This is a genomic window from Nakamurella sp. A5-74, assembly GCF_040438885.1.
Classification (GTDB): domain Bacteria; phylum Actinomycetota; class Actinomycetes; order Mycobacteriales; family Nakamurellaceae; genus Nakamurella.
This window is the reverse complement of sequence record NZ_CP159218.1, coordinates 3,272,000-3,327,316: the sequence shown is the minus strand read 5'-3', so window position 1 is coordinate 3,327,316 and position 55,317 is coordinate 3,272,000. Positions and strand designations below refer to the sequence as shown.

The following is a 55,317-nucleotide window of genomic DNA, read 5'->3' as shown; positions in this document are numbered from 1 at the left end:
GAGGTCGATGAGATGCTCGATGCCCAGGGCGGTGAAGAACGCCCGCTGCCGGTCGGCGGTGACCGCGTCGATGTCTTCCACTCCTTTGTGTTGGGCATCGACGATCACCCGGCGCGGCCGGGAGCCGCGGGGCTTGCCCAACACCTCGACCAGGGCGTCGCCGACCGAGCCGACGTCGGCTACGTGGCCCTGGTGGGCGATGTCGATGGCCTCCAGCCGGCCGGGAATCTGGGCGACCACCGCGGTGAGGTCGCCGTACTGGGCCACCACCGCGCGTTCGCCCGGTGCGGCGCTGTGGGCGAAGTGCTGGGTGCCTCGGGTGAACGCGCCGGGCACGATGATGACGGTGTCGATACCGAACCCGGTGACTTCGAAACCGATCGATTCGGCGAACGCTTCACCGGCGGCTTTGCTGGCGATGTAGGTGGCCATGAACGGTTCCACGATGTGCGCGGTGGTGCTGCTGATGTAGACCAGCGTCCCGGCGTGTTGGCGGCGCATCACCGGCAGCACCGCACGGTTCATCCGCAACCAGGACACCACATTGGTGTCCAGGATCGTCTGGAACTGATCCGGGGTGAACGCCTCCGCGACACCGGCCATCAGCATCCCGGCGTTGTTGACCACCACATCCAACCGGCCCTGCTCAGCCAGCACCTGATCGATGGCAGCCCGGCACCCGGTGTCAGACAGCACATCCAACTCCAACGGGCGCAACACAAGATCGTGTGCGGCGGCGAACGCGTCGGCGGCGGCCGCGCGGTCTGCCGAACGGGTGGCGATGCCCCGCATCCCGGCGTAGACGATATGACCGGCCAGGGCCAGCTTCTCGGCGACGGCCCGGCCAAGTCCGGACCCAGCGCCGGTGACCACGACGACCTGCACAGCATCGCTGGCCTGTGGGTTGCTCATGCGATTCCTCCGTTGACCCGGACGATCTGACCGTTGATCCACCCGGCATCGGCCGAGACGAGCAGGGCCACGGCGTCGGCCATGTCCACGGGCTGCCCGATGCGGTGCTGCGGGGCCAGATCGGCCAGCCGCTGCACATCGGCGACGTTCTTGCCGGCCATGAACAACTCCGTCTCCACCGGTCCGGGGGCGATCGCGTTCACCGTGATTCCGCAGGGCCCGATCTCCCTGGCCAGGATCCGGGTGAACCCTTCCACCGCGCCCTTGGTGGCGTTGTAGGTGCCATAGCCGGGTGCGTTCAACGCCGACGTGGTGCTGGAGAAGGTGATGATGCGTCCGCCGTCGCGGACCCGGCGGGCCGCCTCCCGCAGAACGTTGAAGGTGCCCCGGATATTCACCTGGACGTGTGCGGTGAAGTCCGCGTCCGTGGCCTGCGCCAGCAACGCCGGCCGCATGATCCCGGCGGCGGCCACGACGACGTCCACCCCACCGAACTGCGACTCCGTCTGTGCGAACAGGGCCAGCACCTGCGCAGCGCCGGCCACATCGGCGCGGATCGCCACCGCCCGGCCCCCGCCGCCCTGAACGGTCGCCACCAGCTCTTGCGCCGCCTGGAAAGATGTGGCGTAGGTGACCGCCACCGCGACTCCGTCGCTGGCCAGCCGGACGGCGACGGCCCGCCCGATGCCACGAGACCCGCCCGTGACAATCGCAACCTTCGACCCGGTCATCAACGGTTCCCACCTTTTCCGATTTCGGCGGCGCCTGCCGCCTTTTCACCGACCCTGCCAGGGCACCTGGCCACTAGCGAGGCGACATCTGTACTGGTGACGCCAACACCAGGCTGAGCCCCGACCTGCAGCGGTAAACCCACACCGGGGCCCGGCGGGTCGCCGGTGGTGCTGGCAGCACCTGGCTGACTCGCCCGTCGCGGGCCCACAATGGCGACATGGACTTGACCGAGATGGGTGGCTTCCTCAAATCCCGGCGGGACCGGCTCAATCCGCGGGACCTGGGTCTGCACAACGGCCCGCGGCGCCGGGTCGCGGGCCTGCGACGCGATGAGGTGGCGACCCTGGCCGGCGCGTCTGTCGACTACTACGCCCAACTCGAGCAGGGCCGCGGAGCGCAGCCGTCCGAGCAGATGCTCGCCGCGCTGGCCCGGGCCCTACACCTGAGCCTGGACGAACGGAACCACCTGTACTACCTGGCCGGTCGCCCACTACCGCCCGAAGGCGGCCCGAACGCGCACGTCCACCCCGGAATGCTCGACCTGTTGGACCGGCTCCCGGCCACACCCGCGCAGATCATCAGCGACCTGAGCGTCACCCTGGTACAGAACCGGATGGCGGCCGCACTACTGGGCTGGCCCAAGCCTGCGACCGGCCTGGCCGCCAGTTTCATCTACCAGTGGTTCACCGATCCCCAGTCGCGGCAGCTGTATCACCCCGACGAGCACCACCACCAATCATCGGTGTTCGTCGCCGACCTCCGAGCCGTCGCCGCCCGCCGGGGCAGCGACCGGTTCGTCTCCGACCTGACCCGCCGCCTCACAGGCGAAAGCGGAGAATTCTCGGAGCTGTGGGCCCGGCAGGATGTCGCCATCCGCCGCTCCGACCGCAAACGGCTCCTACACCCGACCATCGGTGAAATAGAGCTGAACTGCCTGAGCCTGCTCAGCGAGGACGGCACCCAACGCCTGCTCTGGTTCACCCCACCACCAGGAACCGCCGCCGTGGAACAACTGGAACTCCTCCACGTCATCGGCACCCTCGCCGAACCGTGACGACACATCCGGGGTAGAGCCTGCCGTTGTCAGTGCTCTGTGTCCCAGCTGTCAGGCGCCGAGTCCAGCGGGACCTGGAGCATGCCAAGAACGCGGGCGACGGTCATGTGGTGCCCGATAAGGACGATGACGGTGACCAGTTCCTGATCGTGAGCAAGGTGGGAGCGGCGGCGAAAACATCACCGAGTGCCGGCCCCGGATGCGGTGTCGTCGTCGGTGAATGCGCGGAGGTCGGCGAAGGCCCGCCCGATCAGGGTGTCGATGTCACTGGACGGGTCGGCGACCCACGTGTGAATTGCATGGCCCAAGGCAGCGGTACCGACTTGGGCCAGCAGGGTCGCGCGCCAGTCAGGCAGGCCACGCTCTCGTAGCGCGGCGGCGACAACGTCGCTCAACGCCGCTTCCTTCAGCAACTCTCGCTCGCGCAGCGCCGGGGTCACCGTGATGACGCTGTGACGCGCCACGGCGAGCGGGCGGTTGTCCTCAAGGACAGGAGCCATCGAACGGAACGCCTGGAGCATGGTCGCTAACGGCGGCACCGTGCTCGGCACCTCGGCCAGGGCCCGAGCAAGCGCCTCCTGTTGACGGCCTTCGACGCTGAAGAGCACCTCACGCTTGTCGGTGAAGTGCCGGAAGAAGGTGCGCTGCGTGACACCGGCTTCGGTAGCGATATCGGCGATGGTGGTCTGGTCGTAGCCACGCTGGCGGTAGAGCTCGAGAGCGGCGCGCTCGAGTCGGTCGCGCGCTTCGGCGCCGCTGCGGGGCATGGGCACAAAGATACTTCTTGGTGTCAGTGCGTAACACCAGGACGTACGGCTCCGCGGGTGGCTTGCATACTGTCACAGTGTGACGTTATGGTTGAGTCACACTGTGACACTAACGTCGCGCTCAGTCCTCGGGAGTAAAAACATGCATGTGTTCGTCACCGGCGGCACCGGTCAGACCGGTCCCGCGATCATTTCCGAGTTGATCGGGTCGGACCATACTGTCACCGGCCTGGCGCGCTCGGATGCCTCAGCGGCCCGGTTGGCGGCGCTGGGAGCAACGCCGCTTCGCGGGTCGGTGGATGATCTGGACGCTCTGCAGGCCGGCGCGTCGCAGGCCGAGGGCGTCGTGCACATGGCCATCGCGGGCGATTTCAGCGACCCGCAGGACATCACCCAACGCGAAGTCGCGGCGATCCAGGCGTTGGGCCAGGCACTGGTTGGCAGCGGCAAGCCACTGGTGACCACATCGGGCACGCTGGTGATGCGGGCCGGTGGGATTAGCACCGAACACGACGAAACCGACGCCCAGGCGATCGGCGCCTTGCGCATTCCGGGGGAGCAGGCCTGTCTGGGCTTCGCCGAGCAGGGTGTGCGGGCCGTGGTGCTGCGGTTGGCCCCCACCGTGCACGGCCCGCGCGATCACGGGTTCATGCCCATGCTGATCGCCGCCGCCCGGGCCAGCGGCGTCTCGGCCTACGTCGGGGACGGGAGGAACCGCTGGCCGGCCGTGCACCGCCAGGACGCAGCCAACCTCTACCGCCTGGCACTGGAAAAGGCCCCCGCCGGTCACACTGTCCACGCCATCGGTGAACCTGACATCGCGTTCCGCAGCATCGCCGAGAAGATCGGCGAAAAGCTGGGCGTTCCCGTTGCGTCGGTCACCGCTCAGGACGCCCGAGGCCACTTCGCCAACCCGTTCATGGCCAATATATTCGGCACCGACGCGCCCGCCTCCAGTGCGCACACCCAACAGCTGCTCGGCTGGACGCCCAACCATTGGACGCTGCTGGAGGACTTCGAACACGGCGACTACTTCGACCCGCACACCTGATCCGCGCCACCACCCGCGTTGGTGACGGGCCCACGACCCTGCCGCCACCGGAGCCCTGACCAGTAGTAGCCAACGACAAGAAAGAAGGCACCGCAATGCCCATCGAAGACCTACATCCCAGCATCGACTGGAGCAAGTACTAGACGCTCACCCTGGAGCGCCGGGCCAACGGGGTCCTGCTCATCACCGTCGCCGAACCCGAGGGATACCCGCCCGCCACTCTGGTCCGGCGGCACACCGAGATCAGCTCGATCTGGCGCGATTTTGGTGACGACCCCGAGCTGCGGGTCGCGGTCATCACCGGCAAGGGCGACAACTTCTGGACGGTCGAAGGGACCGACGGCATCGACGAGATGCTCGACAACACCGGCAACTACGACCTGACCGTCAATCTCATCCGGGAGGGGCTGGTCAATGCACACAGCATCATCACTGCGACAAGCCCATCGTCTCGGCCATCAACGAGGCCATGGGTTCGGGCCTGGCGACGGCCCTGCTCGCCGACATCAGCGTCGCCTCGACCCAGGCGCGCCTGACGGCGCGAGGGGTGCTGATAGGACCGGTGATGAGATGGCCGCAGACTCCAGTGTCAGCCGGCCGTAGCCGGGTCTGTGGGCTGGGACGGTCAGGGCTGGCGGACAAGTATATCGCGTCCGTCGCATGCATCGCACTGGCAACGTGGCCACCCGAACCGCTTCCAGAATCCCTCGGACACGGCCGTCGGCCCAACGTAGATCTCGTGATCGGTGAACTCGTCAACCAGATCAGCCACAATCTACGTACCGAGACACACACCGTTGAGACGTAGGTCTGCGCGTACCTCCAGACTCGAGGCCAGGCATCGCGCCCACGCCCGCGTCGAGGACCGCATCCGGCATGCCAAGGACACCGGGCTGCGCCGGTTCCCCTCCCGCGAGTTCGCCATCAACCAAGCCTGGCTGACCACCGTCCAGATCGCCGCGGACCTCATCGCCTGGACCCGACTGCTGGGCTGCACCGGCACCGCCGCACCCCTGGCCGGGTGTGAGCCGAAAGCGCTGCGCTACCGATTCCTGCACGTACCGGCCCGACTCGCCGCCACCGGACGGCGCCGGCACCTACGCATCCCCGACACCTGGCCCTGGGCCGCCGCGATCGTCGCCGTGTTCGCCAACATCGCCGCCATCCCCATCACCACCTGACAACCCACCCCACCAGCCGCGACAGCACCACCGGAGACCCGCCCACCGGCACCGCCAGCCGGAACATAGCCCTATCCAGAAACGAAAACCCAAGCGCTACAACGACTTCATCCGAACCGCAGCACGCTCATGAAAGACCGGGGCTAGAACCAATACCGTTCAGTTAGTGTGGGCTGGTGGTGTAGATCGGCGAGTGTGTGGGCTGTGGCCACCGGGTGTGGTGGCCGCGTTTGACGTGCCACTTCACGTACTTGCGCTTGATGACTCGTGGGTTCGCTCGCTTGCGCCGGCCGGGGTTGAGGCGGCCGGTGAGCCGGTGTAGGAAGGTCAGCCAGCTGCGGTGGCAGGCGTCAGGGTCGCGAGGGGGAAAAGTCGCCCTGGTGGGCGATGGACTGGCGGGTGATCCGGAGCGCGGCAACGAAACTGACCCGGTCCGGGTCGTGACCGGCGTGCGCGGCGGCGTCGGTCATCAGGGATCGGATCGCGTAGTGGCAGCACAGGTGGCCCCAGATCTCCTGGAGGACCAGATCGGGCGACTTCGAGCGCAGCACGGTGCGGGGTCCGCGTTGGTGGGTCTTGAGTTCGTCGAACGCGACTTCGATCTCCCACCGCTGGGTGTAGGCCGCGGCGAGGTCAACTGCGGTGACCTCGTCCGGATCGAGCATCGTGGTGAACAGCCGGTACCCGGTGGGATTGTCTCGTCCGTCGTCGATGGTGTAGTCGATGACACGGACCTTCATGGGCTCTGCGCGGCGTGCCGCGGCGGAGTGTGTCTGTTGCAGGTGGGCCAGCCAGGAACCGTCCGGGAGGTCCTGCAGGTGTACGGGTTTCGGCCCAGCCTTGTCCGTTCGCACCCGCCACAACAAGTCAGCTCCCGTAGCGGACGCGGTGCGCCACAACGCATAGGAGAAGAACCCGCGATCTGCGGTGAGTAGCATCCCCTTCTCCAGCCGGTTCAGCAGCGGCACGGTCAGCGCGGCCTCGGACTCGGCGTACACCCCGACGTTCGCCGCGAATATCGCGTGGGTGCCGCACTCGGCCAGCGCGAGGACCCTGGCCATCGGAAAGGCCGCCTGCTCACCCTTGTTCACCCCCGCCCTACCGAAGTAGTCGGCATTCACCGGCGTATCGGCCACGTCCAGGCAGGTGCCGTCGATGGCCACCAGCCGCCGCCCTGCCAGCCACACCCCCGGCATCGCCTCAGTACCCAGCGGCACAGCGACCCGCTCGAACAGCGCCGCCAACGGCTCCGACCCCAACCGGGCCCGCGCCTGGAAGATCGCGGACTTGCTCGGCGGTTTGAACCTCTGCTGCCAGCCCGACACCCAGGACAGGCCATCAGTGAGCTGCGCCAGCACATCCTCATAGGAACCCTCGGAGTACAACGCCATCCCGATCGAGAAGTAAGCCATCACCCGCGCCGGCAACGATCTGTGACGCTGCTCTGTCCGCCCCGCCGCAGCCACCACCTCATCAACCAAATCCGGCGGGAACACCCGAGTCAACACCCCAACCGACACCAGATCCGACAACCGACGATCCGACTCCGGCTTCACCCACCCAGCACGCGGCATACCGCCACCCTACAACAACCGCAACCTTAACTGAACGGTATTGGGGCTAGAACCGGCACATAGCCGGCGGGCGCGTTCGCACCTCCGAGGACAGACGCGAGCTTGTCGCCGAGCGACTTTCCGTCAACGACGAAGTCCAAGTAGTCGCGCCTCGATCGGCGAACCGCGCCGCCGTCGTCCGCGTCCCCACGGGTGTCCTCCACCAACCGCAACGAGCTCGCCATATCGACAAGCCTGCCCGATGCCAAGCGACCGCGCACGAGAACCCCGCAGAGTGGGGCCGATTCAGACCGTCACACCGGAGCCAACTGAGGTTGACACGGCCAACCAGAAGCCGGTCAGGGTCCTTGCCGGCTGTGCTGTACACCCTGCGGGGCGGGGTACAGCTGTTCAAGAACTCCCTGAGCCCGCCGGCCATCGTCTACTTCGCCACCGCCGCGGGATTCCTGCTGCCCGGATTCACCTCCCACACCCGTCAGCGCCGCCGAGAACGCACCCGCCGGCAAGATCTGTGACTGCCCCGCAACGATTGGCCTTCGCCGTTGGCGTCAGGCGGAGCCGGACATGCCGCGGCGCTCTTCAGCCAACCGGGCCGCTCGGCGCGCGACGTCCGCTTCGACCTCACGTTGGGTCCGTTCACGCTCGATCGGTCTCGGCACCGGGACTACCTCAGCTTTCACCGGCCGGCCGCCGATCTCGGCGACCCGGGCGGTCATGGCGGCCTCGATGTCGTTGAGGCGGATCGTGCGGCCCGTGGTGGTGACGACTCGGACGGACAGTTCGTGACCGGGCTGCAGCACATGATCGATGAGTGCCCATGGCAGGAACGACGCGCGGCGCCACGGCCGACTGATACCCACGCCGTTGACAGTGGTCGGTGGGCGCGAGCGGCGCACCGCGGCGAACACCAGAAGTGCCGCCATCAGCACTACCGACGTCCACCGGCGCTCAGCGATGAGAAACCCCCGTACACAACTACCCACACCACATACGCTGCCAGCCACCGCCGTCCCCGGTGAGTGAGCACCACCCGGCGACCGGTGACCACCTCCGGGATGCTCTCATTCATGAACGACCGCCGGCGGCGCCGCTTGCCCAGGACCGAATCGAAACCGCTTCCCCCACATGGCCACCCCCACGAAAAGGGTGGCGATCATGAGCCCCGCAGCCAGGACCGCCAACCACACCACCAACCGATCCAGGGCCAGCAACAGCACCTGCAGCAAGGTGAGGATCAGACCACCCACGATGCAGGAGTAGGCAACCCCGTGAGGCTGTCCCAGCCGGCGGCTGTAATGCAAAATCGACACCCAGGTCAGTGTCAGCCCGAACATCGTGACGGGTCCTGTCCACCAGGCGAAGTGGTTGGTGATGATGCCGACGAACGCGGCCAGCACTGCGACCAAACCCGCAACGGTGACGGCGCGTTCGAATCCGTTCTGCTTCGGACCCTTCATGGCCACACCCTAAGGCCGGCTTTGTCTCCGACACCGCTGCGTCACATGGCGCACGTGTTCGCGGGTAGCGGCGGCGCCGGCGACAAGTGCGTCGAAGAGCCTGCGGAGCTCGTTGATGGTCAGCGGGATGAGGCCGGCTGGTGTGGGGTGTCGGTGTTTCTCGGCGGCGGTAGTGACGGCCAGGAAAGCCATCGCCAGCATCGCCAGGGTGGACCAGCGGTGCCAGGAACGCCAACGGCGGACCTGGTGTTCGTCCAGTCCGGCCTGGCCTTTCGCGGTCTGGAAAGACTCTTCGATCTTCCACCGCTGCCCGGCGACGTGGACCAGGGCAGCCAGCGGGAGGGGCCGCGGACTGTAGCAGCGGTAGTAGGCCATCTCGCCGGTGGAAGTGTTACGACGCAGCAATGGCCAGTGACGGCTCGGCTCGTCCTGCCGGATCCGGATCAGTGCCACGAGTAGAACCGCGGCCCATTGGGACCGGTACCTGCGGACAACTTCTGCCACGACCTGGCTGGCAGCGTGTGGGCCAGCAGACCGGCCCGGACCGGTCCGTGCGAGCCGGGTATCCGATGGTCACACGAGACGGCCAGCACGTAGCCGACGCGCCGGTCGAGCGGCTACGACGAATCGTGTCGGCGTCGGTCACAGACTGATCTTGTCGGCCGCCGGGCCCGGGCAGGTGTCTGCCACTCAGGTTTGGGCTCCATCCTGCTGTTCGGTCGTCTTCATCTCGGCCTCGAACACATGCTTCTGGAGCCCGAGACTCTCGCGGGCGTGCCGGTCGACGTCGTGGAAAACCGACCAGTACTGCGCGTCGCAGGCCTCCGCGATCTGGAAGGTCCAACGCCCGTCGCCGATGTCGCGGCCGACCAACGTGTGGTCGATGTCGTCGGCCAGATCGGTGTGTCCGGCGTCCCGGAGTTCCGCGATCGCCTCCTGCAGGTTCAGGTCGGCCATCCCGGACAACCTGTGGAAGTGGTAGAGCGCGCCGCGGGCGTCCTCCACCACCTCCAGCGCCGCCGAAAGCTTTCCGAGCGCTGACACCGTGGCATCGCTGACGCCGTCCGGGCGCGGGTGTTCGGACGGGCGGTCCGGGCGTCGGGCCGACCCATGACGCTCCTGCAGTGGTCCGGTGGTCATGGGTCCTCCTGGCTGGCGGGTAACTGTCTGGACGGCGGTACCCGGCCCGGTTCTCGTTCAAGCCGCACCGGCGGGCGCTGGATCGGCCGGGGCGCCGGCCTCGCTTTCATCAGGCTCGCCACCAGGATCGCCTCGGAAGCGATCCTGACCGGCCGGGCGGCGGCCATTTCGACGGATTCACCGAGCACGTGATCGACACCGGAGATGCCCGGATCTTCCCCCAGCACCGCCGGTTCCGGCCTGGCGGTCCTGCTGCAGGACCTAGGAACGCACCTGATCGCCGACGGCAGCGTCCGAACCGGGCGGCTACCCGCCGATGTCGGGACAACGACCTCACCTCACCCTGGAATCAGGGGCCTCGAGGGTTCGGGCCGGGTGTGATGCAGATACTTGCCGGGCACAGGGAGTGCATGATCAACGATCAGCTGTCTCCCGGTGACCTTTCTGGCGGGCTGGTGCAGCGACCGCTGCCGGTCCGCGTCGTTCAGCGACTGGAGGCGACATCCGGGCTCGACAGCGCGGTGCGGTGGTTGCGACCGGTGGCAGACGCGGTGGCGGGCCCACCCGGCCGTCGGAGGCTGCTGCGTGGTGAATGGATGGGTCATACGATCCACCCGGTGGTCGTCATCGCGCCGCTCGGCCTGTGGGGTTCGGCGACCGTGTTGGATGTCGTCGGCGGTCCGGATGCTGCCTCCGCTGCCCGGCGGCTGACGCTGGCGGGTCTGCTGGCTATCACCCCCGCTGTCATCACCGGGCTGGTGGAATGGACAAGTACTGGACCCAGGGACAGCCGCGTCGGGGTGGTCCATGCGGCGGTCAACACAGTGGCTGCCGTCCTGTTCGCAGGTTCGTACTGGGCTCGTGGATCCCGTCGCCCACTCGGGATCGGTCTGGGTCTCGCCGGCAATGCCGTGGCGGGCATCGGCGGCTACTTCGGAGGTCATCTGGCGGCGGCACGGCACGTGGGCAGCCGTCATGCCGCTTTTGCGGATTCCTCATGAGTCGCCAGGAGTATCTGGCCGCTGATGTCGCACGCGCTGCCCTCACTGCGCAGCGCATCGCGTAGGCGCCGGACCACGCTAGCCGTGGCGAGTGCCCATCAGGACAAGGAGACCGGTTGACCATGCTGGATGGTTCCGCCGTCACTGGGGGAAGAAGAACGGCCACTCAGTCTCTGAACGAGGCCGAATCCCCGAAGCGATTCTGGCGGCTTTCGACGCGGCCCACTGACAACCGCACTCGAGACCTCAGTCCGCCGGGTCCGCTGTGCGGCGAAGGCGTCAGTACCTCACCCGGGGGTCAGTGTCGCTCCGAGTTCTCGTTGCAGCGGCGCGAGAGCCGCCTCGAACGGATCCGGCGGCGCTGACAACGGGGGAGGGTCTGGTGGTCGACAGGCAGTCCAGTCGGCTAAGGCGTTGTCGGCGTAGGGCACATCGGGGATCCGCAGTGCGCGGCGGTAGCTGGCACGTTCGCCCCGGTGGCGGGTGATGAGGCTGCGGATGGTGTCCAGGACACCCCACGCTTCAGCGAGCCGGTACAGGCACGTCGAACCGACGACGGCCCAACGGCCGCGACCGTCGGGGGTGATCAGGTTCCACCCACGTAGCGGCTGCCCGATTTCGAGAGGGACTGGTGTGGTTCGGCCTCGCACCATGCGTGGCCAATCTGGTCTGGTTCGCCCGATTGGGGACCCGACCACAGCAAGCACAACGAAGGAGTGGAGCGGTCCGGCGCTCGACCCTCCGGTCCGGTCGAAGTACGGCTACCTCACGGCCAGATCCTGCACCTCGACACGACGACGACCGCAGACGAGGCGGCCGCTGAGACGGTGACGCGGCAACTCGATGCCACCCGCCGCACCCGGGACGCCGTCCGGCGCATAGCTGTCCCGAGCGTCCGGTGATCGGCATCTCGACGAACTTCTGGAAGGCGGTCATGATGACCGGGGCCCGCGACGGCACCCCGTCCCAGCACGGTCGTTACCGTCGAGGCCTCACTCACCTACGTGGCCAATTTCGAGGACTGCGCGACCGGCCGCTGCCCGAGGAAGAATCCCACCGCGACACCGAGAACACCCAGCGACAGGTGGATCAGGTTGTCCAGCACAGTGTGGTACTCGTGCGGTAGGAGCCCGAACAGGTCCGGGACAAAAAAGCCCAGGACGCCGACGAGTAGGTACACCACTCCCAGACCGCCGACCACCGAACGCACGGCTCGGTCCGAGCCGCGGAAACCTACACCAGCCATCATTCCGCCGGTGATCAAGTGAATCGCGTCTTCTGCGATGTCGATGTTGAGGATCCCGAAGAGCGACTTCTCTCCTAGCAGGAGGCCGCCGACGCCGATGAGCACGATGATCACCCCAGCGACTTTGGCGTACAGACGTGCGTACATGCGACCTCCACGGTTGATCGAGTGTGTCAGAAGATACCCTCCTCCGGCGGCATCCACAGCAGCCGCATCGCTACCCGTCCGAGCTGGAAGCAGATCGGAGGTCGCATGGACAAGCAGCGGCTCCGAGATGTGGCAGTGGGCGCTGTCGAATGCGTCGAGGACGGTCTGGGAGATGCGGGCGCGTTCCGACACCTGGTGGCCGGTTCTTCGCCCAAGTGCGGATCGCCGCCAGTCAACGGCGCCGACATGGAACCAACGACAGCAACTTGACATGCAGATATTCGCATATCATGATGACAGCATATCCAGCCTTCGAGAGGAACCTTGATGACCACCGCCACACCCCACCGCACCGCCGAGTCGCACCGCCACACCCACGGACCTGGTTGCGGCCATGACGCGGTCATCCATACAGACCACGTCGACTACGTCCACGATGGCCACGTACACCGCGCCCACGAGTCCACGGAAGGCACGCACTACGACGAGTGCGACACCTGCCAGTGCGGCAATTGCACCGACTCCTGCGCAATGTGCAACTGCTCGGATTGCACCTGCAGCACGTGCAACCACGCCACCTGCGAGTGCGCCAACTGCACGGACAGTTGCGCCAACTGCACCTGCGCCGACTGTGCCTGCAGTACCTGCACGCACGCCGCCTGATCTAATCCCAGCATGACCGCGGCACCCGATCGCCCGAGCAGCACAGACATCGACGACGCCGTCGAGTTGCTGCGCGCTCTGGCATCGGGTGTCCGGATGTCCATCGTCATCGAACTGCTCGACGGTCCGCTGTTCGTCAACGAACTGGTGTCCAGGCTCGACGTCTCGCAACCCCTGGTCAGTCAACACCTGAAGATCCTGCGGGCAGCGGGCGTGGTCCGCTCCGAGCGGCAGGACCGCAGCATCGCCTACGAGTTGGTCGACAACCACTTGGCGCACATCGTCCTGGATGCTGTCGCCCACGCCCACGAGCTCCACTGAGCGCATCCCCGCAATCGGTGTGCGGCGCCGTCGCGACCACAGCCTCGACACCCACCTCAGTGCCTGCGGACGATGAGTTGCTCGCCCAGGACGCGGCGGCGCTGCTCGACCCAGTCCTCGACCGAGGCGTCGGTGATGGTGAAGCGGATGTGGTCGGCCGGATGCGGGTCCAGGTGCGCAGCACCCGCCAGCGGAGTGGCGGTGGTCCAGCCGGCGGTGATCATCCGGTCGACCGTTCGGTCGACGTCCTCGCTCAGCAGATGCAGGCACACCACTCCGTCCACCTCGTCGCCCGCGGGACAGAGCTGTCGCCATTCATCGACGTTCAGGAACTCCAGGCAGTGCACGGACGGGATCGTCACGACATCCCATACCGCAGCGGCGGATACCGGATCGTTCGCTGCTGCCGTGGGGTGAGGCCCGTGACCCGGCGGCTACGGATCTTGTCGCGGTCGGAGATGAAGCGGCGCAGCATCATCGAGTCCTTGTAGTCGATGTCGGCGGCGGCGACGCCGTAGAGCGGATTGGGCTTGCTGCGGGCGGATCGATGCTCGGCGATCTTCCGCTGGACCCGCGGCATCAGCGTTCTTCCCGGAAGTCGACGTATTGTCGCGCAACCGGATCGAACTTGCGCAGCACCATCCGGTCCGGGTCGTTGCGACGATTCTTGCGGGTGACGTACGTGTAGCCGGTCCCTGCGGTCGACTTCAGCTTGACGATCGGGCGAACGTCGTTCCTGGCCATGGTGCCTCCTGCATGTCACGAGATTGATGGGAACGGTTGTCATTATGACACCACTTCTCGAGGAGGATCATGTCCCGCCACTGTCAGCTCACCGGTCGCGTTCCCGGCTTCGGCCGCGCGATCTCGCACAGCCACGTCCGCATACCCCGCCGGTTCGACCCGAACATCCAACGTCGTCGGGTGTACGTCCCGTCCCTGGGCCGCACGGTCCGACTCCGGTTGAGCGCCAAAGGTCTGAAGCTTCTGGACCGGATCGGCCCGGACGCCGCCGTGGCCAGGATGCGCGCCCGCGGCGAGAAGGTCTGATGGCCAAGGCCTCGAAGATCGCCCGTAATCGGCAGCGCCAGGAGGTGGTCGCCCGGTACGCCGAGCGGCGCCTCGCGCTCAAGGAGACCGCACGCACTGCTACGGATCCCACCGAGCGTGACGCGGCCCGGACCGCCTTACAGCAACTGCCGCGGGATGCCTCACCGGTCCGGGTACGCCACCGCGACGTCGCCGACGGACGTCCGCGCGGCTATCTGCGAAAGTTCGGGGTGTCGCGGATCCGGATGCGAGCGATGGCCCACGCAGGCGAACTCCCCGGAGTCCGGAAATCCAGCTGGTGAACGTCGGCAGTGCCTGACGCGGCCTCGGCCTGCCGACTTCGCGGATGCCCGCCGGTGGCCTCCCGAACGCTACCGTGCCGACCGCCCGTCCTCGCTCAACCCCGGATCGGATCCTCGATCGAAGCTAGATCTGTCGGGCAAGGAGACCCTGGTCGATTCGGCCCGGCGTGACGGTCGAGTTCACCATTTTCGCTGCCAGTTACGCGGTGGACCTCACCGCCGCGTACGCGCGTAGGTCACTCGGGTGTCCGGTCGGCACCGGAAGTGCGGCGCCGTCCCGTCGGCATCCGGAGGTGACGTCGTGGTCCGGCGGCGGTAGCGTCAGCGATCGTGCGCAGAACGGCGACCGCCGAGTCCGGCCCTCGATCGATCCCGTCGCGCCCACCCTTTGCTCACCTGCCGGTCTGGTCCGCGGTGGTGATGATCGGGTTGCTGCTGACCGTGCTGGCCCCGCGGTACGGCTACCACCGCGACGAGCTCTACTTCCGGATGCTCACGCCGGCCTGGAACTACGTGGACCAGCCGCCATTCACGCCCTGGCTGGTGCGAACGATGAGCAGCCTGGTCGCCGATGAAGTCTGGGCGATCCGGACCCCGGCCACCCTGTGCCTCGCCGGATCGGTGCTGGTGATCGCAGCGATCACTCGCGAGGTCGGCGGAAATGCTGCAGCGCAGACCATCTCGGCGTGGGGATACACGTTCGGTGCGCTGCCGCTGACCATGGGTCACGTAATGCTGACCGCGTCCGTCGATCTGGTGGTGTGGCCACTGACGGCGCTGTTCGTGATCCGCGCGCTGCGGCGGGACGACCCACGCTGGTGGCTCGCCACCGGCGCCCTGATCGGACTCTCCACATACAACAAGCTGCTGATCATCTACCTGGTCGCCGCACTGCTGATCGGTATCGCTGCTCTTGGCCCGCGGCGGGTGCTGCGGTCGCCGTGGATGTGGGGCGCCGCGGCGCTGGCGGTGCTGATCGCCCTGCCGAACCTGATCTACCAGGTCTCCCACGACTGGCCACAGCTCGCCATGGGCGCCGCCCTTTCGGGCAACAACGGGGATGACGTACGGGTGAAGACGGTGCCCTTCCTGGCGCTGTTGCTCGGCCCCCCACTGATCCCCATCTGGGTCGCGGGCCTGGTCGCCCTGGCTCGTTGGCCGCAATGGCGGGAGCTGCGTGGGCTGGTGGTCGCGTTTCCGATGGTGGTGGTCTTCACTGTGATCGGTGGGGCGCAGGTCCACTACCCGCTCGGGATTCTGGCCGTCGTGTACGCCATCGGCGCCGTCCCCACCGCGGACTGGATCGGTCGGGAATTCGCGTCCGCCGCGCGCTGGTGACGACCGGGATCGCCCTGGATGTCGCGGTCTGCTCGGTGATCTCACTTCCCCTGCTGCCCGTGTCGGTGGTCGGCGCGACGCCGATCCCGGCCATCAATCAGACCGTCGGCGATCAGATCGGCTGCCGACCTACGTCGCCCAGATTCGCGGCGCGGTCGACAATTTGTCACCGGAGGACCGAGCCGGCGCGGTGATCATCACCAGCAACTACGGCGAGGCCGGTGCCCTGGACCGATTCGGGCCGGCCGCCGGACTGCCGCCGATCCTGTCCGGCCACGTCGCGCTGGCCGACCAGTCCCGGCCCCCGCCGACCGCGACTGTCGCTGTGGTGGTCGGCGGACAGCTCGATCAGGCGGTCACGCTGTTCGAGTCGTGCACCGTCGTCGGAGTCCTCGACAACGGCATGGACGTCGACAACCAGGAACAGAACCAGCCAATCGCACTGTGCCGCAACCCGATCGGTGGACTCCCGGCCATATGGCCACTCTTCCGGCATCTCGATTGACATCGGGGCACTGAGCAGCACCCACACCACGAGCTGGTTTCCCCCGGTTCGCGCCACGCAGGTCAGATCGCGTCGCTGCCAGCAGCGAATTTGTCGATCTTGCGGTGGAATCGCATGCCCCACAGGCCGCCGAGCAGGGTGGCGAGCAGCGAGGCTCGTTGCTCATGGTTGAACGTGAGCGGTGCGTCCGTCCGTGAGCGAGGGTGCTCCGCCACCCGCTCCCAGCGTCCGCCCCCGCGCCGGCCATCCGCCCGCCAAGGGCCGCCGACGCCGTCCCCGCGCCGTCAGACGGCGGCGGCGGCGGCGACTGCGAGGCGGACCGAGGCGGCCAACAACGGATCGGTCCGCTCCGGCAGCGCATCGACCGGCCACCACCGCAGATCGTCCGACTCGTCGGAGATCACCGCCCGGGCGCCGGCGGCGGCGACGATGCAGAACCGGACGTCCAGGTGCCGGGTGGGGACGCCGAGCGAACAGGTGATGGGGTGCACGTCGAGCTGGATCGGACCGGCCACCGGCGCCAGATCAGCGATCCCGGACTCCTCGACTGCCTCCCGCAGGGCGGCATCGGCCAGGGTCGCGTCGCCGTCCTCGCAGTGCCCGCCGAGCTGGAGCCATCGCCCGACCCGCGGATGCAGGGTGAGCAGGGTCGAGCGCAGGTCCGCCGACAGCACGACGGCGCTCGCGGTCAGATGACCGGGCACGCACGACCGTCGGATCGCGTCTGCCCGCGCTGCCAGGAAGGCCAGGTAGCCGTGGGCCAATGCCTGTTGCGACTCATCGGACGGCCGCCAGGCCGTGAGCACCCGTATGGCGTCCGCGTGCAGTTCGGCGTGCGACATCAGCCGAGCTCCAGCCCGAGCAGGGCATCGCGGGTCTCGAGCCCGCTCCCGGTGATCCAGCGGGCGTGGATCCCGTCGACGGCGAGGAACCCGCGGATGGCCTGCAGCACGATGCCGGCCCTGGCCACCGCCGGCAGCGCCGCCTCGCCGGTCCCGGGCGCCTCGCCGGTCGCGGGCGGGTCGCCGGTGCCGACCGGCGGGGTCTGACGCACCAGCACGACGATCCGCCCGGTCGCCTCCTCCGCGCGGGTGACGAGGGTGAACCCTGCGCTGATCCCGAGACCGATGTCGTCCCGCACCCGCAGCACCGCCTGCTGCGCGAGGTGGAACTGCGCGAAGGCGTCCATCGGGGCACCCGCGGCGCGTTCGTGGGACAGCATCGCCTCCCGCGCACCCTGCTCCATGCCGGTCCGGATCGCCAGGTCCGTGCCCAGCCGGAACAGGTCCTCCTCGGCGGGACGGATCAGCGCACGTCCACCCCCGCGATGACGGACAACGCGGCCCCGACCGCCCGGCGCATCCAGGCCGCGGACGACCGCGACCGGCACCCCGGACAGCTTGCCCTTCACCAGGTCGGCGGCAGCGGCGATCTCGTCGCCCAACGCCACGACCGTCACCACCAGCTCGTTTCCGTGCTCGTCGACGCCACCGCGGTGGTCGTCGGTGGTGGGCACACCGGCCGCGCCGATCGCCACGTCGGTGACGCCCATTCGCCACGCCCGGCCCTGGGTGTCGGTGATCACCACCCCGACCCGCACCCCGAAGGCGCCGAAGGCCCGCACGAGTGCCGCGGCCGAAGCATCGGGGTCCACCGGCAGCAGCGCGATCTCGTCGAGGTGCACGTTCGACGCGTCGATCCCGGCGGCCGCCGCGACGATGCCGAGCGCGTTCTCCACGATGCGGGTACGACCGATCTGCGCCACCAACCGGACGGTGTGTTCGTCGATCAGACGACGGCGGAACTCGTCCCGCTCGGCGGGATCGGTGGGCGAACGAACCAGGCGACCCTCGACCTTCGACACTGCCTTCGACGTCACCACCAGCACGTCGCCGTCGACCAACCAGGGAGCGGCGGCGTGGATGGCACCGGCCAGATCGTCGCCGGGTCGGAAGTCGGGCAGCCCCGGCACGGGGAGCACATGCAGCCCGGCACCCGCTGGAGCGACCGACCCAGGCGCGATCGCGCCAGGATCGGGAGCGGTGCTCATCAGATCCCCACCAGCCGACGGCAGGCGGCGACCATGGCGGCGGTCGCGCCCGGATCCGTCATCAGCAACGGGATGTCGGCCACCAGCACCCCGGGGACGTCGGCGGACTCGCCCTCCGCGACCAGGTAACCGTCGAGCAGGCCGTCGACCGAGCGGGCGCCGTAGTGCCGACCGACGGCCTGCGCGGTGGCCTCGACGCCGATCGCCGCCAGGCAGATGTCGGCATGCCCGCGGATCGGTTTGTCGTCGATCAGCGGGGAGACGCCCACGACCGGTGCCGCCGTGGATCTGATCGCTTCCCGGATCCCGGGCACGGCCAGGATGGTGCCGATCGAGACGACCGGGTTGGACGGGGCGATCAGCACCAGGTCGGCATCCCGGATCGCCTCGAGCACCCCGGGTGCCGGGGTCGCCACATCGGCGCCGACCGGGGTGATGGCATGCGGCGTCAAACCCGCGCGATAGCGCACCCACCACTCCTGGAAGTGCAGGGCAACCCGCTCGGTGTCGCCGTCGGCCCCAGCCTGGGCTCCACCCTGGGCACCACCCTGGGCGCCGTCCTGGGCGCGATCCGCAGCGGGCCGATCGACCACCACGTGCGTCTCGACCCGGTCGTCGCTCATCGGCAGCAACCGGACGCCCGGCTGCCAGCGCTCACCGATCGCGGCCATCACGGCAGACAACGGATAGCCGGCGTCGAGCATCCTGGTGCGCACCAGGTGCGTCGCGATGTCCTTGTCCCCCAACGAGAACCATGGTGCCTCTGCGCCGTAGTCGGCCAATTCCCGGGAGACGGTCCAGGTCTCGCCGGCCCGGCCCCAGCCGCGTTCGGTGTCCGCCTGCCCGCTGAGCGTGTAGAGACACGAATCCAGGTCGGGGCAGATCTGCAGGCCGTGCAACCGGATGTCGTCGGCGGTGTTGACGATCGCGATGATCTCGTCGGGGGAGTCGGCGGGCGCCGAACCGTCGGGTTGCCAGCCCAGATGTGCCTTCACGCCGGCCAGGAAACGGGCACCGCCGACACCGCCGGCCAGGACTGCGATTCTCACGTCCACCGATCCTGCCACCACGTCAGCGGTGCGCCGACCGCACCCTGGTCGGCAGCGGTCCGGGTCGCAGAAGGGTCGCTCACTGCCAGAACCGGAACAGTGACCCGCCGATGTTCGCCTGGAACGAGGATCCACCGAAGGCGTCCGTCAGCCACCGGCCGATGTCGAACAACGCCGAGCCGGCGCCCGGCACGCTGAACAGGATCGCGAAGACCGCCAGCGGCAGCCACGGCTGCAGTGGCCTGATCTTCTGCAGGAATGCCCCGGACAGGTACGGCGTCAGGATGCCGAATCCGTCGAACCCCGGCACCGGCAGCAGGTTGAGGACGCCGGCGACGAACTGCAGCAGGCCCAGGAACGCCAGTGCGGTGCCCAGGAACGAATCGAGTCGAACCGCGACCAGCACCAGGGCGATGCCCAGCAGCAGGTTGGTCACCGGTCCGGCCGCTGAGACGAGCGAGGCCCACCAGCGGCGGCGCAGCCGGTAGGGCTCCACGACCACAGCGCCGCCGGGCAGCGGGATCCCGCCGACGGCCAGCAGCACGAGGGGGATCACCAGGGAGGTCGTCGCGTCCGAGTACCGCACTGGATTGAGCCACAGATAGCCGCGCTCGCGGACCGAGGTGTCGCCGCCGGCGAGCGAGACGACGGCATGGGCGAACTCGTGCAGGCAGAGCGTGATCACCCAGCCGCCGAAGACCGTGACGAAGATCCACGGCCCCGCAGCGGCACCGGTGGAGGCGCCGGCGCAGAACGCGGCGGCCGCTGCGGTGACCAGGACGATCACCGGGAATACCCACAGGTCGCTGGCTCGACGGCTGACGGATCCCATGGCTCCAGTGTGCGGGAGGCCGTGGTGGCACCGGTCGGTGGGCAGTCGTGGGCGCGTCCGGGGGCCGGGCGGGGGGCGCAGGGTCGTCCGAACCGGTGGCAGCGGACACTCCGGGTGTCGAGCTGCGGCTCGGGACCACTCCCTGTGACGCGCGGCACCCCGGAAGAGCTGCGCCGGTCGTCGCTGGTCACGCACCGTTCCCGGATGGGGTCCCCAGATACTCCTTCGGTTCCTTATCACCCGTGCGCGCTTGACGCGCGCAGAACACACGGGTGTAATCACAGGCATGTCATTTCGCACGGGGGAACTCCGGCACCCGAGGTCAGACGACCTCGACGGTGTCGACGGTGGCGGCACGGTCGAGGAGATCGCCCCGGGGGCGGTCGATCAGGAGCGGATGCGGATGACCACACACGAGGTGATCACGGACGATCTCGCGGGTCGGCGTGCACAGCACGGCTCGGAGCTCGACGAGGTGCTGGCAGCCACCGACCCAGGTGAGGAGTTCACCGGGTTCGGTGATCCCACCAGCCTGCTGCCGTTGGCCGTCGTCACCTCCGGTGCCGACGAGCACGAGGCCGAATGGCACGACCGCGCGCTCTGCGCGCAGACCGACCCGGAGGCGTTCTTCCCCGAAAAAGGTGGCTCGACCCGGGAGGCCAAGAAGATCTGCACCGGCTGCGAGGTCCGCGCCGAGTGCCTGACCTACGCGCTGGCCCATGACGAGCGGTTCGGCATCTGGGGCGGGATGTCCGAGCGCGAGCGTCGTCGCCTCAAGCGCCGCGTGGTCTGATCCGCGCATCGGCAGACCCGGCGTCACCGGCCGGAGGTGCCGCTTAGACTGCGGCCATCATGGCATCCGTACCCCCGATCCCCGATCGTCCCGTCGCATCCAGGTCCGCCGGCGGTGACGAGCGACGTCGCGCGGCGGTGAACGCGGGAACCGCCGGCGGTGCCGACCCCGTCGTCCCGACCGTCGACGAAGCGCGGGTGCGACGCGACCGGCACGACCGGCGAGGGCGGGGCCTGCGTCGGCCGCTGCTGTCCGGTCGGGTTCCGTTGGCGCGCACCAGGTCCGAGCGGTTCGACGACGCAGTCCTGCATGCGGTCGACGACCTCGAGCAGGTGTTCGGCTCCCGATTGGAATCGCTCGAGTTCGCCGTCGACGAGGTACCCCCGGTTGCCGCCGACGCCTCCGGTACGAACGCCGTTGATGCGGTTCTGGACGGCGAGGTCCCCCTGACCCGTTTCGTGGGCCCGGGTGTCGACCGGCGGGGCCGACCGACCAGGGCCAGGGTGATCGTCTACCGCCGCCCGATCGAGCATCGTTCCACCGATCCGGAAGACCTGGAGGATTTGATCCTCGACCTGCTGCGGGAACAGGTGGCCGCTGTGCTGGGCGAACCAGAGGACCACTGAACCGGTCGCCGATCCAGGTCATCACATCCGACGAAGGCCGGGTGGACGGTACCGGGGTCGACCGGTCGGACGCCGCCGGTCCCGGCGTGCCGTCGCTCGGACGGGGCTGGGCGTCGGCTAGCGTTTCGCTGTGGCCAGAGTCCGACGTTGCTCCCGTTCCGGGTGCCAGAATCCCGCATTGGCGACCCTGACCTACGCCTATGCCGACTCGACGGCAGTCGTCGGCCCACTGGCCACCGCCGCAGAACCCCATTCGTACGACCTGTGCGGCGACCACGCCCTCGGGCTGACCGCTCCGCAGGGCTGGGAGATCGTGCGTCCGGACACCGATCTGCTCACCGGCCCGCGCGTCGACGATCTCGAGGCGCTTGCGGATGCGGTGCGCGAGGCCGGCCGTGCCGAGCGGACGCAGGAGCCTTCGCCGGTGGTCACCGGTCGTCGCGGGCACCTCCGCGTTCTGCGCTTTCCCGAGGACTGACACGCGACGCGTTAGGGTTTCTTCGCTCGCGTTTTCGATCGAACTCCGTAGCTTTCGAACCCGTAACTGTGATGGACCCCGACTGCGCAGGTCGCGGCGGCCGGTCCACGAGAGGACACATCGTGACCGTTCCCGACGCCCACGTACTCGACCGCATCGTCAAGGCCTACGACATCCGCGGGTTGGTCTCCGACGAGCTGACGAGCGAGTTGTGCCGTGCCCTCGGGGTGGCTTTCGGTCGCTTCGTCTCCGACCAGGACGGCACGCTGCCGGACGGCGCGACTGCGTCCCGTGAGGTCGTCATCGCCCACGACATGCGCGACTCGTCGCCCGAGTTGTCCGGTGCGTTCGCCGAGGGCGTCACCAGCACCGGCGTCGACGTGGTGATGGCTGGTCTCGGATCCACCGACATGCTCTACTTCGCGTCCGGTTCGCTCGACCTGCCCGGCGCGATGTTCACCGCCTCGCACAACCCGGCCACCTACAACGGCATCAAGACCTGCCTCGCCGGTGCGGTACCGATCAGCCTGGAGACCGGGCTCGCCTGGATCCGCGACACCGCCAAGGCCGTGCTCGCCGGCGACGGACCGGAGCCGGCCGCGGTGCCCGGTACCACCACCACCCGGGACGTGTTGAGTGAATACGCCGAGCTGCTCAACTCCCTGGTGGACCTGTCGCAGATCCGTCCGCTGCACGTCGTGGTCGATGCCGGTAACGGGATGGCCGGCTACACGGTGCCTGCCGTGCTCGGCGAGTTGCCGCTCGCCATCGACGAGCTGTTCTTCGAGCTCGACGGCAGCTTCCCCAACCACGAAGCCAACCCACTGGACCCGAAGAACCTGGTCGATCTGCAGTCCGAGGTGAAGCGGGTCGGCGCGGACATCGGGCTCGCCTTCGACGGCGACGCCGATCGCTGCTTCGTCATCGACGAACAGGGGGAACCGGTATCGCCGAGCGCGGTGACCGCTCTCGTCGCCGCCCGTGAGCTGGCCAAGCACCCCGGTGCGACGGTGCTGCACAACCTCATCACCTCGCGCGCCGTGCCGGAGATCATCGCCGAGCGCGGCGGCACGGCCGTCCGCACCCGGGTCGGCCACTCCTTCATCAAGGCCGAGATGGCCCGCACCGGCGCCGTCTTCGGCGGCGAGCACTCGGCGCACTACTACTTCGCCGATTTCTGGAGGGCCGACACCGGCATGCTCGCAGCGATGCACGTGCTGGCCGCCCTCGGCGGGCAGGACCGGCCGTTGTCCGAGCTCGGCGCCGAGTACGAGCGTTATGCCGCGTCCGGCGAGATCAACTCGACCGTCACCGACGTGCCGTCGGTGCTGGGGAAGATCCACGCCTGGGGCGACGAGCGCGGTGCGACCTTCGATGAGCTCGACGGCCTGACGGTCACCCTGCCGGACGGCCGGTGGGCGAACGTGCGCCCGTCCAACACCGAACCGCTGCTGCGGCTGAACGCGGAGGCCCCGACCGCCGCCGAGCTGGCGGCGTTGCGGGACGAGCTGCTGGAGATCATCCGCGGCTGAGCGGTACAGCGGTGGATGGTCGTCGTTCGTGTCGTTCTCGGGTAGCCGCCCGGCTGCCCCGATCCGGTGACGGCGACCTGCCGGCGGGGGATACTGGACGGCATGCCGCTCGCACTCGATCCGATCCTGCTCGAGGTCCTCGCCTGTCCCGACACGCACCACGCGCCGCTGCGGGTGGGGACCGATGAGGACCCCGACGCCGAGGTGTTGACCTGCACCGAGTGCGGTCGCCGGTTCCCGGTGCAGGACGGCATCCCCGTGCTGCTGCTCGATGCTGCCATCGACAGCAGTCCCACCGACGGCAGTTCCTCCGACGGCAGGGCCACCGACGGCAGGGCCACCGACGGCAGGGCCACCGACGACGCCGCCATCACACCCGTCGGCGCAGCCGAGAGCAGCGCCGTCGAAGCCTCGGCGATGACTCCGGACGACGGACAGCAGGCGCAGAGGTGACCAGCGGGATCGACGTCCTGCACGACGTCGACCTACTTCGTGAGCGTGACCGGGCCGGGCTGTTGCCCGCCGCGGCGACGATCGGCGCGCAGGTGCGGTCGCTGGCCGGCCAGCTGGAGAGCCTGCCGGCTCCCGATCGACCGCGGGCGTTCGTGATCGTCGGGTCCCAGGTGGCCGACGAGGTGGCCATGGTGTCCGCACTCGCGGGACCGGGGTCCCCGTGCCCGGTCGTCGGGGTCCCGGACATTCCTTCCTGGGTGGGGGCACTGGACGTGGTGGTGGTGCTCGCCGATCGCCGCGCCGACCCCGTCGCCACCCGTGCTGCGCAGATCGCCGGCCGACGGGGTGCGACGGTGATCCTGCGGGCCGACGAGAGCGTCGGGGCCCCGGGACCGGGGGTGTCGCTGGTGCCCCCACAGCTCGCCGTTCCCGAAGCGTTGGCGGCGGTCACCCGGCTCGCGCTGGCCTGCGCGGTGGCGCGCTGGTGCGGCGTGATCCCCGCGGGCGGCGATGGACCCGCCGAGTGGGCCGATGAGCTCGACGCGGTCGCGCTGTCCTGCCATCCCTCGGTCGAGAGCTTCGTCAATCCGGCGGTCTCCCTGGCCGAGCACCTGGCGCACGGGCATCCGCTGCTGGTCGGCGGCGACCCCGTCGGCGACGCGCTGACCGGCGTCGCGGCCCGGCTGCTGTTCGAGCTGTCGGCCGAACCGGCAGCGATCCTGCGGCACCGCGCAGCCGAGCTGTCGCCGGCTGTGCTGCGGGCGGCAGCCGCACCGCGAGACATCTTCGCCGACGACGATCCGGCCGGTGACGCCGTGCTGACGGTGCTGCTGGGGACGCCGCTGCCCGACGACGGGCGGCATCCGGTCGCCGATTCCCTGCCGGGCGCACTGGTCGTCGCACCCGAGACACCGACCGCACGACCGGGCGATCGGTCACCGGGTGGCCGGCCCACGGGTGAGCGCGACGACGATCCGGTCGGGCGATCCGGTCCGGGACCGGACCTGCGTCGACCGCCCCTTGCGGTCGTGGTGCGCTGGACGTTCGCGGCGATCTACCTCGGTCTGACCAGGCCGCAGCAGCCGATCCCGATCGACCACCCGGACGGCCTGGGGCGCAGCGGAACTGCCCTGGGCGCCGTCCGGTCCGATGAGCTGCGCGCCGATCATGGCCGCGGACGCGACCTGGGCACGGGCTTCGAGTCCGACGACGACCTGGACGTACGGATCGCCTTCGATCTCTGAGGCGCGCTGCACCACCCACCCCGGCCGTTGCGGCGGCACCGCAGCGAGGTGGGCACGGTTACCGTGGAGGCCGATGGGGCCCCGCCGCCTCTGTTCACGCGCGAATACGACGAGGTGACTCGAGCAGTGCAGTTGATGACCAACAGGATCCGCCCCTACGCCTGGGGCTCCCGGACGGCGATCGCCGAACTCCAGGAGCGCGAGGTGCCCTCCGCCCACCCGGAGGCAGAGCTGTGGATCGGCGCCCATCCTGGGGACTCCTCGGTCCTGGAGCCGGTCGCCGCAGGAGCGGGCGTGTCGCTGCTGGACGCCGTGGCCGCAGACCCGGTGGCGCACCTCGGCGCAGCGGTCGCCTCCCGGTTCGAGTCCCGGCTGCCGTTCCTGCTCAAGGTCCTGGCCGCGGCCGAGCCACTCTCCCTGCAGGCCCATCCGACGCTGGAGCAGGCCCGCCGGGGGTTCGAGGCGGAGCAGGCCGAGCGGGTGCCGATGGGATCCGCGCACCGCAACTACAAGGACCCGCTGCACAAGCCGGAGCTGATCTGCGCACTGACCGAGTTCCACGCCCTGTGCGGGTTCCGCGAACCCGCCGTGACGGTGCAGCTGCTCAGCCAGCTCGGCTCCCCTGAGCTGGACCGATACGTGCCCCTGCTCGCCGGACAACCGGATGAGCACGGCACTCGCGCACTGTTCTCCTCGATCATCTCGATGCCGGCCAAGGTGTTGGTGCCGCTGCTGGACTCGGTGCTCGCGGCCTGCATCGCACAGGTGCGTGGCGGCAGCCAGTTCGACACCGAGTACCGCACGGCCCTGGAACTGGGCGAGCGCTATCCGGGTGACCCCGGCGTGCTCGCCTCGTTGCTGCTCAACCGGATCACCCTGCAGCCGGGTGAGGCGCTGTACCTGGGCGCCGGCAACCTGCATGCCTACCTCTCCGGTACCGGGGTCGAGATCATGGCCAACTCGGACAACGTCCTGCGCGGTGGGTTGACGCCCAAGCACGTCGATGTCCCCGAGTTGATGCGGGTCCTGGACTTCTCGGTCGGCCCGGTGCCGGTGCTGCGGCCGGAACAGCAGCAACCGGGTGTCGGGCGCTATCCGACGCCCATCGACGAGTTCAGCCTTGCTGTCGTGGACCCGGGTGCCGTGGGTCCGAGCGGTGAGGGGGTGACGCTTCAGCACCACGGGCCGTTGGTGCTGCTGGGCGTGCGCGGCGAGGTCGAGGCGCACACCGCCGACGGGACCGAGCTCCCGGTCCGGCCCGGCCACAGTGTCTGGGTACCGGCCACCGACGGCCCGGTGACCGTGACCGGCGACGGCCGGATCTTCGTCGCCTCGGACGGACTGACTGCCTGACCCGGGGCACCGAACCTGGGTCGCCGCCTCCGGACCCGCGCGAAATGGCTGCTGAGATCTCCTGGAGCCTCCCCGGGGTGGATTTCGCGTCGCAGGGAGGAGAACGGGTCAGCACGGACCGGACACGCCCGCCCTCGACGGGCGGCCGCGGCGCCCCGAGGACTACCGTCATCCCGATCACACGCACAGGTGGCCGATGCCGGCCCCGTCGGAGGGAGTGGCGTATGTCCCAGACCGCAGCGCGGAAGCCGGGGCGGGACGGCTCGGACGGAGCGTCCTCGTCCTGGTTCCGCACGAAGTCCATCGAGCAGTCCCTGCAGGACACGGAGGCCGAGGGCCACAAGCTCAAGAAGACCCTCACCGCCTGGGATCTGATGGTCTTCGGGGTGGCGGTCGTCGTCGGCGCCGGCATCTTCACCACCGCGGCCCGCACAGCGTCGACCACCGCAGGTCCCGCCGTCACCGTGAGCTTCGTGATCGCCGCGATCGCCTGCGGTCTGGCCGCGATGTGTTACGCGGAGTTCGCCTCCACCGTCCCGGTGGCCGGATCGGCCTACACGTTCTCCTACGCAACCCTGGGTGAGTTCGTCGCCTGGATCATCGGCTGGGATCTGGTGCTGGAGTTGGCGTTGGGGGCGGCGGTCGTCGCCAAGGGTTGGTCGACCTACCTGGGCAACCTGTTCACCGAGTTCGGCTCGGCGATGAGCACCTCGATCGGCACCGCCGGCGAGTTCGGCGCCTTCGACTGGGCGGCGGTGCTCATCATCGCCGTACTGACGGTGCTGCTGGCCCTGGGGACCAAGCTCAGCTCCCGGGTGAACATGATCATCACCTCCATCAAGATCGCCGTCGTCCTGCTGGTGATCGTCGTCGGGTTCTTCTACTTCAAGGCGTCCAACCTCGTGCCCTTCGTCCCGCCGTCGCAGCCCGCCGCCGGTGGCGTCGGCGGCAAGCTCGACCAGCCGCTGCTGCAGGTGCTGATCGGGGTGGCGCCGAGCCACTTCGGCACCTTCGGCATCCTCGCGGCCGCCTCGCTGGTGTTCTTCGCCTTCATCGGGTTCGACGTCGTCGCGACCGCCGCCGAGGAGACCAAGAACCCGCAGAAGGACTTGCCGCGCGGCATCTTCGGCTCGCTGGCCATCGTCACCGTGCTGTACGTGCTGGTCTCGATCGTCGTCACCGGGATGGTCCGCTACGACCAGCTGGGTGGCGAGAAGGCCTCCTTGGCAACGGCTTTCAGTGCGCTCGGGGTTGGCTGGGCGGCCAAGGTGATCGCCTTCGGTGCGCTGGCCGGGTTGACCACCGTGGTGATGGTGCTGCTGCTGGGCCAGTCACGGGTGATCTTCGCGATGGCTCGTGACGGTCTGCTGCCACGTGGGATGTCGAAGGTCAACGCGCGCACCGGAACTCCGGTGAAGATCACCGTCGGGGTCGGCGCCGCGGTGGCGTTGATCGCCGGTTTTGTACCGACCAAGGACCTCGAGGAGATGGTCAATGTCGGCACCCTGTTCGCGTTCGTCCTGGTGTCGATCGGCGTCCTGGTGCTGCGGAAGAACCGGCCCGATCTGGAGCGTGGCTACCGGGTCCCGTGGGTGCCGGTGCTACCGATCGCCTCGGTCATCTTCTGCGTCTGGCTGATGCTCAACCTGGTGACCTTCACCTGGATCCGGTTCGGCATCTGGATGCTCGTCGGCGTTGTGGTGTACGTCTTCTACGGTCGTCGGCACGCCATGATCGGCAAGGGCACCCCCGGCAACATCTCCCAGGCTCGCTGACCCAGCGGTCGCCAGGACGCCGGGTTCGCGGTCGTGACGGTCGCCAGGACGCCGGGTTCGCGGTCGTGACGGTCGCCAGGACGCTGGGTTCGCGGTCGTGACGGTCGCCAGGACGCCGGGTTCGCGGTCGTGACGGTCGCCAGGACGCCGGGTTCGCAGCCCTGACGGTCGCCATCGCATGCTGCCCACCGGCGTCCGGGCCGCTAGCGTCGTTCTCGATACGCGCCACATCCCGGCGCGCCAGCGGCGCACCCGCCGCCCGAGCAGAGGAGCTCCATGTTCGATTCGGTACTGGTGGCCAACCGCGGAGAGATCGCCCGACGGGTGATCCGCACCGCGCGCGAGATGGGACTGCGCACCATCGCCGTGCATTCGGACGTCGACGCTTCCCTGCCGTTCGTCACCGAGGCGGACGAGGCCGTGCTGCTGGGGCCGGCCAGTCCGGCCGAGTCGTACCGCAACGTCGATGCGGTGCTGGCCGCGGTGCGCAGCAGCGGCGCCGGTGCGGTACATCCCGGCTACGGCTTCCTCTCCGAGAACACCGCCTTCGCGCAGGCCGTCATCGATGCCGGTGTCGCCTGGGTCGGACCGTCGCCGGCCGCGATCACCGCGATGGGCGACAAGATCGCCGCCCGGAACCTCATGCAACGCAGCGGGGTTCCGGTTGCAGCGGGCACCGAGGATCCGGTGACGAGTGCCGAAGCTGCGTCGGCAGCAGCCGAGGAGATCGGCTACCCGGTGATCATCAAGGCCTCCGCCGGCGGCGGCGGGATGGGCATGGCGGTGGTCGACGATCCCGCGAAGATGGCCGCCGAGTACGAGCGCGTCACCGCTTTCGCCGGTCGACTGTTCGGCGACGAATCCGTGTTCGTGGAGCGCTACTTCCCGAGCGTGAGGCATGTCGAGGTGCAGATCCTCGGGTTGCCGGACGGACGGGTACTGGCGTTGGGGGAGCGGGACTGTTCCGTGCAGCGGCGGAACCAGAAGGTCGCCGAGGAGACCCCGTGCCCGGTCCTGGGATCGGACGTCCGGAACGCTCTGCTGCAGGCAGCACGGGCCGCCGGCGAGGCGGTCGACTACCGCGGCGCGGGGACGGTCGAGTTCCTCTACGCGCCCGACACCCGGGAGTTCTTCTTCCTGGAGATGAACACCCGGTTGCAGGTGGAGCACCCGATCACCGAAGCCGTGCTGGGCATCGACCTCGTTCGTGCGCAGCTGCTGATCGCCGCCGGTGAGGACCCCGGCGTCGTCGAGGCGGACCCGGTGGGCCACGCCGTCGAGCTGCGCATCAACGCCGAGGACAGCAAGCGTTTCCTGCCGGGCCCCGGGGCGATCACCGCGTGGGTGGAGCCGAGCGGCGAAGGAGTGCGGGTCGATTCCGGTTACGTCGCGGGGACCACCGTCACCCCTTCGTACGACTCGTTGATGGCCAAGCTGATCGTGTACGGACGGGACCGTGACGAAGCCCTGGCCAGGGCCAGGGCGGCTGTGGCGGGATTCACCGTCACCGGGCCGAAATCGAACCTCGCCTTCCATGCCGAATTGCTGGAGAATCCGGAGTTCATCTCCGGTGTCTACGACACCGCACTGATCACCCGGATGCGTGCCTGAGCGCACACACCGCGTGGGCAGCAGCGCCGTAGGTCGGCGCCGCGAACCCGTTCGAGCGGCGCATCGGGTCAGGCCTCCCTCCAGCATCGACCGCGCGGTGCCGCAGTGATCGCGGCTGCCGATCAATCAGGCCGGGGGCCCGTTTGCTGCCGTGATCCGGCCTGGGTAGGTTCGCAGGAGCCCTCGGGGTCGCAGCGGATCTTCAAGTCGGTCGGCCGGGACGATTCCGTGGGCTGATCGCCCTGTCAGGACCTGTCGGGGCCCGCAGCTCCACCCCACCAGACACACCGAAAGAGGACGAAGTGGCTCTGCCCCAGTTGACCCCCGAGCAGCGTCAGGCTGCGCTCGCGAAAGCCGCCGCCGCACGCAAGGCGCGCGCGGAGCTGAAGGAGCGTCTGAAGCGGGGAGGCACCACGCTGAAGCAGGTGCTCGTCGACGCCGAGGACAATGACGCGGTGGCCAAGCTCAAGGTGTCTGCCCTGCTCGAGGCCCTCCCCGGTGTCGGCAAGGTCCGCGCCGCCGAGCTGATGGACAAGTTCGACATCGCCGCCAGCCGCCGTGTGCGTGGCCTGGGCGATCGTCAGCGCAAGGCGCTGCTGGACGAGTTCGGATTCTGATCAGCCGTGCTGCCCGCGTGCTCTCCGGGGCGCGCGGCAGCCGGACCGGACATCAGGAATGAGCCGTACCGCATGACGCAGACAGCCGGGCGGCACCGTGCCGCACCCTCGGGTCAGACTCCGGGGGACGCCACCAGCGGGACTCGACGTGGACGCTTGTTCGTCCTCTCGGGCCCCTCAGGGGTGGGCAAGAGCACGGTGCTGGCCCGGCTGACTGCTGCCGTGCCGCAGTTGTGGATCTCCGTCTCCGCGACCACCCGCACCGCGCGGGCGGGCGAGCAGCACGGCCGCAACTACTTCTTCGTCACTCCTGAGCAGTTCCAGGGCTGGATCGACACCGGTCAGATGCTGGAGTGGGCCGAGTTCGCCGGGAACCGGTACGGCACCCCACGCGGCCCGGTCGAGGAGCACCTCGCGAGCGGTGTCGACGTGCTGCTGGAGATCGAGCTGCAGGGGGCCCGGCAGGTCAGGGTGGCCACCGAGGCGAGCGAGGATCCCGCGGTGCTGGTGTTCCTCAAGCCGCCGTCCTTCGAGGTGCTCGCCCAACGCCTGATCGGGCGCGGAACCGAGACGCCAGAGCAGCAGACGGCCCGGTTGGACGCTGCCCGGCGTGAGTTGGCCGCCGAAGCCGAGTTCGACCACACCGTGGTGAATCACGATGTCGGGGCCGCGGTCGCCGGCTTGGTAGACTTGATGGCGGATGAGCAAATCTGCTGATTCCACTTCCCGCAGCTGAGCCCGTCAGGGCCTGCGCGCGGCCCGGTCACCGGGCCCGTCGCCGCCGCGGATCGTCGTTCGTCAGGAGCTGAAGCGCATGACCGCAACACCGTCCCAGATCGCTGCCCAGGGCATCACGTACCCGCCGATCGACGAGTTGCTCGAGAAGACCAGCAGCAAGTACGCACTGTCGATCTACGCCGCCAAGCGGGCGCGCCAGATCAACGACTACTACGCCCAGCTCGGCGAGGGCCTCCTCGAGTACGTCGGCCCGCTCGTCGAGCCGCTGCCCAAGGAGAAGCCGCTGTCTATCGCGCTGCGCGAGATCAACGAGGGCAAGCTCGTGCACATCGAGGGCGACAGCGACGGAGCCTGATCCGTCCGGTGCGGGGCCGAGCATCGATCCGGCCCGCATCACCGAACACCGCATCACCGAACACCGCAGCACGAACACGGCATCACGAACACCGCCAGAACCGCCGGTCACCTCGACCGGCGGTTCTCGTGTCTCCGCCCGCGGCGTACCCCTGGCGACCACCGGGCAATCCGATGAGGACTGCGCCACTACCCTCGGGCGGATGGCAGAGCATCCTCAGCAGAAACGGGTCGTCGTCGGGGTGTCCGGCGGGATCGCCGCGTACAAGGCCTGTGAGCTGATCCGCCGGATCCGCGCCGACGACCACGACGTCACCGTCGTTCCGACGGCGTCGGCGCTGTCCTTCGTCGGGGCGGCCACTTTCGAAGCCCTGTCCGGCAATCCGGTCACCACCGAGGTGTTCCAGGACATCCCGCAGGTACGGCACGTCGCGCTCGGTCAGCAGGCGGATCTGGTGGTGATCGCCCCGGCCACCGCCGACCTGATCGCCAGGGCGGCCGCGGGCCGGGCAGATGATCTGCTGACGGCAACCCTGCTGGTCACCAGGGCGCCGGTGCTGCTGGCGCCGGCGATGCACACCGAGATGTGGACCCACCCGGCCACGGTCGCGAATGTCGCGACGCTGCGCGATCGGGGGACGGTCGTGGTGCCGCCTGCCGTCGGGCGTCTCACCGGTGCGGATTCCGGTCCCGGTCGGCTTCCCGAACCCGAGCAGCTGGCGCAGCTGGTCCAGCTGCTGCTGCACCGCCCGGGTGCGCTGCCACAGGATCTCGTCGGCCGCCGGATCGTCGTGAGTGCCGGGGGAACCCGCGAACCGCTGGATCCGGTGCGGTTCCTCGGCAACCGTTCCTCGGGTCGACAGGGGTATGCGATCGCGCTGGTGGCCGCGGCCCGTGGCGCTGAGGTCACCCTGGTCAGCGCCAACGCCCAGCTCGTCGATCCGCCGGGGGTGCGCACCGAGCACGTCGGCACCGCTGCCGAACTGCAGGCGGCGGTGGTCGCCGCGACGCGGGGGGCGGATGCCGTGGTGATGAACGCCGCGGTCGCGGACTTCCGACCGACTGTCGTGGGCGCCCACAAGATCAAGAAACGGCGCCTTGCCGTGGCAAGCGCCGACGGGGCCGCTGACGCCCCCGACCACGGGACCGACCCCGGGGCGGTCGCAGTGCCGACGATCGAGCTGACCGAGAACCCGGACGTCCTGGCGGGGCTGGTGGACGATCGCGGAACGAGCCGCACCCCGGTGATCGTCGGCTTCGCCGCGGAAACCGGCGATGAGCGGGCCGATGCGATCCAGTACGGCCGGGACAAGCTGCGCCGCAAGGGATGTGACGCGCTGGTGGTCAACCGGGTGGACGCCGGTCAGGCGTTCGAGTCCGACGACAACGCAGCAGTGGTGTTGGCAGCCGACCCGCAGCTGCCGGACCTGGAGATCCCGTTCGGCCCGAAGACGTTGGTCGCGGCGGCGGTCTGCGACCGGTTGGCCATGCTACTGGGCGCCTCCCACTGACGGTGGCGACGACCCCCGTCGCCTGCGGAGCGGGCGGGCTGATTGTGAACGGCCCGCGTCGAGCGGATACCCTGCCACGGGCGCGCACAGCGCCCCCCGACCACGAGTTCGTCCAAGGAGCGCACCAGTGACCTCCCGTCTGTTCACATCCGAATCGGTCACCGAGGGCCACCCGGACAAGATCTGTGACGCCATCAGCGACTCGATCCTGGACGAGCTGCTGCGCCAGGACCCGGAGAGCCGGGTGGCGGTGGAGACCATGGTCACCACCGGCCAGGTGCACGTCGCCGGTGAGGTGACCACCTCCGCCTATGCCGACATCCCGACCATCGTCCGGGAGAAGATCCTGGAGATCGGCTACGACTCCTCGTCCAAAGGCTTCGACGGCGCCTCCTGCGGCGTCAACGTCGCGATCGGCGCCCAGTCGGCCGACATCGCGCAGGGCGTCGACACCGCCGAGGAGATCCGCACCGGCGTCGAGGGCGCCGCGGACGACGAGATCAACCGGCAGGGCGCGGGCGATCAGGGCCTGATGTTCGGCTACGCGTGCAGCGACACCCCCGAGCTGATGCCACTACCGATCGCGCTCGCGCACCGGCTGGCCCGGCGGCTCACGGAGGTGCGCAAGGACGGCACCATCCCGTACCTGCGTCCGGACGGCAAGACCCAGGTGACGATCGAGTACGTCGGCGACAAGGCCATCCGGCTCGACACCGTGGTGCTGTCCACCCAGCATGCCGACAACATCGATCTCGAGAATCTGCTGGCCACCGACATCACCAGCCAGGTGATCGAACCGGTCATCGCCGAGGTCGACATCGACGTCCGCGGCTATCGCAAGCACATCAACCCGACCGGACGCTTCGTCGTCGGCGGACCGATGGGTGACGCCGGTCTGACCGGTCGGAAGATCATCGTCGACACCTACGGCGGGATGGCCCGCCACGGTGGCGGCGCGTTCTCCGGCAAGGATCCGTCCAAGGTCGACCGCTCGGCCGCCTACGCCATGCGGTGGGTCGCCAAGAACGCGGTCGCAGCGGGCCTCGCGGAGCGGATCGAGGTGCAGGTCGCCTACGCCATCGGCGTCGCCGCCCCGGTCGGCCTGTTCGTCGAGACGTTCGGCACCGAGCAGGTGGACCCCGACAAGATCGCCCAGGCGATCCGCGAGGTCTTCGACCTGCGGCCGGCGGCCATCGTCCGGGATCTGGACCTCAAGCGCCCGATCTACGCGGCCACCGCCGCCTACGGTCACTTCGGCCGAACCGACATCTCCCTGCCCTGGGAGAACCTGGACCGCGTCGATGGCCTCAAGGCGGCCCTCGGCTTCTGATCGCACGACCACCTGACGCTGGCGCGAGTGGTGGTGTGCCGGGTCCCGCCCGGCGGGTTCCGCGGGTTCGCAGGCTCACCCGGCGGATTCCCGCCCATGCCCGAGCCACTCCCTGACCCGGCACACCACCCCTCGCGGTCAATGTCGTCGACGACGAGAACACTGCGAACTGCAAGGTGATCGAGCAGCGAGGAACGAGCGCGTCGAGATCCCGCAAGTTAACGACCGGTGTCGTCTCACTCCGCCCGCTCACCCACGAGGTCCGTTGATCGAGCAAGCGAGGAACGAGCGCGTCGAGATCCCGCAAGGTGACGAGCGGTGTCGTGTCACTCCGCCCGCTCACCCACGAAGTCCGTTGATCGAGCAAGCGAGGAACGAGCGTGTCGAGATCCCGTCAGGTCATCGTCCGGTCTCGGCCCTGCGTTCGCTCGACAACGTGAGGTGGACACCCCGCTCGCGCTGACGGAGCCGTCTGGTATCCACGACAGATGACGTCCGCCGAGCCAGTGCCCCCCGCGCCGCGGGGCCAGGTCCGGCATCCCCGCCCGAAACCGGCTCCGATCGTCCGGCGCGCAGCCGATTCCCTGCCGATCGCCAGGATCGCTGTGGACATCTCGTTGACCCACCTGGACCGCCCGTTCGACTACCTCGTCCCCGAGCAACTGGCCGAGGCTGCGGAGCCGGGGGTCAGGGTCAAGGTCCGCTTCGCCGGCAAGCTCACCGACGGCTTCGTGCTCGACCGGCTCGCCGTCACCGATCACGACGGCAAGCTCGGGTTCCTGGAGAAGGTGGTCTCGGCCGATCCGGTGCTCGCCCCGGAGATCGCCGTCCTCGCCCGCACCGTCGCCGACCGGTACGTCGGCAGCCTCGCCGACGTGCTCCGGCTCGCCGTGCCGCCGCGCCATGCCAGGGCCGAGGCGTCCGCCCGGCCGACCCCCGGTGCGCCACCCACGTCGGAGCTCCCAGCACCGGTGACACCCGGTTGGCTGCAGTACCCGCAAGGCGCCGCGTTCCTGTCCGCAGTGGCCAAGGGCGCAGCAGCACGCGCGGTGTGGCAGCAGGCGCCGGGGGAGCGGTGGCCACAGCGGCTGGCCGAGGCGGCGTCGGTCGCCCACCGGGCCGGACGCGGAGCATTGGTCCTGGTGCCGGACGCGCGTGACCTGCTGCGACTGGAGGCCGCGTTCGCCGAAGTGCTGGCGCCCGAGGAGTTCACCGTGCTGTCGGCGGATCTGGGTCCGGCTGAGCGGTACCGGCGCTTCCTCGCCGTCCGGCGGGGAGCAGTCCGGGTGGTCGCGGGAACCCGTGGCGCGGCCTTCGCGCCGGTCGTCGATCCTGCGTTGTTCGCGATCGTCGACGACGGTGACGACCTGTTCGCCGAGCCCCGTGCCCCCTATCCGCATGCCCGGGAGGTGCTGATGCTGCGGTCGGTGGCCGCCGGCTGCGCGCTGCTGCTGGCCGGGGTTTCCCGGACGGCGGAGGCGCAGCTGCTGGTGGAGTCGGGCTGGGCCCAGGAGATCGTCGCCGATCGGGCCACCGTCCGCACCCGCGCTCCCCGGATCGAGGCCCAGGGCGACACCTATGCGGTCGGCGCGAGCTCGGCGGCGGCCGGCGCCCGACTGTCACCGGCTGCGTTCGCGGCTGCCCGGGAAGCGGTGGCAGCGGGCACCCCGGTGCTGGTTCAGGTCCCGCGCAGCGGCTATCTGCCGTCCCTGACGTGCACCGAGTGTCGCCGTCCCGCGCGGTGTCGACGGTGCCACGGTCCGCTCGGAATCATTGCCGGACATCGGATCCCGGCCTGCCGGTGGTGCGGAGTACCGGAGGCCCACTTCATCTGCGGTGCCTGCGGTGGGCACGAGCTGCGGGCGAGCGGGCAGGGGGCGCGGCGCACGGCCGAGGAGCTGGGACGGGCTTTCCCGAACGTCCCGCTGATCACCTCGGCAGGCGACACCATCAGGGAGACCGTCCCCGCTGCGGCCGCGATCGTGGTCGCGACACCGGGGGCCGAACCGATCGCCGACGGCGGCTACGGCGCCGCCCTGCTGTTGGACGGCGGGCTGATGCTCTCCCGGCCGGACCTGCGGGCGGCCGAGCAGGCCCTCGCCCGGTGGCTCACCGCCACCATGCTGGTGCGATCCGCGGCGGCCGGCGGGCGGGTGGTGCTGGGGATCGACGGGTCGATCGCCGCGGCGCAGGCGCTCATCCGCTGGGATCCGGTGCGGCATGCCGAGGTCGAGCTCGCGGGCCGCCGGGAACTCGGTTTCCCGCCGATCACCGCGATGATCTCGCTGACCGGATCGGAGCAGACGGTCACGGCGGCCGTCGAGGAGGTGCAGCTGCCTCCCCGCACCGAAGTGCTGGGTCCGGTGCCGGTCGAGTACACCGGTCCCGCGCGGCCGGGCGCCGAGGACGAGGTGCGGGCGCTGCTGCGTACGTCCCAGTCCGGCCGCAAGGCCCTGGCCGCTGCCGTCCGGGTGATGACGGCCGCCCGATCGGCCCGCAAGGACGCCACACCTCCGCGGGTCCAGGTCGACCCGTCCGCGATCCTCTGAACAGCGGCGTACGGGCCCGACGGGTCAGCTGTTCCCCGCGCGACCCTCAGTGGCCAGCGCGAGGTTCACCGCGGCAGCCGCGGTGATCCCGGCCAGGAACATCTCCACCATCAGGTTCTCGTCCGGCGCATGGTTTCGTTCGTCGACATTGGCCAGCGGCAGGCCGTAGGAGGGGATGTCGAAGGCGTCGGCCAGCGCGGCGATCGGCAGGCTCCCACCGAGCGCCGGGGTGAGCACCGGCTCTTCCCCGAACCCGGCCAGGGCGCCGGCGAGAACGGCCTGCGTCCAGCGGGATTCGGGCAACGTCCTGGCCGGTTCCATCGACTCGGCGGCCTCGAGCTCGATGTCCGGGGCGTACCGCTGCACGTGCGCACGGAGCGCTTCGATGACGTGTGCGGACCGCTGCCCGCCGACCATCCGGATGTCGCACCGGGCGGTCGCGGTGTCCGGGATGATCGTGCGGTGGTCCTGGGTGTCGTGGCAGGTCAACGAATTGATGCTGAAGGTCGGCCGGGTCAGGCGCTGGTAGTACGTGAGTGCCGCCGGCGGTTCCAGATCCGTGATCCCGGCCGAGGCGAGCGCTGTGGGCAGGTCGAGCGGCAGGGCTGCCAACGCGTCCTGCTCGGCGGCGGTCAACGGCAGCACGCCGTCCTCCAGACCCTCGACCAACGACACCCCGTCGGGCGAGCGCATGGTGGCGAGCAACTGCACGAGGCGCCAGGCCGGGTTCGGCGCGACCCCACCCCAGTGACCGGAGTGCAGCGGGCCGGAGGTGGCCCCGCGGGCGGTGAGGGTGAAGATGACGATGCCGCGCACGCCCAGGCTGACGGTCCACCGGCCCGAGGCGTGCACCGGGCCGTCGCTCCACAGCGACAGGTCGGGTCGGTCGGTGATCGTGTCCAGCACGGCGGGCAGGTGCGGGCTGCCGATCTCCTCCTCGCCGTCGAGCACGAGCGTCAGCCGGCACGGGCTCGGCGCACCGACCTCGCGAAGTGCCCGGATCGCGAGGATCTGCGCGAGGTGCTGGCCCTTGTTGTCCGCCGTTCCGCGTCCGAAGATCCGGCCGTCGCGGATCTCGGTCTCCCACGGGTCGCTCGACCACAGCTCGCGCGGTCCGGTGGCCTGCACGTCGTAGTGCCCGTAGACGAGCACGTGCGGTGCATCCGGATCCACACCGGAGAGCTCGCCGATGACCGCCGGGTGTCCGTCGGTCGGCACGATCCGAGCGTCGAAGCCGTTGCGGGCCAGCATCTCCCGTGCCGCGTCGGTCGCTTCCGGGAATCCTTCACCGCTGCTGCTCACGCTGCGCACCGCGACCCACGCGGCCAGCTCGGCCAGCACTTCGTCGCGATGATCGGCCACCCACTGCCTGACAGCCTCGACGGTGGCGGAACCCGACTGGTCGAGCGACGCACCCGCACGCTGGTCGAGCAACGAAGGAGTCGAGACCGGTTCCCCGGGCGGTTGCGGCGTTGTCGTCATGCCGGTCACCCTGCCAGTTCGCACCTCGACCCGTTCGCCGGGCCCGCAGTCTCAGTCGATCCGCGCCCGCAAGCCCGCGGCGACCGCCGGCCAGTCATCGAGGATCACCGAGAACACGATGGTGTCGCGAAAGCTGCCATCGGCCCGCCGGACGTGCCTGCGCAGCACACCCTCCCGGGTCGCACCGAGCTTGGCGATCGCCGCGGCAGATCGCTCGTTCCTGTTGTCGCACTGGATCTTCACCCGACCGAAGCGGAGTTCGTCGAATACGTGGGAGAGCACCACCAGCTTGGTCGCAGGGTTCACCGGTGTGCCCCACAGGGCAGGGTCGTAGGCCGTCCATCCCAGGTGGGTGCGCTCGTCGAGGAGAGAGAAGTCGCCCAAGCTGGTGGTCCCGACGATCGTCCCCGCAGCACCGAGCCCGGAGTCCGCCGAGAGTCGCACCGTGTACTGCCGACGATCGGTCGGGTCCGGGATGCCGTCGGCCCAGTAGGAGGGATCCTGCGCGCGTCCGGCGAGCCCGCCGCCGTAGCCGGAGATCCAGACGGACTCGTGATCGAGAGCGGCGAACAGCCCCTCTGCGTCCGTGGGGACGGTCGGATCGAGGCGGACGATCGAACCGATCAGCGCGGCGTCGTCGGGAAGTCGAGCGGTCATGCGATCCATCCTGCCCACAGCGCCGGGCCCGTGCGCGCCCGGGTCAGCCCACGACGTCACCAGGGGCTGGGGCGGTAGTCCTTGAGGAAGCAACCGTACAGATCCGTCCCGGCCTCGCCCATCACGATCGGGTCGTAGACGCGGGCCGCGCCGTCGACCAGGTCGAGCGGGGCGTGGAAGCCCTCGTCTGCCAGCCGCACCTTCGTGTGGTGCGGGCGCTCGTCGGTGATCCAGCCGGTGTCGACGGCCGTCATCAGGATGCCGTCGGTCTCCAGCATCTCGCCGGCGCTGGTCCGCGTCATCATGTTGAGTGCTGCCTTGGCCATGTTGGTGTGCGGATGCCCCGGCCCCTTGTAGGCGCGGGAGAACTGCCCCTCCATCGCCGAGACGTTGACGACGTAGGTCCGCCGGGCCGGCGACCGGCGCAGCGCTCCGCGCAACCGCGAGAGCAGCAGGAACGGTGCGGTGACGTTGCACAGCTGCACCTCCAGCATCTCCAGCGGATCGACCTGCTCCACCACCTGCGTCCAGGAGTTGATGTGCGTCTGGTCGGGGACGAGACCGCCGGCGTCGATCGCGGTCCCGGCGGCCAGCCGCTCGGGTGACGCCCCGCCGGTGGTCATGGCCAGGGCGGTGACGTCGATCCCGCCCAGCACCGGGTGGCGCTGCACCGATCCGGCCAGCGCGATCGGGTGGGCGTCGTGGGCACGTGCGAAACTCCGGATCGACGGACCGGTCCCAGTGGCGATCGCCGCCTCCAGCGCAGCCGGCAGCGGCTCGTCCTCAGCGGCGACCAGTGGTTGGTAGGCGCCCGGGCTGCGTTTCACCGTCTGGGCTGCGTTGTTGATGATGATGTCGAGGTGCGGCGCCTCGTCCAGCGACTGCGCCAGCGCGATCACCTGTGCCGGATCCCGCAGGTCGATCCCGACGATGTCCAAGCGGTGCAACCACTCTGCGCTGTCCGGCATGGCCGCGAACCGGCGGGCTGCGTCCTGGGGGAAGCGAGTGGTGATGGTGGTGTGCGCACCATCGCGCAGCAGTCGCAGGGCGATGTACATGCCGATCTTCGCCCGACCACCGGTGAGCAGCGCTCGACGTCCGGTGAGATCGGTGCGGGCGTCCCGCTTGGCGTGGTTGAACGCCGCGCAGTCCGGACAGAGCTGGTGGTAGAAGTGGTCGACCTGGGTGTAGGGCTGTTTGCAGATGTAGCACGGCCGCGCCCGGGTCAGATGCCCGGCGATCTCACCGGACGCCGACGACGTGAGTCCGTTGCCCCTGGTCTCGTCGTCGATCCGGTCGGGGGCAGCGGTGGCGGTCAGCGCCATCACCGCGCGGTCGGCTGCGCTGATCGCATCTCGACGGCTCGTGCGACGGACCTTCTTGAGCAGCTTGAACATCCGGCCGGTGGCATGCCGCAGGGCGACGTAGTCCGGTTCCGCCTCGTCGAGCAGGTGAGCCGATTCCAGCACCCGGATGGCGGCGGCGATCTCGTCCGGGGTGGGCGCGACCGAGGGAGCTCCGGTCACCGAGGCGGTCACCGCGTCGTCGTCGCGGTCGTCATCGCGCTCGTCGTCGGTGCCCGGTCGGTGCGAGGAAGTCACCGATCAAGGATAGGGAACCCGCACGCACATCCCGACCTCGTCGGCGAGGAGGGCGCCCGCCCCGCACGTTCTCGACGGGTCGTCGCCGGATCCGGCCTTCCGGAGCGCAGATCGGGCACCGAGCCGTCGATCGGGTGCAGGATCCAGCTCCGGTGGGACGCTGCCGGTGACCGCCTAGACTCGACGCGTCCGCCAGCGCCCGTTCCCCGACCGTGAGGTTCCCCCTGCGTATCGTCTTCGCCGGCACACCGGCCGCCGCCGTCCCGTCGCTGCAGGCGCTGATCGATGCTCCAGGACACGAGATCGTCGCGGTGATCACCCGTCCGGACGCTCGGGTGGGCCGGGGTCGCACCCTCCGACCGTCGCCGGTCGCGCAGCTTGCCGAGAGCGCGGGACTGCCCGTCATCCGCGCCGCGAACGCCCGCACCCCGGAGTTCCTGGACGCGCTCGCTGCTCTCGCTCCCGAGGCCGGTGCGGTGGTCGCCTACGGGGCGATCCTCCCGCAGCCGGTGCTCGACGTCCCGACCCACGGCTGGATCAACCTGCACTTCTCCCTGCTGCCGGCCTGGCGCGGGGCGTCGCCGGTGGCCGCCGCGATCCGGCACGGGGACCACCTCACCGGGGCGAGCACGTTCCGGCTCGAGGCCGGGCTCGACACCGGCCCGGTGTTCGGCACGGTCACCGAGGCGATCGGGTTGCGGGACACCGCGGGCGAGGTGCTCGAGCGGCTCTCGCGCAGCGGCGCGCAGCTGCTCACCGCGACGTTGGACGGGATCGCCTCCGGCGCGGTGCAGGCCGTGCCGCAGCCAGCGGATGGCATCTCGCACTTCGGCAAGGTCAGCGTCCAGGACGCGCGCGTCGACTGGACCCGTACTGCCGTCGAGATCGATCGGTTGGTGCGCTCGGTGACCCCGGAACCCGGCGCCTGGACCGAAAGTCGTTGGGGCAACCTCGGTCTCGGTCCGGTCGAGCCGATGGACGCCCTGCTCCCGCCCGGTGCTCTGATGGCCGGCAAGCGGGATGTGGTGGTGGGTACCGCCACCGGTGCCGTCCGCCTCACCACCGTCACCGCCCCCGGCAAGAAGTCGGTACCCGCCGCCGACTGGGCTCGCGGTGCGCGGCCGGCCGCCGCCGAACGATTGGGCATCCAGCCGGCGGAGACCATCGCCGGAGCTGCGGACGACCCCACCCCGAGCAGCACCGAGGAGAGAAGATGACCCGGCCCCCCCAGCGCGGACAGCGTGGACCGTCCGGCCCGCGTCGTCGGCCCGACACCCGCCGCCCCCCGGAGGTCGATCTGGCCCGACGGGTCGCCCTGGACCTGCTGACGGCGGTCCGCGAGCAGGACGCCTATGCCAACCTGGTGCTGCCGGACCTGATCACCCGGGCCGGGCTGGACCAGCGGGACGCGGGCCTCGCGACCGAGCTGGCGTACGGCACCTGCCGCGCCGCCGGCCAGCTCGACGCGATCATCGACGTCTGCGGCGACCGGCCGATCGCTGAGCTCGACGGGGAGATCCTGGACGCACTGCGGTTGGGCGCATACCAGTTGCTGCGCACCAGGATCCCGTCGCACGCTGCGGTGTCGGCAACGGTCGACCTGGTCCGCGCCGGCCGGCGCCCCGGCGCCGCCGGCTACGTCAATGCAGTGTTGCGCAGGGTGTCCGAGGCCGACCTGGCGACCTGGATCGAACGCCTCGCCCCCGACGAGCAGTCGGACCGGATCGGCCACCTCTCGGTCGCCACCTCCCATCCCGAGTGGATCGTCCAGGCCTTCGCCGACTCGCTGGCCCCCCGGGACGACGAACTCGGCGATGCGCTCCGCGCCGATGACGCACCGCCCGCTGTGCACCTCGTCGCCCGTCCCGGCCGGATCGACCGCGACGAACTGGTGGCGCGGACCGACGGCACCGCCACCAGCTGGTCGCCCTACGGCGTGCTGCTCCCTGCCGGTGCGCCGGCCGCGGTGGCAGCCGTCGCCGACGGCCGCGCCGCCGTCCAGGACGAGGGCTCGCAGCTCGTCGCGGTGGCGATGGCGACCGCAGCACTCGACGGAGCGGACGCGCGCTGGCTCGACCTGGCCGCCGGCCCGGGCGGCAAGGCGGGTCTGATCGGTGCACTGGCGGCCCAGCGCGGCGCTCATCTCGATGCGGTCGAGATCAGCCCTCACCGGGCGAACCTGGTGCGGCGCACCACCTCCGGCCTGCCGGTGACGGTGCACGTCGCAGACGGCCGGGACCCCGGCTTCGAGCCGGGCAGCTTCGACCGGGTGCTCCTGGACGCTCCGTGCACCGGGCTGGGTGCGCTGCGCCGCCGGCCCGAGGCGCGCTGGCGGCGCAAGCCCTCCGATGTCGCGGAACTCGTGCGGCTGCAACGGGAGTTGCTCGCCTCCGCGGCGAACCTGGTGCGGACAGGGGGTGTGGTCGGCTACGTCACCTGCTCGCCGCACCTCGCCGAGACCGAAGGAGTCGTCCGGCGACGGCCGAAGGAGCTCGAGCAGCTCGACGCGCGTCCGTATCTGCCCGGTGTCCCCGACCTGGGGGACGGCCCGACCATCCAGCTGTGGCCACACCGGCAGGGCACCGACGCGATGTTCCTGGCGCTGTTCCGCAAGGTCTGAGCCCAGCCCGGACCGGACTGCCGGGCAACCGGCTCAGTGGCCGGCGCCGAGATGTCCCGAGAGCTTCGCGCGACGTCCGGCGCTCGTCGGGTCGAGACCGATCACCTCGACCGTCTTGCCCTGGCGGGTGAACTGGTGCTCGATCGCGTCCAGCGCAGCGACGGTGGAGGCGTCCCACAGCTGCGCCGCGGTCAGGTCGATCACGATCCGGTCCGCCGGATCACGCTGGTCGAAGTCGCCGGCGAGCTCGTTCGACGAGGCGAAGAACAATTGGCCGGACACCCGGTAGGTGCTCGTCGAACCGTCGTCCGAGACACTCCTGGTCACGCTCACCAGGTGCGCCACCCGCCGCGCGAAGAGCATCAGCGCCACCAGCACGCCGGCGATCACGCCGAAGGCGAGGTTGTGCGTCGCCACCGTGACGGCGACCGTCACCGCCATCACCGCCAGCTCGCTGCGCGGCATCCGCTTCAGGGTGGGCAGCGAGATGGAGTGCCAGTCGAAGGTGGAGATCGCCACGAACACCATCACCGCCACCAACGCCGCCATCGGGATCCGGCCGACCACATCCCCCAGCACCACCACCAGGATCAGCAGGAACACCCCAGCCAGGAACGTCGAAAGCCTCGTCCTGGCACCGGATCTGACGTTGATCATGGTCTGCCCGATCATCGCGCAGCCACCCATTCCACCGAAGAATCCGGTGATGATGTTGGCTGCGCCCTGCCCCCACGATTCGCGGGTCTTGTTCGAGCCGGTGTCGGTGATGTCGTCCACCAACTTGGCCGTCATCAGTGATTCCAGCAGACCGACCAGCGCCATCCCGAGCGCGAACGGGCCGATGATCCGCAGGGTTTCCCAGGTGATCGGGACGTCCGGCAGGAACAGTCCGGGCAGGCTGTCCGGGAGCGCGCCCTGGTCGGCGACGGTCGGTACCGAGATGCCCGCGGTCACCGTCACCGCGGTCAGCACCACGATCGCCACCAGCGGAGACGGCACCAGCTTCGTCAGCCTCGGCAGCAGATAGATGATGGCCAGCCCGGCAGCGGCCAACAGGTAGACGGCGAACGGCACGTGCGTCAGCTGCGGAAGCTGGGCCAGGAAGATCAGGATGGCCAGCGCATTGACGAAGCCGACCATCACCATCCGCGGCACGAACCGCATCAGCCGGGCGATGCCCAACAGGCCGAGGGCCACCTGGATGACGCCGGCCAACAGCACGGTCGCCACCAGGTATTGGATGCCGTGGTCGCGCATCACCGGTGCGATCACCAGGGCCACGGCGCCGGTTGCGGCCGAGATCATCGCGGGTCGGCCGCCCAGCAGGGAGATCGAGACCGCCATCGTGAACGAGGCGAACAATCCGATCCGCGGGTCGACGCCGGCGATGATCGAGAACGATCGCTTCCGGGATCAGTGCGAGGGCGACCACCAGACCGGCCAGCACTTCGGTCCGCAGGACCGTAGGGGCGAACCAGGCCGGCCGTCGCACGGATCGGATCTTGTCGGACTGGACGTTCCTGCTGTTGCCGGTGGACGGCACGGGCGTGCTCCTCGGGGTGGAGTGGGCGCGCCGGCAGGTAAGGACAACCGCGGGCAGCGCAGGTGGATGTCGGGAACTGCTCGATGACGGACTGCCGAGATCCGGTCTCGGTAATTCTGCGCTGTGGGACCGCGTTCCGGGGGCTCCGCGGAAGATCGGGGAGCGCACGCACGGATCCGGCCGGGGCATTGCTGCCGGGGCCCAGCATACCGGCCGTACCGGTGCGCAGATCACCGGCCACGGCGACGTCCGGACGTGTCCGGACCGCCGGCGGCAGGGTGCCGGCGGGCGCCCCGCGGCCGCTGTCGCAGCCGTTAGGGTCGGTCCGTGGCCCCTCTGATCGCTCCCAGCATCCTGTCCGCCGACTTCGCGCACCTTGCCGACGAGGCCCACCGGGTGGGTGGCGCCGGTGGTGCCGACTGGCTCCACGTCGACGTGATGGACAACCACTTCGTGCCCAACCTGACGCTTGGTCTGCCGGTGGTGCAATCCCTGCTGAAGGTCACCGACATCCCGGTCGACTGCCACCTGATGATCGACGACCCCGATCGCTGGGCCGTCGGCTTCGCGGAGGCAGGCGCCTACAACGTCACCGTGCACGCCGAGGCGGTGCGCGACCCGATCTCCACCGCACTGGACATCAGGGCGGCCGGCGCGAGAGCCGGCCTGTCGATCAAGCCGGACACCGACCTCGACGACTGGGTCGAGGCTCTTCGGAGCTACGACACCCTGCTGATCATGACCGTCGAGCCCGGCTTCGGCGGGCAGTCGTTCCTCGCCGAGATGATGGACAAGGTGCGCTCGGCCCGGAGGATGGTCGACACCGGTCACCTCACCGTGGTGATCGAGGTCGACGGCGGCATCAACGCCGACACCATCGAACAGGCCGCCGCGGCCGGCGCCGACTGCTTCGTCGCGGGGTCCGCCGTGTACGGCGCCGACGACCCCGCCGCCGCGGTGCGCGCGCTGCGGGAACAGGCCGTCCGCGCCCGGGGTTGAGCATCAGCAGCACCCCAGCAGTACCCGAGCAGGACCCCCATCGGCGCTGACGTGCTGCTCGTCACCCACGGCGGACGCGACGGACCCGGATGCAGTGGGACGATGGATCAGAACACGGCCGATCCACCACCGGCCCGGATGCAGAGATGAGTTGAGCATGTTCACCGGCATCGTCGAGGAGAAGGGCCACGTCGTGGCCCTGGACATGGCAACCGACGGCGGTGACGCGCGACTGCGGATCGACGGACCCCTGGTCACCGGTGACGTGGCGCACGGCCATTCCATCTCCGTCAACGGCGTGTGCCTGACCGTGGTCGGCTCGGACGGAAGTGAGTTCGAGGTCGACGTGATGGGGGAGACGCTGCTGCGCACCGCCATCGGCGCGCTCGCCCCCGGGGATGTGGTCAACCTCGAGCGTTCGGTGACCCCGACGTCCCGGCTGGGCGGCCACGTCGTGCAGGGACACGTCGACGGGATCGGCGTCCTGCGTGACCGCCGGCACCACGAGAACTGGGACACGCTGATCTTCCGGGTGCCCGCCGAGTTGGGCCGCTACATCGCCGGCAAGGGGGCGATCGCCATCCACGGCATCTCGCTCACCGTCATCGAGGTCGCCGACACCACCGATGAAGACGGGAACGCGGCCACCGAGTTCTCCATCGGTGTCATCCCGGAGACTCTCCGCGCCACCACCCTCGGCGCCACCCAAGTGGGTGATCGGGTGAACATCGAGGTGGACGTGATGGCCAAGTACGTCGAGCGACTGCTCGGTGCCGGCCTCGGCGGCGCCACTTCGGCCACCGCAGACACCGCAGGTGCCGCTGATTCCGACAGCGTGGGGAGCCGGTCGTGAGCCGCGTCTTCGACCCGATCGAAAAGGCGATCGCGGAGATTTCCGCCGGCCGCGCCGTTGTCGTGGTCGACGACGAGGACCGGGAGAACGAGGGCGACCTGATCTTCGCCGCCGAGCTCGCCACCCCCGAGTTGGTGGCGTTCATGGTCCGCTACACCTCCGGCTACATCTGCGTCCCGATCACCGAGGCAGAGGCTGATCGCCTGGCGCTGCCCCCGATGTCGGCGATCAACGAGGATCCGCGCGGCACCGCCTACGCGGTGACGGTGGATGCCAGGACGGGCATCAGCACCGGGATCTCGGCCTCCGATCGCGCCCGCACGATCCGGTTGCTGGCCGATCCGGTGTCGGTGGCCGACGATTTCGCCCGGCCCGGACACGTCGTCCCATTGCGGGCCCGCGACGGTGGGGTGCTGGTCCGTCCGGGACATACCGAGGCAGCGGTCGATCTGGCGGTGCTCGCGGGGCTCTCGCCGGCCGGGGTGCTCTGCGAGATCGTCAGCGAGCGCGATCCGATCGGGATGGCCAGGACGGACGAACTGCGGGAGTTCGCGGCACTGCACGCGTTGTCCATCATCTCCATCGCCGATCTGATCGCCTATCGGCGGGCCAACGAGAACCAGGTGCGCAGGGTGGCCGATGCCCGGCTGCCGCTGCCGCAGGGTGAGTTCCGGGCCATCGGCTTCACCTCGACCGTCACCGGACGGGAACTGATCGCGCTGGTGCACGGCGACCTCGGCGACGGCGAGAACGTCCTCACCCGAGTGCATTCCGAGTGCCTCACCGGCGACGTCCTGGGATCCCTGCGGTGCGACTGCGGGCCCCAGTTGCACGCGGCGCTCGATGCTGTGGTGGCCGAGGGGCGCGGCGTCGTGCTGTACATCCGGGGCCACGAGGGTCGGGGGATCGGTCTGCTCAACAAACTCCGCGCCTACGAGCTGCAGGACACCGGTGTCGACACCGTGGATGCGAACCTCGCGCTGGGGCTGCCGGCTGACGCCCGGTCCTACGGCACCGGCGCGCAGGTGCTCGCCGAGATCGGCGTGAAGTCGATGCGGCTGCTCACCAACAACCCGGCGAAGCGGGCCGGGCTCGAGGGCTACGGACTCCGGATCGTCGAACGGGTCCCGCTGATGCCGGGCCTGTCGGCGGAGAACCAGGCCTACCTGGCCACCAAGCGCGACCGGATGGGCCACGAGCTCTCGGGGATGACCGGACTGGACGCCTCGATCACGACGGCGACCGGACCTGCTGACCGGGAGGTCGCCGACTCCATGAACGGAACCGACTCCATGACCGGAACCGTTGTGCGGCAGGAAATCTCATGAGTGGCGAGGGACGACCCACACCGGTAACGCCGGACGCGCGCGGACTCACGGTCGGCATCGTCGCGACCGAGTGGAACAGCGCGATCGTCGACGTCCTGCTCGAGCGGGCGCTGGCCGTCGCTGCCGAGGCCGGGACCCGGACCCCGACGGTCGTGCGGGTCGCCGGCGCTGTCGAGCTGCCCTTGATCGCCCAGCAACTGGCCTCCGACCACGACGCCGTCGTGGCGCTCGGGGTCGTCGTCCGCGGCGGAACTCCACACTTCGAGTACGTCTGCGACGCCGTCACCGCGGGCCTCACCAGGGTCGGCCTCGATGCATCGACCCCGGTCGGCAACGGGGTGCTGACGTGCAACACCCAGCAGGAGGCGATCGATCGCAGCGGCGCGTCCGGATCAACGGAGGACAAGGGCGGCGAGGCAATGACGGCCGCGCTGCAGAGCGCCCTGGTGCTCCGCTCGTTGCGGATGCCGCGCGGCGGGATGGGATTCGGTCGCTCATGAGCATTCCGGAGCAGCACTCAGCACCCGGCGCCGACTCCTCGACCACCCTGGTGCGTCCCCGCCGGATCGTCATCTGGGCGGCGGCGTCGGCCACGGTGATCCTGGTCGTCTCCCTCGTCGTCGGCATTCTGCTGCGCAACTCGGCCGACGGGGTCAGCTTCCAGACTTCCGACCAGATCGGGGTGATCGGGGTCGGCGTCGTGTTCGCGGCGGCCATCCTGATCGCCGCAGCACGGCCGCGGCTGGAAATCTCCCAATGGGGCCTGCGGATCCGCAACATGGTCGGCCATCGGGATCTGGAGTGGCCGCTGGTACACGCGATCTCCTTCCCCGAGGGGGCGCAATGGCCGATGCTGCAGCTGGCCGACGACGAGACCTATCCGGTCGTCGCGATCCAGGCGATGGATCGCGAGCGGGCACTCGTCGCGCTCAAGGCGCTGCGGGCGGCCTTCGACCGCTGGGCTCCACCGCGCCCGGTCCCCACTCCGCAGGTGCTCGCAGCGCAGGCCGAGGCAGCCCGTCGACACGAAGCGGAGCGGCCGCTGGGTCGGCTCGAGGTGCAGGATCTGCAGCGGGCCCGCAAGCACGAGGCGGCGAAGGCCGCCGGTACCGCCCGCCCGACCCGCGCCGACCCCCGATGACACCCCCGCCCGCCGTCCGGGGCGTCCACGCCTGAGGTTCGGCCGGTCCGGACACGCCCGGGAACCGGTGTATGCTCGGCGTGCGACCTTGCTGCGTCGGTCGCGCTCGTTTCGGGCCTGTGGGAACAGGATCCGGTCGGCCGCTCGGCGCAGTCGTGAACAAGTGGAGTCCGAACTCCCACCCGCAGTCATCAACGGTTCCACAGCCGTTCGAAGGCCGGGTTCCCGGTCGGTGGCCCTGCGGGGCCACCTCGAGCGTGCCACGGCACGCTCGCATCCGGTCGTTCGGTTTCCGCGTGTCCACACCGCTGACTCACCGGACGGCCCCATCCACACCGTTCGAAGTCTGTGGTCGGTCGCCGACCGCACGGTCGTACCGACAAGACGTACTCACGGAGGTCTCAATCAGCGTCGAACCACGCATCAACGACAGGATCCGCGTTCCCGAGGTCCGGCTCGTCGGCGCAGAGGGTGAGCAGATCGGCATCGTTGCGATCGCGGAAGCCCTGCGCCTGGCACAGGCCGCCGACCTCGACCTGGTGGAGGTCGCTCCGGCGGCGCGTCCGCCGGTCTGCAAGCTGATGGACTACGGCAAGTTCAAGTACGAGAGCGCGCAGAAGGCTCGCGAGGCCCGTCGTAACCAGGTCCTGACGGTCATCAAGGAGATGAAGCTCCGGCCGAAGATCGATGCCCACGACTACGAGACCAAGAAGGGTCACGTCGTGCGCTTCCTGAAGGCCGGGGACAAGGTCAAGGTGACCATCATGTTCCGCGGCCGCGAGCAGTCGCGTCCCGAGCTGGGCTACCGGCTCCTGCAGCGGTTGGCCGAGGACGTCGTCGATCTCGGCATCGTCGAGAGCGCGCCGAAGCAGGACGGTCGCAACATGATCATGGTCCTGGCGCCGCACCGGACGGTGAAGTCGCGCCCGACGGCGTCGACCGAGCCGGCTCCGGCAGCGGCCGAATAGCAGCACCAGGCTGGTTCACCCGGACCAGCGCAGCACCACCTCACAGCAGCACCTCGACACAGCAAGGAACATCCATGCCCAAGCAGAAGACCCATTCAGGGATCAAGAAGCGGGTCCGTGTCACCGGATCCGGGAAGATCGTGCACGCCGGCTCGGCCAAGCGGCACCACCTGGAGCGGCAGCCGACCCGTCAGACGCGTCGGGCCGACGGCATGCACGTGCTGTCCAACGCTGATGTCCCGCGCGTCAAGCGCATGCTCGGCATCTGAGATCTCCTTCCCCCTTCCTCTTCAAGATCCACCCCGACCGGCGCCCTAGCCGGGGAGGGTTCAGTAGAAAGACAGGTGTCCCGTGGCACGCGTCAAAAGGGCCGTCAACGCCCACAAGAAGCGTCGCGTCATCCTCGAGCAGGCCTCCGGCTACCGGGGTCAGCGCTCGCGGCTGTACCGCAAGGCGAAGGAGCAGGTGCTCCACTCGCTCAACTACGCCTACAACGACCGTCGCAAGCGCAAGAACAACTTCCGCAAGCTCTGGATCGCCCGCATCAACGCGGCGGCCCGGGCCAACGGCATGACGTACAACCGCTTCGTCCAGGGCCTCAAGATCGCCGAGGTCCTCGTCGACCGCAAGGTGCTGGCCGACATGGCCGTGCACGACGCTGCAGCCTTCAGCGCGCTGGTCGAGATCGCACGCGCTGCGGTCCCCGCGCAGGACGCAGCCTGATCGCGGGGAAAGGGTCCTCCCAGCGCCCGGCCGGATCTGATCCGACCGGGCGCTCGGCTGAGCAGGGTGCAGCTGCCGGTCCGCTGACCGAGAAATCGGCCAGGATCGTCGCGGCCCACCGGCTGCTCCGCCGGGTGCGCCGCACCGAGACGGGGGAGTTCCTCGCCGAAGGCGCCCAGGCCGCGCGCGAAGCGGTCGGTGCCGAGCAGGATGCCCCCGGGACCGTGCTCGAGCTGTACATCACCGAGGACGCGGGGCATCGCCACGTGGACCTCGTCCGCGACGCCTTCGCCCGCGGCATCACCGTCACCCAGGTCACGGACAGGGCGGCTGCCGCGCTCTCGGACTCCCAGGCGCCGCAGGGCATCATCGCGCGCTGCCGGAGCATCGACGCTTCGCTCGAGGAGATGCTCGACGACGACCCCGGCCTGGTCGCCGTGCTGGTGGGAACCAACGACCCGGGCAATGCCGGCACCATCATCCGGCTGGCCGACGCGGTCGGTGCCGATGCGGTGATCCTGGTCGGCAATGCGGTCGATCCGATGAACCCGAAGGTCGTACGGGCAAGTGCCGGCAGCATCTTCCACCTGCCGATCGTCCGGGCACCCGAGGCGCTGTGGCTGATCGAGCTGCTGCGCGAGTCCGGCCTGACGACGCTGGCCACGACCGGCGCGGCGGAGATCGAACTCGACCCGGCCGATCGGGACGGGATGCTGAACACACCCACCGCGTGGATCTTCGGCTCCGAAGCGCACGGCCTGCCGCAGGAGATCATCGATGCTGCGGACATCCCGATCCGGATCCCGATCCACGGTCGGGCCGAATCGCTCAACCTGGCGACCGCCGCCGCGGTCTGTCTCTACGCCTCGGCGACCGCCCGGCGACGCTGAAGTCCGGGCGCTGAGCTCGGCTCAGCTGCTCCAGCGTGCCGACAGCCGAGCGGTGACCTGGTCGAACGCGGTACGCGACAGGGCAGTGCCCTCCCGTCGCATCCCGTCCGGATGCAGCAGCAGGACGCGGTCCAGCTTGGCCCAGGAGTCGCGGCCCTCGGCATCCCACCCGCCGGACCCGACCGGCAGGTAGTCGGCACCGTTGTGCGCCTTGCTGGTCAGCTGGACGCCGAGGAGACCGTCGCCGGAGGTCCTGGCCACCAGCAGCACCGGCCGGTCCTTGCCCCGACCGTCGTGCTCCTCGTACGGCACCCAGGTCCAGACGACCTCGCCCGGATCGGGATCTCCGTCGGGGTTCGGGGCGTAGTCGAACGCGGCCGCGCCGAACGTCCCCGGATCCGCATCATCGGTGGCAGTCGCACCCCGCCGGCCGGGTGACGGAACGTCGTGGGGAGCTCCGCCCGGGGGGCGCGGAGCCGGCCGGGTGGGTGACGCCGATCCGGCGCGGGGTCGCGGCGACGCAGGGCCCGTCCGCCGACCATCGCGCGCGGGGGAGCGGGTGAGCTGCCCCAGTGCGGCCGATGCGGCCTTCACCAGCAGCTGTGCGAATCGGCCCATGACGAGCAGCCTAAGCGGCCGGTGACCGAGCGACCCCGCCGGTGAACGAGCGAGTCGAGATCCCGTCCTGGACGACCGGTGCCGTCGCTCGTCCGCCGCTGCAGCTCCACCGGTTCGACCACCGCATGCTCCGGACAAACGCTGCAGTGTCGCCCACTAGACTCATCCGTGCACCGACCGTGGGGCGGTGCCCCCACGGAAGGACACCATGTCGACCCCGAGCAGCGCCGACAGTGACGGGGCAGCCGAGCCGGCCGCGTCACTCGACCCGACCGATGCAGCGCAGGTGGATGCCGCGCTGGCTGCCGCCGTCGAGGCGATCGCAGTCGCAGCCGACCTCGATCAGCTGAAGACCGCCCGCGCCGAACACCTCGGTGATCGCTCGCCGCTGGCGCTGGCCAACCGGGCCATCGGCGCGCTGCCGAAGCAGGACAAGGCCGTCGCCGGCAAGCTGGTCGGCGCGGCCAGGGGCCGGCTGGGAAAGCTCGCCGAGACGCGGCTGACGGAACTCGAAGCCGAGCGGGACGCACGGGTGCTGGCCGAGGAGACCGTCGACGTCTCACTGCCCGGCGACCGTCGCGCCCGCGGTGCGAGGCAGGCCATCGCCCGGATGATCGACCAGGTGTCGGACATCTTCGTCGGCATGGGATGGGAGATCGCCGAGGGCCCCGAGCTGGATGCGGAGTGGTTCAACTTCGACGCGCTCAACTTCCCGCCGGACCATCCGGCACGACTGCTGCAGGACACCTTCTACGTCGCGCCGTCCGACACCGTCCCGCCGGCGACCGGCGGCCTGGACTCCGAGACCAGGATGGTGCTGCGCACCCACACCTCGCCGGTGCAGATCCGCACCATGCTGGATCGCGAACCGCCGATCTACGTGCTCTGCCCCGGTCGGACGTTCCGCACCGACGAGCTGGACGCCACCCACACCCCGGTGTTCCACCAGTTCGAAGGCCTGGCCATCGATCGGCACCTGTCGATGGCGCACCTCAAGGGCACCCTCGACCACTTCGCCAAGGCCGTCTTCGGTCCCGCATCGACCACCCGGCTGCGCCCGCACTTCTTCCCGTTCACCGAGCCGTCCGCGGAGATGGACGTCTGGTTCCCGGACAAGAAGGGTGGCGCCGGCTGGGTGGAATGGGGTGGCTGCGGGATGGTCGATCCGAACGTCCTGCGCTCCTGCGGCCTGGATCCGGCCGAGTGGTCCGGCTTTGCCTTCGGGATGGGCGTGGAGCGCACCCTGCAGTTCGCCCACTCGATCTCCGACATGCGTGATCTCGTCGACGGCGACGTCCGGTTCACCACCGGGTTCGCCGAGCCGGTCGGGCAGGTGTGGGCCTGATGCGCGTTCCTGTGTCCTGGTTGCGCGAGTACGTGTCGCTGCCCGCCGAGGTGTCCGCGGACGAGATCGCGTCGAAGTTCATCTCCATCGGATTCGAGGTGGAGGACATCCACGTCGGGGAGGCGGTGGCGGGTGATCTGGTCGTCGGGCGGGTGGCGACGATCGAGGAGCTCACCGAGTTCAAGAAGCCGATCCGCTTCTGCACGGTGGACGTCGGTCCCGGCAACGGACCGGACGGCTCCGATGGTGTGCGGGAGATCATCTGCGGCGCAACGAATTTCGTCGTCGGTGACCTCGTGGTGGTCGCGCTACCGGGAACGGTGCTGCCGGGCGGCTTCACCATCGCGTCCCGGCAGACCTACGGCCGGCTGTCCGACGGGATGATCTGCGCCGAGGACGAGATCGGCGTCGGCAGCGACCATGCAGGCATCCTCGTACTCGGTCACGGTGAGGTCCCCGGCATCGACCCCGGTGCCGATGCGCGAGCACTGGTGGGCGTCGGCGACCCGGTCATCGAGGTGAATGTCGAGACCGACCGCGGATATGCGATGTCGATGCGTGGCCTGGCCCGTGAGCTGGGCACCGCCTTCGGGGTCGAGTTCGTCGACCCGGCGCAGGCACCGCTGCGCGCGGCGATCGGTGACACCCAGCCGGTGCGGATCGACGATCCCCGCGGGTGCTCGCGTTTCGTGGCGGTCCGGATCACCGGTACCGACCCGCTCGCCGCGTCCCCGCTCGTCATCCGGAAACGGTTGGCAGCAGCCAAGATCCGGTCGATCTCGCTCGTGGTGGACGTCACCAACTACGTCATGCTCGAGCTCGGCCAACCGCTGCACGCCTACGACGCGGCGAAGCTGCAGGGCGCCATCGGTGTCCGGCGGGCGACTGCCGGTGAGCGGGTGCGCACCCTCGACGGTGTCGATCGCCTGCTCAACGGCGGCGAGGTGGTGATCACCGACGACTCGGGGATCATCGGGCTGGCCGGCGTGATGGGCGGCGAGAGCACCGAGATCTCTGCCGGCACGTCCGACGTGGTGATCGAGGCGGCCACCTTCACCGCTGCCGACATCTCGCGCACCTCCCGGCGGCATCGACTGCCGAGCGAGGCCGCCAAGCGGTTCGAGCGGAGCGTCGATCCGGCAGTGGCCACGGCCGCAGCGGAGCGCGCTGCTGCCCTGATCACCCGCTACGGCGGCGGCACGGTGGACGCGGG

Annotated in this window: 58 protein-coding genes and 4 pseudogenes (2 of these 62 only partly in view); 40 read left to right on the top strand and 22 right to left on the bottom strand. The window is 69.6% G+C overall.

All coding sequences use genetic code 11. From position 1 onward, the window contains the following. Together ABLG96_RS15360 and ABLG96_RS15355 are read right to left on the bottom strand one after the other, a co-directional pair. Positions 1-912, bottom strand: the 5' portion of a protein-coding gene (locus ABLG96_RS15360) for an SDR family NAD(P)-dependent oxidoreductase (RefSeq protein WP_353648217.1). 15 nt of this gene lie to the left of the window's left edge; only the first 912 of its 927 coding nucleotides appear in the window; its start codon is at positions 910-912; its stop codon lies beyond the left edge, outside the window. Next, positions 909-1,643, bottom strand: coding sequence for an SDR family oxidoreductase (locus tag ABLG96_RS15355; protein ID WP_353648216.1), 735 nt, complete (start codon positions 1,641-1,643; stop codon positions 909-911). Before ABLG96_RS15355 ends, ABLG96_RS15360 begins: the two co-directional genes overlap by 4 nt. A gap of 218 nt (positions 1,644-1,861) precedes the next feature. Between ABLG96_RS15355 and ABLG96_RS15350 the strand changes: the two genes are divergently transcribed. Beyond that, positions 1,862-2,698, top strand: a complete 837-nt coding sequence (locus ABLG96_RS15350) for a helix-turn-helix transcriptional regulator (protein WP_353648215.1) — start codon at positions 1,862-1,864, stop codon at positions 2,696-2,698. A gap of 179 nt (positions 2,699-2,877) precedes the next feature. On the opposite strand, the gene ABLG96_RS15345 is transcribed toward ABLG96_RS15350, so the two are convergent. Beyond that, complete coding sequence (locus tag ABLG96_RS15345; protein WP_353648214.1) at positions 2,878-3,465, bottom strand: TetR family transcriptional regulator; 588 nt, start codon at positions 3,463-3,465, stop codon at positions 2,878-2,880. A 142-nt stretch (positions 3,466-3,607) separates the two neighbouring features. On the opposite strand from ABLG96_RS15345, the gene ABLG96_RS15340 reads away from it, so the two are divergent. Together ABLG96_RS15340 and ABLG96_RS15335 are read left to right on the top strand one after the other, a co-directional pair. Beyond that, positions 3,608-4,516, top strand: coding sequence for an SDR family oxidoreductase (locus ABLG96_RS15340; RefSeq protein ID WP_353648213.1), 909 nt, complete (start codon positions 3,608-3,610; stop codon positions 4,514-4,516). A gap of 827 nt (positions 4,517-5,343) precedes the next feature. Then, positions 5,344-5,697: pseudogene (locus tag ABLG96_RS15335) on the top strand (transposase); the annotation flags it as partial. Between the two features lie 350 nt (positions 5,698-6,047). Here the strand turns inward: ABLG96_RS15335 and ABLG96_RS15330 are convergent. Next, entirely contained in the window at positions 6,048-7,271 is a 1,224-nt protein-coding gene (locus tag ABLG96_RS15330) for an IS4 family transposase (RefSeq protein ID WP_353648212.1), read from the bottom strand. A 356-nt stretch (positions 7,272-7,627) separates the two neighbouring features. On the opposite strand from ABLG96_RS15330, the gene ABLG96_RS15325 reads away from it, so the two are divergent. Beyond that, positions 7,628-7,786, top strand: a complete 159-nt coding sequence (locus ABLG96_RS15325; RefSeq protein WP_353648211.1) for a hypothetical protein — start codon at positions 7,628-7,630, stop codon at positions 7,784-7,786. A gap of 33 nt (positions 7,787-7,819) precedes the next feature. On the opposite strand, the gene ABLG96_RS15320 is transcribed toward ABLG96_RS15325, so the two are convergent. The 4 genes from ABLG96_RS15320 to ABLG96_RS15305 all read right to left on the bottom strand — a co-directional run bounded on the left by ABLG96_RS15320 (position 7,820) and on the right by ABLG96_RS15305 (position 9,868). Further along, positions 7,820-8,194, bottom strand: a complete 375-nt coding sequence (locus ABLG96_RS15320; RefSeq protein WP_353648210.1) for a hypothetical protein — start codon at positions 8,192-8,194, stop codon at positions 7,820-7,822. A 138-nt stretch (positions 8,195-8,332) separates the two neighbouring features. Then, positions 8,333-8,728 (bottom strand): hypothetical protein, encoded by a 396-nt coding sequence (locus tag ABLG96_RS15315; RefSeq protein WP_353648209.1) that lies wholly within the window; start codon positions 8,726-8,728, stop codon positions 8,333-8,335. A gap of 9 nt (positions 8,729-8,737) precedes the next feature. Then, entirely contained in the window at positions 8,738-9,181 is a 444-nt protein-coding gene (locus ABLG96_RS15310; protein ID WP_353648208.1) for a hypothetical protein, read from the bottom strand. Positions 9,182-9,418: 237 nt separating this feature from the next. Beyond that, a complete protein-coding gene (locus ABLG96_RS15305) occupies positions 9,419-9,868 on the bottom strand; it encodes a hypothetical protein (RefSeq protein WP_353648207.1) in 450 nt (149 codons plus the stop codon). A gap of 596 nt (positions 9,869-10,464) precedes the next feature. On the opposite strand from ABLG96_RS15305, the gene ABLG96_RS15300 reads away from it, so the two are divergent. After that, complete coding sequence (locus ABLG96_RS15300) at positions 10,465-10,869, top strand: DUF2231 domain-containing protein (RefSeq protein ID WP_353648206.1); 405 nt, start codon at positions 10,465-10,467, stop codon at positions 10,867-10,869. Positions 10,870-10,960: 91 nt separating this feature from the next. Beyond that, the gene (locus ABLG96_RS15295) at positions 10,961-11,098 is read left to right on the top strand and encodes a histone-like nucleoid-structuring protein Lsr2 (RefSeq protein WP_353648205.1); all 138 of its coding nucleotides are present in this window, start codon (positions 10,961-10,963) and stop codon (positions 11,096-11,098) included. A gap of 771 nt (positions 11,099-11,869) precedes the next feature. On the opposite strand, the gene ABLG96_RS15290 is transcribed toward ABLG96_RS15295, so the two are convergent. After that, a complete protein-coding gene (locus ABLG96_RS15290) occupies positions 11,870-12,454 on the bottom strand; it encodes a DUF4383 domain-containing protein (protein ID WP_353648204.1) in 585 nt (194 codons plus the stop codon). A gap of 135 nt (positions 12,455-12,589) precedes the next feature. Between ABLG96_RS15290 and ABLG96_RS15285 the strand changes: the two genes are divergently transcribed. After that, complete coding sequence (locus ABLG96_RS15285; protein ID WP_353648203.1) at positions 12,590-12,925, top strand: hypothetical protein; 336 nt, start codon at positions 12,590-12,592, stop codon at positions 12,923-12,925. A 12-nt stretch (positions 12,926-12,937) separates the two neighbouring features. Further along, positions 12,938-13,246: a metalloregulator ArsR/SmtB family transcription factor gene (locus ABLG96_RS15280; protein WP_353648202.1), complete on the top strand. Its 309-nt coding sequence runs from the start codon at positions 12,938-12,940 to the stop codon at positions 13,244-13,246. Positions 13,247-13,302: 56 nt separating this feature from the next. On the opposite strand, the gene ABLG96_RS15275 is transcribed toward ABLG96_RS15280, so the two are convergent. From ABLG96_RS15275 to rpmG, 3 genes are read right to left on the bottom strand one after another with little or no spacing between them, the layout of a single operon-like run. Then, positions 13,303-13,608, bottom strand: coding sequence for a hypothetical protein (locus tag ABLG96_RS15275; RefSeq protein WP_353648201.1), 306 nt, complete (start codon positions 13,606-13,608; stop codon positions 13,303-13,305). Beyond that, a complete protein-coding gene (gene rpsR / locus ABLG96_RS15270) occupies positions 13,605-13,826 on the bottom strand; it encodes a 30S ribosomal protein S18 (RefSeq protein ID WP_353648200.1) in 222 nt (73 codons plus the stop codon). Before rpsR ends, ABLG96_RS15275 begins: the two co-directional genes overlap by 4 nt. After that, a complete protein-coding gene (rpmG, locus tag ABLG96_RS15265) occupies positions 13,826-13,990 on the bottom strand; it encodes a 50S ribosomal protein L33 (RefSeq protein ID WP_353648199.1) in 165 nt (54 codons plus the stop codon). The genes rpsR and rpmG overlap by 1 nt, the downstream gene beginning before the upstream one ends. 69 nt (positions 13,991-14,059) lie before the next feature. Between rpmG and rpmB the strand changes: the two genes are divergently transcribed. The 4 genes from rpmB to ABLG96_RS15245 all read left to right on the top strand — a co-directional run bounded on the left by rpmB (position 14,060) and on the right by ABLG96_RS15245 (position 16,441). Further along, a complete protein-coding gene (gene rpmB / locus ABLG96_RS15260; RefSeq protein ID WP_353648198.1) occupies positions 14,060-14,296 on the top strand; it encodes a 50S ribosomal protein L28 in 237 nt (78 codons plus the stop codon). Further along, positions 14,296-14,598, top strand: coding sequence for a 30S ribosomal protein S14 (rpsN, locus tag ABLG96_RS15255; RefSeq protein ID WP_353648197.1), 303 nt, complete (start codon positions 14,296-14,298; stop codon positions 14,596-14,598). The genes rpmB and rpsN overlap by 1 nt, the downstream gene beginning before the upstream one ends. A gap of 330 nt (positions 14,599-14,928) precedes the next feature. Continuing rightward, positions 14,929-15,936, top strand: a complete 1,008-nt coding sequence (locus ABLG96_RS15250; RefSeq protein WP_353648196.1) for a glycosyltransferase family 39 protein — start codon at positions 14,929-14,931, stop codon at positions 15,934-15,936. A 190-nt stretch (positions 15,937-16,126) separates the two neighbouring features. Then, positions 16,127-16,441: a hypothetical protein gene (locus ABLG96_RS15245; RefSeq protein WP_353648195.1), complete on the top strand. Its 315-nt coding sequence runs from the start codon at positions 16,127-16,129 to the stop codon at positions 16,439-16,441. Positions 16,442-16,503: 62 nt separating this feature from the next. Here ABLG96_RS15245 and ABLG96_RS15240 read toward each other — a convergent pair whose 3' ends face one another. The 5 genes and pseudogenes from ABLG96_RS15240 to ABLG96_RS15220 form a co-directional block, all read right to left on the bottom strand. Further along, positions 16,504-16,656, bottom strand: a complete 153-nt coding sequence (locus tag ABLG96_RS15240; protein WP_353648194.1) for a hypothetical protein — start codon at positions 16,654-16,656, stop codon at positions 16,504-16,506. 69 nt (positions 16,657-16,725) lie between these two features. Continuing rightward, positions 16,726-17,283 (bottom strand): NUDIX hydrolase, encoded by a 558-nt coding sequence (locus ABLG96_RS15235; protein WP_353648193.1) that lies wholly within the window; start codon positions 17,281-17,283, stop codon positions 16,726-16,728. 377 nt (positions 17,284-17,660) lie between these two features. Continuing rightward, positions 17,661-18,491 (bottom strand): annotated as a pseudogene (locus ABLG96_RS15230) (coenzyme F420-0:L-glutamate ligase); the annotation flags it as partial. After that, complete coding sequence (locus ABLG96_RS15225; RefSeq protein WP_353648192.1) at positions 18,491-19,540, bottom strand: 2-phospho-L-lactate transferase CofD family protein; 1,050 nt, start codon at positions 19,538-19,540, stop codon at positions 18,491-18,493. The pseudogene ABLG96_RS15230 and the gene ABLG96_RS15225, both read right to left, overlap by 1 nt. Before the next feature lie 79 nt (positions 19,541-19,619). Further along, a complete protein-coding gene (locus tag ABLG96_RS15220) occupies positions 19,620-20,372 on the bottom strand; it encodes a site-2 protease family protein (RefSeq protein ID WP_353648191.1) in 753 nt (250 codons plus the stop codon). 532 nt (positions 20,373-20,904) lie between these two features. Between ABLG96_RS15220 and ABLG96_RS15215 the strand changes: the two genes are divergently transcribed. The 15 genes and pseudogenes from ABLG96_RS15215 to ABLG96_RS15145 all read left to right on the top strand — a co-directional run bounded on the left by ABLG96_RS15215 (position 20,905) and on the right by ABLG96_RS15145 (position 37,336). Then, entirely contained in the window at positions 20,905-21,165 is a 261-nt protein-coding gene (locus ABLG96_RS15215; RefSeq protein WP_353651534.1) for a WhiB family transcriptional regulator, read from the top strand. Positions 21,166-21,224: 59 nt separating this feature from the next. Beyond that, the gene (locus ABLG96_RS15210) at positions 21,225-21,791 is read left to right on the top strand and encodes a metallopeptidase family protein (RefSeq protein ID WP_353648190.1); all 567 of its coding nucleotides are present in this window, start codon (positions 21,225-21,227) and stop codon (positions 21,789-21,791) included. A gap of 130 nt (positions 21,792-21,921) precedes the next feature. Further along, complete coding sequence (locus tag ABLG96_RS15205) at positions 21,922-22,269, top strand: DUF3499 domain-containing protein (protein ID WP_353648189.1); 348 nt, start codon at positions 21,922-21,924, stop codon at positions 22,267-22,269. Between the two features lie 122 nt (positions 22,270-22,391). Further along, positions 22,392-23,801 (top strand): phosphomannomutase/phosphoglucomutase, encoded by a 1,410-nt coding sequence (locus ABLG96_RS15200; RefSeq protein WP_353648188.1) that lies wholly within the window; start codon positions 22,392-22,394, stop codon positions 23,799-23,801. Between the two features lie 102 nt (positions 23,802-23,903). Beyond that, positions 23,904-24,104 (top strand): annotated as a pseudogene (locus tag ABLG96_RS15195) (Trm112 family protein); the annotation flags it as partial. 146 nt (positions 24,105-24,250) lie between these two features. Further along, the gene (locus tag ABLG96_RS15190) at positions 24,251-25,498 is read left to right on the top strand and encodes a hypothetical protein (protein ID WP_353648187.1); all 1,248 of its coding nucleotides are present in this window, start codon (positions 24,251-24,253) and stop codon (positions 25,496-25,498) included. A gap of 135 nt (positions 25,499-25,633) precedes the next feature. Further along, the gene (manA, locus tag ABLG96_RS15185; RefSeq protein ID WP_353648186.1) at positions 25,634-26,851 is read left to right on the top strand and encodes a mannose-6-phosphate isomerase, class I; all 1,218 of its coding nucleotides are present in this window, start codon (positions 25,634-25,636) and stop codon (positions 26,849-26,851) included. Between the two features lie 224 nt (positions 26,852-27,075). Beyond that, a complete protein-coding gene (locus tag ABLG96_RS15180; protein ID WP_353648185.1) occupies positions 27,076-28,626 on the top strand; it encodes an amino acid permease in 1,551 nt (516 codons plus the stop codon). A gap of 276 nt (positions 28,627-28,902) precedes the next feature. Then, positions 28,903-30,237 carry a biotin carboxylase N-terminal domain-containing protein gene (locus tag ABLG96_RS15175; RefSeq protein WP_353648184.1) on the top strand — a complete coding sequence of 445 codons (1,335 nt, stop codon included), beginning with the start codon at positions 28,903-28,905 and terminating at the stop codon, positions 30,235-30,237. Positions 30,238-30,539: 302 nt separating this feature from the next. Further along, positions 30,540-30,854: an integration host factor, actinobacterial type gene (gene mihF / locus ABLG96_RS15170; RefSeq protein WP_353648183.1), complete on the top strand. Its 315-nt coding sequence runs from the start codon at positions 30,540-30,542 to the stop codon at positions 30,852-30,854. Positions 30,855-30,926: 72 nt separating this feature from the next. Then, entirely contained in the window at positions 30,927-31,571 is a 645-nt protein-coding gene (gmk, locus tag ABLG96_RS15165) for a guanylate kinase (protein WP_353648182.1), read from the top strand. A 97-nt stretch (positions 31,572-31,668) separates the two neighbouring features. After that, complete coding sequence (gene rpoZ / locus ABLG96_RS15160) at positions 31,669-31,947, top strand: DNA-directed RNA polymerase subunit omega (RefSeq protein WP_353648181.1); 279 nt, start codon at positions 31,669-31,671, stop codon at positions 31,945-31,947. A gap of 202 nt (positions 31,948-32,149) precedes the next feature. Next, positions 32,150-33,457, top strand: coding sequence for a bifunctional phosphopantothenoylcysteine decarboxylase/phosphopantothenate--cysteine ligase CoaBC (gene coaBC, locus ABLG96_RS15155; RefSeq protein WP_353648180.1), 1,308 nt, complete (start codon positions 32,150-32,152; stop codon positions 33,455-33,457). A gap of 127 nt (positions 33,458-33,584) precedes the next feature. Next, a complete protein-coding gene (gene metK, locus ABLG96_RS15150; RefSeq protein WP_353648179.1) occupies positions 33,585-34,787 on the top strand; it encodes a methionine adenosyltransferase in 1,203 nt (400 codons plus the stop codon). A 488-nt stretch (positions 34,788-35,275) separates the two neighbouring features. Next, a complete protein-coding gene (locus ABLG96_RS15145; RefSeq protein WP_353648178.1) occupies positions 35,276-37,336 on the top strand; it encodes a primosomal protein N' in 2,061 nt (686 codons plus the stop codon). A 24-nt stretch (positions 37,337-37,360) separates the two neighbouring features. On the opposite strand, the gene ABLG96_RS15140 is transcribed toward ABLG96_RS15145, so the two are convergent. From ABLG96_RS15140 to ABLG96_RS15130, 3 genes are read right to left on the bottom strand one after another with little or no spacing between them, the layout of a single operon-like run. Beyond that, on the bottom strand, positions 37,361-38,818 hold the full coding sequence (locus ABLG96_RS15140) for a M20/M25/M40 family metallo-hydrolase (RefSeq protein WP_353648177.1): 1,458 nt from the start codon (positions 38,816-38,818) through the stop codon (positions 37,361-37,363). A gap of 51 nt (positions 38,819-38,869) precedes the next feature. Further along, a complete protein-coding gene (locus ABLG96_RS15135) occupies positions 38,870-39,475 on the bottom strand; it encodes a GNAT family protein (RefSeq protein ID WP_353648176.1) in 606 nt (201 codons plus the stop codon). 56 nt (positions 39,476-39,531) lie between these two features. After that, positions 39,532-41,001 carry an SDR family NAD(P)-dependent oxidoreductase gene (locus tag ABLG96_RS15130; RefSeq protein WP_353651533.1) on the bottom strand — a complete coding sequence of 490 codons (1,470 nt, stop codon included), beginning with the start codon at positions 40,999-41,001 and terminating at the stop codon, positions 39,532-39,534. A 299-nt stretch (positions 41,002-41,300) separates the two neighbouring features. On the opposite strand from ABLG96_RS15130, the gene ABLG96_RS15125 reads away from it, so the two are divergent. Beyond that, on the top strand, positions 41,301-42,293 hold the full coding sequence (locus tag ABLG96_RS15125; protein ID WP_353651532.1) for a methionyl-tRNA formyltransferase: 993 nt from the start codon (positions 41,301-41,303) through the stop codon (positions 42,291-42,293). After that, positions 42,290-43,696, top strand: coding sequence for a transcription antitermination factor NusB (locus tag ABLG96_RS15120; protein WP_353648175.1), 1,407 nt, complete (start codon positions 42,290-42,292; stop codon positions 43,694-43,696). Before ABLG96_RS15125 ends, ABLG96_RS15120 begins: the two co-directional genes overlap by 4 nt. 33 nt (positions 43,697-43,729) lie before the next feature. Here the strand turns inward: ABLG96_RS15120 and ABLG96_RS15115 are convergent. Continuing rightward, positions 43,730-45,197, bottom strand: a pseudogene (locus ABLG96_RS15115) (SulP family inorganic anion transporter). Between the two features lie 378 nt (positions 45,198-45,575). Here ABLG96_RS15115 and rpe point away from each other — a divergent pair. From rpe to ABLG96_RS15070, 9 genes are all read left to right on the top strand, one after another. Next, positions 45,576-46,238, top strand: coding sequence for a ribulose-phosphate 3-epimerase (rpe, locus tag ABLG96_RS15110; protein WP_353651531.1), 663 nt, complete (start codon positions 45,576-45,578; stop codon positions 46,236-46,238). Between the two features lie 157 nt (positions 46,239-46,395). Continuing rightward, positions 46,396-47,091, top strand: a complete 696-nt coding sequence (locus tag ABLG96_RS15105) for a riboflavin synthase (RefSeq protein ID WP_353648174.1) — start codon at positions 46,396-46,398, stop codon at positions 47,089-47,091. Continuing rightward, entirely contained in the window at positions 47,088-48,419 is a 1,332-nt protein-coding gene (locus tag ABLG96_RS15100) for a bifunctional 3,4-dihydroxy-2-butanone-4-phosphate synthase/GTP cyclohydrolase II (protein ID WP_353648173.1), read from the top strand. The genes ABLG96_RS15105 and ABLG96_RS15100 overlap by 4 nt, the downstream gene beginning before the upstream one ends. Beyond that, on the top strand, positions 48,416-48,919 hold the full coding sequence (ribH, locus tag ABLG96_RS15095; protein WP_353648172.1) for a 6,7-dimethyl-8-ribityllumazine synthase: 504 nt from the start codon (positions 48,416-48,418) through the stop codon (positions 48,917-48,919). The genes ABLG96_RS15100 and ribH overlap by 4 nt, the downstream gene beginning before the upstream one ends. Next, complete coding sequence (locus tag ABLG96_RS15090) at positions 48,916-49,560, top strand: PH domain-containing protein (protein WP_353648171.1); 645 nt, start codon at positions 48,916-48,918, stop codon at positions 49,558-49,560. The genes ribH and ABLG96_RS15090 overlap by 4 nt, the downstream gene beginning before the upstream one ends. Before the next feature lie 404 nt (positions 49,561-49,964). Continuing rightward, the gene (gene infC / locus ABLG96_RS15085) at positions 49,965-50,528 is read left to right on the top strand and encodes a translation initiation factor IF-3 (RefSeq protein WP_353651530.1); all 564 of its coding nucleotides are present in this window, start codon (positions 49,965-49,967) and stop codon (positions 50,526-50,528) included. A gap of 74 nt (positions 50,529-50,602) precedes the next feature. Beyond that, positions 50,603-50,797 (top strand): 50S ribosomal protein L35, encoded by a 195-nt coding sequence (gene rpmI, locus ABLG96_RS15080; protein WP_353648170.1) that lies wholly within the window; start codon positions 50,603-50,605, stop codon positions 50,795-50,797. An 82-nt stretch (positions 50,798-50,879) separates the two neighbouring features. Further along, positions 50,880-51,251, top strand: coding sequence for a 50S ribosomal protein L20 (gene rplT / locus ABLG96_RS15075; protein WP_353648169.1), 372 nt, complete (start codon positions 50,880-50,882; stop codon positions 51,249-51,251). A gap of 83 nt (positions 51,252-51,334) precedes the next feature. Next, positions 51,335-52,141, top strand: coding sequence for an RNA methyltransferase (locus ABLG96_RS15070; protein WP_353651529.1), 807 nt, complete (start codon positions 51,335-51,337; stop codon positions 52,139-52,141). Between the two features lie 21 nt (positions 52,142-52,162). Here the strand turns inward: ABLG96_RS15070 and ABLG96_RS15065 are convergent, their stop codons facing one another. Further along, positions 52,163-52,759 (bottom strand): type II toxin-antitoxin system PemK/MazF family toxin, encoded by a 597-nt coding sequence (locus tag ABLG96_RS15065; RefSeq protein ID WP_353648168.1) that lies wholly within the window; start codon positions 52,757-52,759, stop codon positions 52,163-52,165. Positions 52,760-52,967: 208 nt separating this feature from the next. Between ABLG96_RS15065 and pheS the strand changes: the two genes are divergently transcribed. Next, positions 52,968-54,104: a phenylalanine--tRNA ligase subunit alpha gene (pheS, locus tag ABLG96_RS15060; RefSeq protein WP_353651528.1), complete on the top strand. Its 1,137-nt coding sequence runs from the start codon at positions 52,968-52,970 to the stop codon at positions 54,102-54,104. Continuing rightward, positions 54,104-55,317: the 5' end (the start) of a phenylalanine--tRNA ligase subunit beta gene (gene pheT / locus ABLG96_RS15055; RefSeq protein WP_353648167.1), read on the top strand. It continues 1,285 nt past the right edge of the window; 1,214 of the gene's 2,499 nt are visible here — the first part of the coding sequence; it begins with the start codon at positions 54,104-54,106; its stop codon lies beyond the right edge, outside the window. The genes pheS and pheT overlap by 1 nt, the downstream gene beginning before the upstream one ends.

What these genes read in the sequence shown, in the direction of transcription:
- ABLG96_RS15355 (WP_353648216.1), bottom strand. Translation starts at nt 1,643, where the DNA reads ATGACCGGGTCGAAGGTTGCGATTGTCACGGGCGGGTCTCGTGGCATC.
- ABLG96_RS15350 (WP_353648215.1), top strand. Translation starts at nt 1,862, where the DNA reads ATGGACTTGACCGAGATGGGTGGCTTCCTCAAATCCCGGCGGGACCGG.
- ABLG96_RS15345 (WP_353648214.1), bottom strand. Translation starts at nt 3,465, where the DNA reads ATGCCCCGCAGCGGCGCCGAAGCGCGCGACCGACTCGAGCGCGCCGCT.
- ABLG96_RS15340 (WP_353648213.1), top strand. Translation starts at nt 3,608, where the DNA reads ATGCATGTGTTCGTCACCGGCGGCACCGGTCAGACCGGTCCCGCGATC.
- ABLG96_RS15330 (WP_353648212.1), bottom strand. Translation starts at nt 7,271, where the DNA reads ATGCCGCGTGCTGGGTGGGTGAAGCCGGAGTCGGATCGTCGGTTGTCG.
- ABLG96_RS15320 (WP_353648210.1), bottom strand. Translation starts at nt 8,194, where the DNA reads ATGGCGGCACTTCTGGTGTTCGCCGCGGTGCGCCGCTCGCGCCCACCG.
- ABLG96_RS15315 (WP_353648209.1), bottom strand. Translation starts at nt 8,728, where the DNA reads ATGAAGGGTCCGAAGCAGAACGGATTCGAACGCGCCGTCACCGTTGCG.
- ABLG96_RS15305 (WP_353648207.1), bottom strand. Translation starts at nt 9,868, where the DNA reads ATGACCACCGGACCACTGCAGGAGCGTCATGGGTCGGCCCGACGCCCG.
- ABLG96_RS15300 (WP_353648206.1), top strand. Translation starts at nt 10,465, where the DNA reads ATGGGTCATACGATCCACCCGGTGGTCGTCATCGCGCCGCTCGGCCTG.
- ABLG96_RS15285 (WP_353648203.1), top strand. Translation starts at nt 12,590, where the DNA reads ATGACCACCGCCACACCCCACCGCACCGCCGAGTCGCACCGCCACACC.
- ABLG96_RS15280 (WP_353648202.1), top strand. Translation starts at nt 12,938, where the DNA reads ATGACCGCGGCACCCGATCGCCCGAGCAGCACAGACATCGACGACGCC.
- rpsR (WP_353648200.1), bottom strand. Translation starts at nt 13,826, where the DNA reads ATGCCGCGGGTCCAGCGGAAGATCGCCGAGCATCGATCCGCCCGCAGC.
- rpmG (WP_353648199.1), bottom strand. Translation starts at nt 13,990, where the DNA reads ATGGCCAGGAACGACGTTCGCCCGATCGTCAAGCTGAAGTCGACCGCA.
- rpmB (WP_353648198.1), top strand. Translation starts at nt 14,060, where the DNA reads ATGTCCCGCCACTGTCAGCTCACCGGTCGCGTTCCCGGCTTCGGCCGC.
- rpsN (WP_353648197.1), top strand. Translation starts at nt 14,296, where the DNA reads ATGGCCAAGGCCTCGAAGATCGCCCGTAATCGGCAGCGCCAGGAGGTG.
- ABLG96_RS15235 (WP_353648193.1), bottom strand. Translation starts at nt 17,283, where the DNA reads ATGTCGCACGCCGAACTGCACGCGGACGCCATACGGGTGCTCACGGCC.
- ABLG96_RS15220 (WP_353648191.1), bottom strand. Translation starts at nt 20,372, where the DNA reads ATGGGATCCGTCAGCCGTCGAGCCAGCGACCTGTGGGTATTCCCGGTG.
- ABLG96_RS15210 (WP_353648190.1), top strand. Translation starts at nt 21,225, where the DNA reads ATGGCATCCGTACCCCCGATCCCCGATCGTCCCGTCGCATCCAGGTCC.
- manA (WP_353648186.1), top strand. Translation starts at nt 25,634, where the DNA reads ATGACCAACAGGATCCGCCCCTACGCCTGGGGCTCCCGGACGGCGATC.
- ABLG96_RS15180 (WP_353648185.1), top strand. Translation starts at nt 27,076, where the DNA reads ATGTCCCAGACCGCAGCGCGGAAGCCGGGGCGGGACGGCTCGGACGGA.
- ABLG96_RS15175 (WP_353648184.1), top strand. Translation starts at nt 28,903, where the DNA reads ATGTTCGATTCGGTACTGGTGGCCAACCGCGGAGAGATCGCCCGACGG.
- gmk (WP_353648182.1), top strand. Translation starts at nt 30,927, where the DNA reads ATGACGCAGACAGCCGGGCGGCACCGTGCCGCACCCTCGGGTCAGACT.
- rpoZ (WP_353648181.1), top strand. Translation starts at nt 31,669, where the DNA reads ATGACCGCAACACCGTCCCAGATCGCTGCCCAGGGCATCACGTACCCG.
- coaBC (WP_353648180.1), top strand. Translation starts at nt 32,150, where the DNA reads ATGGCAGAGCATCCTCAGCAGAAACGGGTCGTCGTCGGGGTGTCCGGC.
- ABLG96_RS15145 (WP_353648178.1), top strand. Translation starts at nt 35,276, where the DNA reads ATGACGTCCGCCGAGCCAGTGCCCCCCGCGCCGCGGGGCCAGGTCCGG.
- ABLG96_RS15140 (WP_353648177.1), bottom strand. Translation starts at nt 38,818, where the DNA reads ATGACGACAACGCCGCAACCGCCCGGGGAACCGGTCTCGACTCCTTCG.
- ABLG96_RS15135 (WP_353648176.1), bottom strand. Translation starts at nt 39,475, where the DNA reads ATGACCGCTCGACTTCCCGACGACGCCGCGCTGATCGGTTCGATCGTC.
- ABLG96_RS15120 (WP_353648175.1), top strand. Translation starts at nt 42,290, where the DNA reads ATGACCCGGCCCCCCCAGCGCGGACAGCGTGGACCGTCCGGCCCGCGT.
- ABLG96_RS15105 (WP_353648174.1), top strand. Translation starts at nt 46,396, where the DNA reads ATGTTCACCGGCATCGTCGAGGAGAAGGGCCACGTCGTGGCCCTGGAC.
- ribH (WP_353648172.1), top strand. Translation starts at nt 48,416, where the DNA reads ATGAGTGGCGAGGGACGACCCACACCGGTAACGCCGGACGCGCGCGGA.
- ABLG96_RS15090 (WP_353648171.1), top strand. Translation starts at nt 48,916, where the DNA reads ATGAGCATTCCGGAGCAGCACTCAGCACCCGGCGCCGACTCCTCGACC.
- rpmI (WP_353648170.1), top strand. Translation starts at nt 50,603, where the DNA reads ATGCCCAAGCAGAAGACCCATTCAGGGATCAAGAAGCGGGTCCGTGTC.
- ABLG96_RS15065 (WP_353648168.1), bottom strand. Translation starts at nt 52,759, where the DNA reads ATGGGCCGATTCGCACAGCTGCTGGTGAAGGCCGCATCGGCCGCACTG.
- pheS (WP_353651528.1), top strand. Translation starts at nt 52,968, where the DNA reads ATGTCGACCCCGAGCAGCGCCGACAGTGACGGGGCAGCCGAGCCGGCC.